61 protein-coding genes, 2 tRNA genes and 1 riboswitch (2 of these 64 running past the window's edge) are annotated in these 57671 nt (G+C 32.0%); of the genes, 15 read left to right on the plus strand and 48 right to left on the minus strand.

All coding sequences use genetic code 11. From position 1 onward, the window contains the following. Both GVY01_RS07145 and GVY01_RS07150 read left to right on the plus strand, forming a co-directional pair. On the plus strand, positions 1-1719 hold the 3' portion of the coding sequence (locus GVY01_RS07145; protein ID WP_017638107.1) for an ABC-F family ATP-binding cassette domain-containing protein. 216 nt of this gene lie to the left of the window's left edge; the window shows 1719 of its 1935 coding nt (coding positions 217-1935); the start codon falls outside the window, past its left edge; its stop codon occupies positions 1717-1719. A 350-nt stretch (positions 1720-2069) separates the two neighbouring features. After that, the gene (locus tag GVY01_RS07150) at positions 2070-3692 is read left to right on the plus strand and encodes a MutS-related protein (protein WP_108168337.1); all 1623 of its coding nucleotides are present in this window, start codon (positions 2070-2072) and stop codon (positions 3690-3692) included. Positions 3693-3742: 50 nt separating this feature from the next. Here GVY01_RS07150 and tsaD read toward each other — a convergent pair whose 3' ends face one another. From tsaD to tsaE, 4 genes are read right to left on the minus strand one after another with little or no spacing between them, the layout of a single operon-like run. Next, a complete protein-coding gene (gene tsaD, locus GVY01_RS07155; RefSeq protein WP_017638110.1) occupies positions 3743-4780 on the minus strand; it encodes a tRNA (adenosine(37)-N6)-threonylcarbamoyltransferase complex transferase subunit TsaD in 1038 nt (345 codons plus the stop codon). After that, positions 4773-5237 carry a ribosomal protein S18-alanine N-acetyltransferase gene (gene rimI, locus GVY01_RS07160; protein WP_017638111.1) on the minus strand — a complete coding sequence of 155 codons (465 nt, stop codon included), beginning with the start codon at positions 5235-5237 and terminating at the stop codon, positions 4773-4775. The genes tsaD and rimI overlap by 8 nt, the downstream gene beginning before the upstream one ends. Continuing rightward, the gene (tsaB, locus tag GVY01_RS07165; RefSeq protein ID WP_017638112.1) at positions 5210-5875 is read right to left on the minus strand and encodes a tRNA (adenosine(37)-N6)-threonylcarbamoyltransferase complex dimerization subunit type 1 TsaB; all 666 of its coding nucleotides are present in this window, start codon (positions 5873-5875) and stop codon (positions 5210-5212) included. The genes rimI and tsaB overlap by 28 nt, the downstream gene beginning before the upstream one ends. Beyond that, entirely contained in the window at positions 5872-6318 is a 447-nt protein-coding gene (gene tsaE, locus GVY01_RS07170; protein WP_017638113.1) for a tRNA (adenosine(37)-N6)-threonylcarbamoyltransferase complex ATPase subunit type 1 TsaE, read from the minus strand. Before tsaE ends, tsaB begins: the two co-directional genes overlap by 4 nt. Before the next feature lie 439 nt (positions 6319-6757). Between tsaE and ilvD the strand changes: the two genes are divergently transcribed. From ilvD to ilvA, 9 genes are all read left to right on the plus strand, one after another. Next, positions 6758-8446: a dihydroxy-acid dehydratase gene (gene ilvD, locus GVY01_RS07175; protein ID WP_017638114.1), complete on the plus strand. Its 1689-nt coding sequence runs from the start codon at positions 6758-6760 to the stop codon at positions 8444-8446. Positions 8447-8464: 18 nt separating this feature from the next. Then, entirely contained in the window at positions 8465-10258 is a 1794-nt protein-coding gene (gene ilvB, locus GVY01_RS07180; RefSeq protein WP_017638115.1) for a biosynthetic-type acetolactate synthase large subunit, read from the plus strand. Next, positions 10258-10500 carry an ACT domain-containing protein gene (locus GVY01_RS07185; RefSeq protein WP_017638116.1) on the plus strand — a complete coding sequence of 81 codons (243 nt, stop codon included), beginning with the start codon at positions 10258-10260 and terminating at the stop codon, positions 10498-10500. The genes ilvB and GVY01_RS07185 overlap by 1 nt, the downstream gene beginning before the upstream one ends. A 131-nt stretch (positions 10501-10631) precedes the next feature. After that, positions 10632-11636, plus strand: a complete 1005-nt coding sequence (gene ilvC / locus GVY01_RS07190) for a ketol-acid reductoisomerase (RefSeq protein WP_017638117.1) — start codon at positions 10632-10634, stop codon at positions 11634-11636. Positions 11637-11657: 21 nt separating this feature from the next. Continuing rightward, the gene (locus GVY01_RS07195; protein WP_017638118.1) at positions 11658-13193 is read left to right on the plus strand and encodes a 2-isopropylmalate synthase; all 1536 of its coding nucleotides are present in this window, start codon (positions 11658-11660) and stop codon (positions 13191-13193) included. Further along, positions 13190-14233, plus strand: coding sequence for a 3-isopropylmalate dehydrogenase (leuB, locus tag GVY01_RS07200; RefSeq protein WP_017638119.1), 1044 nt, complete (start codon positions 13190-13192; stop codon positions 14231-14233). The genes GVY01_RS07195 and leuB overlap by 4 nt, the downstream gene beginning before the upstream one ends. Before the next feature lie 15 nt (positions 14234-14248). Beyond that, on the plus strand, positions 14249-15619 hold the full coding sequence (gene leuC / locus GVY01_RS07205) for a 3-isopropylmalate dehydratase large subunit (RefSeq protein ID WP_017638120.1): 1371 nt from the start codon (positions 14249-14251) through the stop codon (positions 15617-15619). Next, entirely contained in the window at positions 15620-16189 is a 570-nt protein-coding gene (gene leuD, locus GVY01_RS07210; protein WP_017638121.1) for a 3-isopropylmalate dehydratase small subunit, read from the plus strand. 12 nt (positions 16190-16201) lie between these two features. Next, entirely contained in the window at positions 16202-17470 is a 1269-nt protein-coding gene (gene ilvA, locus GVY01_RS07215) for a threonine ammonia-lyase IlvA (RefSeq protein ID WP_017638122.1), read from the plus strand. Positions 17471-18250: 780 nt separating this feature from the next. On the opposite strand, the gene GVY01_RS07220 is transcribed toward ilvA, so the two are convergent. The 18 genes from GVY01_RS07220 to GVY01_RS07305 all read right to left on the minus strand — a co-directional run bounded on the left by GVY01_RS07220 (position 18251) and on the right by GVY01_RS07305 (position 33699). Further along, positions 18251-18324, minus strand: a tRNA-Gly gene (locus tag GVY01_RS07220). 16 nt (positions 18325-18340) lie between these two features. Continuing rightward, positions 18341-18426, minus strand: a tRNA-Leu gene (locus tag GVY01_RS07225). A gap of 283 nt (positions 18427-18709) precedes the next feature. Further along, positions 18710-19168: a SprT family protein gene (locus GVY01_RS07230; protein WP_029056202.1), complete on the minus strand. Its 459-nt coding sequence runs from the start codon at positions 19166-19168 to the stop codon at positions 18710-18712. Next, positions 19161-21311, minus strand: coding sequence for a Tex family protein (locus GVY01_RS07235; RefSeq protein WP_159333694.1), 2151 nt, complete (start codon positions 21309-21311; stop codon positions 19161-19163). The genes GVY01_RS07230 and GVY01_RS07235 overlap by 8 nt, the downstream gene beginning before the upstream one ends. A gap of 220 nt (positions 21312-21531) precedes the next feature. Then, positions 21532-22302 carry an RNA polymerase sigma factor SigB gene (gene sigB, locus GVY01_RS07240; protein ID WP_017637327.1) on the minus strand — a complete coding sequence of 257 codons (771 nt, stop codon included), beginning with the start codon at positions 22300-22302 and terminating at the stop codon, positions 21532-21534. Next, positions 22277-22756, minus strand: a complete 480-nt coding sequence (gene rsbW / locus GVY01_RS07245; RefSeq protein ID WP_017637328.1) for an anti-sigma B factor RsbW — start codon at positions 22754-22756, stop codon at positions 22277-22279. Before rsbW ends, sigB begins: the two co-directional genes overlap by 26 nt. A gap of 1 nt (position 22757) precedes the next feature. After that, complete coding sequence (locus GVY01_RS07250) at positions 22758-23084, minus strand: anti-sigma factor antagonist (RefSeq protein ID WP_029056199.1); 327 nt, start codon at positions 23082-23084, stop codon at positions 22758-22760. Positions 23085-23178: 94 nt separating this feature from the next. Beyond that, a complete protein-coding gene (locus GVY01_RS07255) occupies positions 23179-24180 on the minus strand; it encodes a SpoIIE family protein phosphatase (RefSeq protein ID WP_159333695.1) in 1002 nt (333 codons plus the stop codon). 323 nt (positions 24181-24503) lie between these two features. Continuing rightward, a complete protein-coding gene (locus tag GVY01_RS07260; protein ID WP_017637331.1) occupies positions 24504-24866 on the minus strand; it encodes a type II toxin-antitoxin system PemK/MazF family toxin in 363 nt (120 codons plus the stop codon). After that, complete coding sequence (gene mazE / locus GVY01_RS07265) at positions 24863-25033, minus strand: type II toxin-antitoxin system antitoxin MazE (RefSeq protein WP_017637332.1); 171 nt, start codon at positions 25031-25033, stop codon at positions 24863-24865. Before mazE ends, GVY01_RS07260 begins: the two co-directional genes overlap by 4 nt. 91 nt (positions 25034-25124) lie before the next feature. Beyond that, positions 25125-26273, minus strand: coding sequence for an alanine racemase (gene alr / locus GVY01_RS07270; protein WP_017637333.1), 1149 nt, complete (start codon positions 26271-26273; stop codon positions 25125-25127). A 48-nt stretch (positions 26274-26321) separates the two neighbouring features. Beyond that, a complete protein-coding gene (acpS, locus tag GVY01_RS07275) occupies positions 26322-26699 on the minus strand; it encodes a holo-ACP synthase (RefSeq protein ID WP_017637334.1) in 378 nt (125 codons plus the stop codon). A gap of 37 nt (positions 26700-26736) precedes the next feature. Further along, entirely contained in the window at positions 26737-27231 is a 495-nt protein-coding gene (locus GVY01_RS07280; protein WP_046466913.1) for a PH domain-containing protein, read from the minus strand. Then, positions 27218-28750: a PH domain-containing protein gene (locus GVY01_RS07285; protein ID WP_119477691.1), complete on the minus strand. Its 1533-nt coding sequence runs from the start codon at positions 28748-28750 to the stop codon at positions 27218-27220. The genes GVY01_RS07280 and GVY01_RS07285 overlap by 14 nt, the downstream gene beginning before the upstream one ends. Next, positions 28743-29216 (minus strand): PH domain-containing protein, encoded by a 474-nt coding sequence (locus tag GVY01_RS07290; RefSeq protein WP_029056193.1) that lies wholly within the window; start codon positions 29214-29216, stop codon positions 28743-28745. The genes GVY01_RS07285 and GVY01_RS07290 overlap by 8 nt, the downstream gene beginning before the upstream one ends. A 205-nt stretch (positions 29217-29421) precedes the next feature. Next, positions 29422-30951, minus strand: a complete 1530-nt coding sequence (gene cshA / locus GVY01_RS07295; RefSeq protein ID WP_017636747.1) for a degradosome RNA helicase CshA — start codon at positions 30949-30951, stop codon at positions 29422-29424. Between the two features lie 300 nt (positions 30952-31251). After that, entirely contained in the window at positions 31252-32613 is a 1362-nt protein-coding gene (locus GVY01_RS07300) for a UDP-N-acetylmuramoyl-tripeptide--D-alanyl-D-alanine ligase (RefSeq protein ID WP_017636748.1), read from the minus strand. A gap of 15 nt (positions 32614-32628) precedes the next feature. Further along, positions 32629-33699, minus strand: coding sequence for a D-alanine--D-alanine ligase (locus GVY01_RS07305; RefSeq protein WP_017636749.1), 1071 nt, complete (start codon positions 33697-33699; stop codon positions 32629-32631). 371 nt (positions 33700-34070) lie between these two features. On the opposite strand from GVY01_RS07305, the gene GVY01_RS07310 reads away from it, so the two are divergent. Then, complete coding sequence (locus tag GVY01_RS07310) at positions 34071-35261, plus strand: FtsW/RodA/SpoVE family cell cycle protein (protein ID WP_017636750.1); 1191 nt, start codon at positions 34071-34073, stop codon at positions 35259-35261. Positions 35262-35394: 133 nt separating this feature from the next. On the opposite strand, the gene GVY01_RS07315 is transcribed toward GVY01_RS07310, so the two are convergent. The 3 genes from GVY01_RS07315 to csoR all read right to left on the minus strand — a co-directional run bounded on the left by GVY01_RS07315 (position 35395) and on the right by csoR (position 36180). After that, on the minus strand, positions 35395-35532 hold the full coding sequence (locus GVY01_RS07315) for an Lmo0850 family protein (protein ID WP_017636751.1): 138 nt from the start codon (positions 35530-35532) through the stop codon (positions 35395-35397). Between the two features lie 137 nt (positions 35533-35669). Further along, the gene (gene csoZ, locus GVY01_RS07320; RefSeq protein WP_017636752.1) at positions 35670-35876 is read right to left on the minus strand and encodes a putative copper chaperone CsoZ; all 207 of its coding nucleotides are present in this window, start codon (positions 35874-35876) and stop codon (positions 35670-35672) included. Positions 35877-35886: 10 nt separating this feature from the next. Beyond that, on the minus strand, positions 35887-36180 hold the full coding sequence (gene csoR / locus GVY01_RS07325; RefSeq protein WP_017636753.1) for a copper-sensing transcriptional repressor CsoR: 294 nt from the start codon (positions 36178-36180) through the stop codon (positions 35887-35889). 188 nt (positions 36181-36368) lie between these two features. Between csoR and cls the strand changes: the two genes are divergently transcribed. Together cls and GVY01_RS07335 are read left to right on the plus strand one after the other, a co-directional pair. After that, the gene (gene cls / locus GVY01_RS07330; protein ID WP_017636754.1) at positions 36369-37853 is read left to right on the plus strand and encodes a cardiolipin synthase; all 1485 of its coding nucleotides are present in this window, start codon (positions 36369-36371) and stop codon (positions 37851-37853) included. A gap of 99 nt (positions 37854-37952) precedes the next feature. Continuing rightward, complete coding sequence (locus tag GVY01_RS07335; protein WP_017636755.1) at positions 37953-38597, plus strand: HD domain-containing protein; 645 nt, start codon at positions 37953-37955, stop codon at positions 38595-38597. A 38-nt stretch (positions 38598-38635) separates the two neighbouring features. Here GVY01_RS07335 and yidC read toward each other — a convergent pair whose 3' ends face one another. The 7 genes from yidC to GVY01_RS07370 all read right to left on the minus strand — a co-directional run bounded on the left by yidC (position 38636) and on the right by GVY01_RS07370 (position 44400). Beyond that, a complete protein-coding gene (gene yidC / locus GVY01_RS07340; RefSeq protein ID WP_017636756.1) occupies positions 38636-39505 on the minus strand; it encodes a membrane protein insertase YidC in 870 nt (289 codons plus the stop codon). An 88-nt stretch (positions 39506-39593) separates the two neighbouring features. Next, positions 39594-40235: a thiamine phosphate synthase gene (gene thiE / locus GVY01_RS07345; RefSeq protein WP_017636757.1), complete on the minus strand. Its 642-nt coding sequence runs from the start codon at positions 40233-40235 to the stop codon at positions 39594-39596. Beyond that, positions 40236-41027: a hydroxyethylthiazole kinase gene (gene thiM, locus GVY01_RS07350; RefSeq protein ID WP_017636758.1), complete on the minus strand. Its 792-nt coding sequence runs from the start codon at positions 41025-41027 to the stop codon at positions 40236-40238. Beyond that, positions 41020-41841, minus strand: coding sequence for a bifunctional hydroxymethylpyrimidine kinase/phosphomethylpyrimidine kinase (gene thiD / locus GVY01_RS07355; protein WP_017636759.1), 822 nt, complete (start codon positions 41839-41841; stop codon positions 41020-41022). Before thiD ends, thiM begins: the two co-directional genes overlap by 8 nt. Beyond that, the gene (gene tenA, locus GVY01_RS07360; RefSeq protein ID WP_017636760.1) at positions 41834-42523 is read right to left on the minus strand and encodes a thiaminase II; all 690 of its coding nucleotides are present in this window, start codon (positions 42521-42523) and stop codon (positions 41834-41836) included. The genes thiD and tenA overlap by 8 nt, the downstream gene beginning before the upstream one ends. Positions 42524-42599: 76 nt before the next feature. Then, positions 42600-42699: riboswitch (TPP riboswitch) on the minus strand. A gap of 182 nt (positions 42700-42881) precedes the next feature. Next, positions 42882-43610 carry a transglycosylase family protein gene (locus GVY01_RS07365; protein ID WP_017636761.1) on the minus strand — a complete coding sequence of 243 codons (729 nt, stop codon included), beginning with the start codon at positions 43608-43610 and terminating at the stop codon, positions 42882-42884. A gap of 406 nt (positions 43611-44016) precedes the next feature. After that, complete coding sequence (locus GVY01_RS07370; RefSeq protein WP_017636762.1) at positions 44017-44400, minus strand: single-stranded DNA-binding protein; 384 nt, start codon at positions 44398-44400, stop codon at positions 44017-44019. Between the two features lie 185 nt (positions 44401-44585). Between GVY01_RS07370 and GVY01_RS07375 the strand changes: the two genes are divergently transcribed. Then, positions 44586-45026 carry a YwpF-like family protein gene (locus GVY01_RS07375; protein ID WP_017636763.1) on the plus strand — a complete coding sequence of 147 codons (441 nt, stop codon included), beginning with the start codon at positions 44586-44588 and terminating at the stop codon, positions 45024-45026. Positions 45027-45084: 58 nt separating this feature from the next. On the opposite strand, the gene fabZ is transcribed toward GVY01_RS07375, so the two are convergent. The 16 genes from fabZ to GVY01_RS07455 all read right to left on the minus strand — a co-directional run. Beyond that, a complete protein-coding gene (fabZ, locus tag GVY01_RS07380) occupies positions 45085-45525 on the minus strand; it encodes a 3-hydroxyacyl-ACP dehydratase FabZ (protein ID WP_002451649.1) in 441 nt (146 codons plus the stop codon). Between the two features lie 35 nt (positions 45526-45560). Further along, a complete protein-coding gene (gene murA, locus GVY01_RS07385; protein WP_017636764.1) occupies positions 45561-46826 on the minus strand; it encodes a UDP-N-acetylglucosamine 1-carboxyvinyltransferase in 1266 nt (421 codons plus the stop codon). A gap of 111 nt (positions 46827-46937) precedes the next feature. Continuing rightward, the gene (locus tag GVY01_RS07390; RefSeq protein ID WP_017636765.1) at positions 46938-47171 is read right to left on the minus strand and encodes a DUF1146 family protein; all 234 of its coding nucleotides are present in this window, start codon (positions 47169-47171) and stop codon (positions 46938-46940) included. A gap of 150 nt (positions 47172-47321) precedes the next feature. Beyond that, a complete protein-coding gene (locus GVY01_RS07395) occupies positions 47322-47723 on the minus strand; it encodes a F0F1 ATP synthase subunit epsilon (protein ID WP_017636766.1) in 402 nt (133 codons plus the stop codon). Between the two features lie 19 nt (positions 47724-47742). After that, positions 47743-49155, minus strand: coding sequence for a F0F1 ATP synthase subunit beta (atpD, locus tag GVY01_RS07400; protein ID WP_017636767.1), 1413 nt, complete (start codon positions 49153-49155; stop codon positions 47743-47745). 21 nt (positions 49156-49176) lie between these two features. Further along, complete coding sequence (atpG, locus tag GVY01_RS07405; RefSeq protein ID WP_017636768.1) at positions 49177-50043, minus strand: ATP synthase F1 subunit gamma; 867 nt, start codon at positions 50041-50043, stop codon at positions 49177-49179. A 30-nt stretch (positions 50044-50073) separates the two neighbouring features. Next, a complete protein-coding gene (gene atpA, locus GVY01_RS07410) occupies positions 50074-51582 on the minus strand; it encodes a F0F1 ATP synthase subunit alpha (protein WP_017636769.1) in 1509 nt (502 codons plus the stop codon). 22 nt (positions 51583-51604) lie between these two features. Then, a complete protein-coding gene (locus tag GVY01_RS07415) occupies positions 51605-52144 on the minus strand; it encodes a F0F1 ATP synthase subunit delta (RefSeq protein WP_159333696.1) in 540 nt (179 codons plus the stop codon). Next, entirely contained in the window at positions 52144-52665 is a 522-nt protein-coding gene (locus tag GVY01_RS07420; RefSeq protein ID WP_017636771.1) for a F0F1 ATP synthase subunit B, read from the minus strand. The genes GVY01_RS07415 and GVY01_RS07420 overlap by 1 nt, the downstream gene beginning before the upstream one ends. A 95-nt stretch (positions 52666-52760) precedes the next feature. Next, complete coding sequence (atpE, locus tag GVY01_RS07425; RefSeq protein ID WP_001048816.1) at positions 52761-52973, minus strand: F0F1 ATP synthase subunit C; 213 nt, start codon at positions 52971-52973, stop codon at positions 52761-52763. Between the two features lie 39 nt (positions 52974-53012). Beyond that, positions 53013-53741, minus strand: a complete 729-nt coding sequence (gene atpB, locus GVY01_RS07430) for a F0F1 ATP synthase subunit A (protein ID WP_017636772.1) — start codon at positions 53739-53741, stop codon at positions 53013-53015. A 25-nt stretch (positions 53742-53766) separates the two neighbouring features. Next, positions 53767-54117 (minus strand): ATP synthase subunit I, encoded by a 351-nt coding sequence (locus GVY01_RS07435; RefSeq protein ID WP_081581205.1) that lies wholly within the window; start codon positions 54115-54117, stop codon positions 53767-53769. 161 nt (positions 54118-54278) lie between these two features. Beyond that, positions 54279-55400 (minus strand): non-hydrolyzing UDP-N-acetylglucosamine 2-epimerase, encoded by a 1122-nt coding sequence (wecB, locus tag GVY01_RS07440; protein WP_046466918.1) that lies wholly within the window; start codon positions 55398-55400, stop codon positions 54279-54281. Between the two features lie 40 nt (positions 55401-55440). Beyond that, entirely contained in the window at positions 55441-56070 is a 630-nt protein-coding gene (gene upp, locus GVY01_RS07445) for a uracil phosphoribosyltransferase (RefSeq protein WP_017636774.1), read from the minus strand. A gap of 36 nt (positions 56071-56106) precedes the next feature. Next, positions 56107-57345: a serine hydroxymethyltransferase gene (glyA, locus tag GVY01_RS07450; protein WP_017636775.1), complete on the minus strand. Its 1239-nt coding sequence runs from the start codon at positions 57343-57345 to the stop codon at positions 56107-56109. 22 nt (positions 57346-57367) lie between these two features. After that, positions 57368-57671 carry the 3' portion of a TIGR01440 family protein gene (locus GVY01_RS07455; protein ID WP_017636776.1) on the minus strand. Its footprint extends 221 nt past the window's final position, so only the last 304 of its 525 coding nucleotides appear in the window; its start codon lies beyond the right edge, outside the window; its stop codon occupies positions 57368-57370.

Below are 57671 nucleotides of genomic sequence, written 5' to 3' on the forward strand. Positions count from 1 at the left end.
CAACAAATGACATTAGACTCAAATGCCACTGTTTATGAAGAGATGTCGAAACCATTTGAACATATTAAAAATATTGAATCCCTTATTAAAGAAGAAACTGATTGGTTAGCTAAGCATGCTGGAGATTACGATACACCAGACTATCAATTACATATGGAAAAATATGAATCTCTATCTAATCAATTTGAACAACTTGAAGGCTATCAATATGATAGTAAAATTAAAACAGTCCTTCACGGTTTGAATTTTAATGAAGAAGATTTTGATAAGCCTATTAATGATTTTAGTGGTGGTCAAAAAACAAGATTATCACTTGCACAAATGTTACTTAATGAACCTGATTTGCTATTACTAGATGAACCTACTAACCACCTTGATTTAGAAACAACAAAATGGTTAGAAGATTATTTAAGATACTTTAAAGGTGCAATTGTCATAATCAGTCATGACAGATATTTCTTAGATAAAATCATTACTCAAGTTTATGATGTAGCCCTAGGTGAAGTAAAACGTTATATAGGTAACTATGAACAATTTATACAACAAAGAGATAAATATTATGAAAAACGTATGCAAGAATATGAAAAACAACAAGAAGAAATCAAACGACTTGAAACGTTTGTTGAAAAAAATATTACACGTGCATCTACAAGTGGAATGGCAAAAAGTCGTCGTAAAACATTAGAAAAAATGCAACGCATCGACAAACCTATGATTGATGCTAGAAGCGCTAATATTCAATTTGGTTTTGATAGAAATACTGGTAATGATGTTATGCATATTAAACAATTAGAAATTGGTTATGACCAAACGCCTATTACCCAACCTATCACAATGGAGGTTTCAAAAGGAGACCATATTGCCATTATTGGACCTAATGGTGTTGGTAAAACGACTTTAATTAAAACAATTGCCAATCGTCAATCCAAATTGGCAGGTGACATCACATATGGTGCTAATTTAAATATGGGTTACTATGATCAAAAACAAGCTGAGTTTAAATCAAATAAAACTATTTTAGATTATGTTTGGGATCAATATCCAAATATGAATGAAAAAGATATTCGTGCCGTATTAGGTAGATTCTTATTCGTTCAAGATGATGTCAAAAAAATTATAAATGATTTATCAGGTGGCGAAAAAGCAAGACTTCAACTTGCTTTATTAATGTTACAACGTGATAATGTTTTAATTTTAGATGAGCCTACCAACCACTTAGATATAGATTCAAAAGAAATGTTAGAACAAGCGCTAGAGCATTTTGAAGGGACTATCATCTTTGTTTCTCATGACAGATATTTCATTAATCAACTAGCTAATAAAGTATTTGATTTAGATCATGATGGTGGCAAAATGTATCTAGGTAACTATCAATACTATATTGATAAAACAGAAGAAGCTGCCGCTTTAAAAGCCCAAGAGGATAAAGAATCCCAGTCCGTTCATCAACAAAATAATAACCAAATAATGACAAATTCATACGATGATCAAAAACAACGTCGTCGAGAACAACGCAAAATTGAACGGGAAATTGAGCAACGAGAGCAGATAATTGAAACTTGTGAAACTAAAATTGAGTCTATTGATAATGAATTGATGCAACCTGAAGTATATAGTAATCCTGTTAAAGCAAATGAACTAGCTGAACTAAAATCTAATACCGAACAAGAATTAGAACAGGCTATGATTGAATGGGAAGAATTACAAGAAAAATTATAAATATCCTTTTTACTATCAGACATTAAAATGTGGATTTTCTACATTTTAGTGTCTTTTTTCTAATTATTGAATTGATATTTATTAACATTAAAAATCCCCTTATTCATAGCTATCCACAGAGTTATCCTAGTTATCCACAAGTAATATGTTACACATTTTTTAAGTTATTCAGAAAAAATTAGCTAATATCCACAGTAAATAACACTACTTATCCACAAGTTGTGCACTATTTGTTGATAAGTACGCATGTTCCCTATTGACATTAAATTAATACAATCATTACATACTTCATTGTTTCTTAAATAATGATATGAAATAATTACGTTAATAATACATAAAGGAGCTTTTTTATGGATGATGTCCGTTTATTTCTATTATTTGTGTTAGGTGTTGTTTTATTAACTACAATAGTGTGTATTATTTCTGCGATTTTTAATAAAAAACAACTCGTTACAAAAATTAATCAATTATGGCCCAATCGTCAAAAATTAGAAAATTTTATTCGACCTAATGCCAGATATGATTATCAATATCAAACATATCGTTCTAATTATGATGAAAATTCGCTTATAGATAATAAAACTTGGTCAGATTTAAATATGGATGCATTATTTCAATCTATGAATTTTAACTTTACAGCCATTGGTGAAATGAGATTATATGCTACTTTACGTGGTATGTTTAAAGCAAATAATAAAGAATTAAAACGTTATTTTAAGCATAATCGTTCATTTAGAAATCAAGTTGCTTTCCATTTAGCACAAATTGGTAAAAGTGTGTATCCTCACTTCCCCGATCAATTAAAACCAATTAAGGGCAACATCTTATTTATGTTTGCACCATTATTACCAATTATCGCTTTAGTCTATACGTTTATTAATACATCTAATGGAATTATGGTACTCGTATTAGCTTGTGTTTTTAATATTATTTTATCTGTGAGTTTAAAAAAGACTTATGAGCAAGATTTGAAAACTATTTTTTATACTGCAAATATTTTAAGTCAAAGTAAGAAATTAACTGAAATTGAAGGAACACCAGATTTAAATGTAAACTTTAATCATTTTAAAAGTGCTCGCTATTTAAGTGGCTTATTAGTAAAAATAGAAGGTGGCGATTTTGCATCTGCCTTTATTTTATTAATTAAAACTGTTTTCATGCTAGATTATACAATCTTTCACATTATACAAAATAGTTATTATAAATATTTAGAAGAAGTATTAAATTGTTATGATTATATTGGTCAGTTAGATAATCATTATGCTATTTCTTTATATCAAGAAACTTTAGATGAATATTGCGAACCTGAAATAATACAATCACAAGATACACAACATTATTTATGTGATTTTGAAGATTTAACGCATCCATTAATTACAGATGCTGTACCGAATGATTTATCTATTAATCAAAATATTTTATTAACTGGTTCGAATGCTTCTGGTAAATCTACCTTTATGAAAGCAGTGGCACTTAATTTAATTTTAGCCCAATCAATAGAGACTGCTACAGCCTCTCAATTTAAATATGTACCTGGCTTAGTATTCACATCGATGGCTAATGCAGATGATGTTCTATCTGGAGATAGTTATTTTATGGCTGAACTTAAATCCATTAGACGTTTATTTAATATTTCAACTGATAAACAAATATATTGTTTTATAGATGAAATATTTAAAGGCACAAACACAACAGAAAGAATTGCCGCTTCTGAATCGGTATTAACCTATTTAAATAATATACCGAACTATTATGTTCTAGCGGCAACACATGATATTGAACTATCATCATTATTAAGTCCAAGTTTCATTAATTATCACTTTAATGAGTCTATTAAGAATGATTCTATTGATTTCGATTTTAAAATTAAACCAGGTAAGGCGAATACTAGAAATGCAATAGAGTTATTGAGACTGACTCAATTTCCTAACGATATATATAAGCGTGCTAAACAACAAGTTGAGAATCAATAAAATAAGTCAGTAGTTTGAGAATTATTTTTCTCTCACTACTGACTTTTGTTTTATAAAGTAGATTCTATTGTAAAATCTTCTATATCAATATTATTTTGGCCATTCATAGCCATATCACCACGTTTACCAGCTAAATATAAATAGTGACCTGCAGCACCAATCATTGCTGCATTATCAGTACATAATTTTGGTGCTGGTATTGTTAATTGAATATTATTTTGTTCACACTGACTGGCTATACTTTCTCTCAAGCCACGATTACTGGCTACGCCACCAGCAACAATTAGTCGATCAACATTATAAGCTTTACATGCATGAATAGCTTTAGTAGTTATTACTTCTACAACACTATTTTGAAAACTTGTTGCTACATTTTCTGGAATTATATCTTGTCCCTTTTGACGTTGGTTATGCAATTGATTAATGACTGCACTTTTCAATCCACTAAAACTAAAATCATAGCTATCTTTTTCTAACCATACTCTAGGAAATTGATAAGTGTCTTGGCCTTTAGCTGCTAATTGATCAACTTGAGGTCCACCAGGATAAGGTAAATCAATTGTGCGAGCTACTTTATCATATGCTTCACCTACTGCATCATCTCTTGTTTCACCTATTACTTTAAAATTTAAATGATCTTTCATATAAACTAATTCTGTATGGCCACCTGAAACAATTAAGGCTATGAGTGGAAATGTGAGCGGTGTTTCTAAATGATTAGCATATATATGTCCAGCAATATGGTGAACAGGTATTAATGGGATATCATATGCAAACGCTAAAGCTTTTGCAGCATTAATGCCAATAAGTAATGCTCCAATAAGACCTGGTCCTTGAGTTACAGCTATAGCATCGATATCTTTCATAGATACATTAGCCGTTTGTAAAGATTCATCAATCGTTGTTGTAATCCCTTCAACATGATGTCTACTTGCAATTTCAGGCACAACTCCACCGAAACGTTTATGACTCTCTATTTGACTTAAAACCGTATTCGATAATATCTCTGTTCCATTTTTTATAATACTTACACTTGTCTCATCACAACTTGTCTCTATTGCTAATATCAAAGTTTGATTATTATTCACTTAAATTCACCCACATCACTAATGCATCCTGCCCTTCTCCATAATAATTTTTTCGTTTACCACCATATTGAAATCCTAGATTTTGATAAACATGTTGCGCTACTATATTATCTATTCTTACTTCTAAACTCATCATTTCACATTTGTGACTTGCATAATTCATAACATATTTTAATAGAAGTTGCCCTAAACCATAACCTCTAAATTGTTCAGTAATTGCAATAGTAGTAATTTGTGCTTGATCAATCACTATCCATAACCCTAAATATCCTATGATAGTATTATCAAATTCTATGACAAAATAATTTGCAAACTCATTCTTTTCAATTTCATGATAAAATGCATCAATTGTCCATGAACTATCGTTAAAACTATTTCTTTCTATGTCAAACACCGACGGAACGTCATCTATACTCATTTTTCTTATATTTAACTGTTCTTTTGTTGGTTTATCCAATTTCTCTCTGCCTCAGTTATTTTATGATATTTTGGAACAAAACTATGAATATCAGCAGGTTGACTAATAAGTTCACTCATCACAGATGCTTGTGGTAATTGATCTATATAGTCCCCTTCTAATAAATGAGATAACTTAGAAGTATCTTGTCCTATAAATAGATATTTTTGATTAAATTCATGTAATTTTGATTTTAAATCTTCAATAGAAATGTATTGATCTTCTAAAATAGTTTCTAATGTTCCATCGCTTTGTCTTTGGTAAATACCCGTATATACTGCCTCACGTCTTGCATCAAATATTGGTACTAAAAGTCGATAATCTTCTTTTATACAAGCTGCTAGTGATTTTAATGAAGATACACCGTACAATTTACAATTTAATGCGTAAGCAAGTGTTTTTGCAGTAGTCACACCAATTCTTAAACCAGTATATGATCCTGGTCCTTCTGCAACAACAATTCCATCTAAATCATGTTTTGAAATACCACTTTGTTCAAACAAACGTTGGATTTCAGGCATGAGCTGCACTGAATGATTTACTTTGGAATTATTATTAATTTCAGCAATTGTTTCATTATTGTTTGTAATGGCAACTGATAAAGGTTGATTGGAAGTGTCTATCAACAATAATTTCATTGTTCAAGTGCCTCCTTCATAGCAATATAATGATTGCCTTCAGCTTCAAGTGTAATTTGACGTTGGCTTTCATCTATAACTTTTATATTAATAACTAAAGCTTCTTTTGGTAGTAAATCTTTGATAAATTGACTCCACTCAATCACTGTAAGAGCCTCATCTTCAAAATATTCATCAAATCCTAAATCTTCTTCTGAATCTTCCAATCGATAGCAATCCATATGATGCAACTTTAAGTTTGTACCTTTATAAGATTTAATAATATTAAAAGTTGGTGAATTAATCGTACGTGTAACACCCATAGCTTGACCAATAAATTGTGTAAGTGTCGTTTTTCCAGCACCTAAATCTCCATTCAATAAAATTAAGTCGCTTGGTTCAATTAACTCAACTAACTGGTTAGCAAATTGTTTCATTTCATCTTTGTCTTTAATATTAATCATAGGCCATTCTCCTATTAATGTTTTTCATTTTCCAAGAATTTTATTAACTTATTTAGTGTAACAAATTTTGACGCTAATTTCTTCGTTAACATGATTAACAATTTTTTAAAATGAATTGTAAGAAAATTCTAAAATATTATTGACACGCTTTTCTCTATGTAGTAAATTAAGTTTATAAATTTTAAAACAATTCAAACTATTCAGAATAAATTACCATTCAGTGAAGGGAGTATAATAAAATGACTAATCACACATATCAATATTCAACGACAACTTCAAACAATATTATTTTATTATACTCTCAAGGGCTGGAACTTTAGTAATTAATCCTTTTACTAAATGTTTAAGTCCTATTTGTAATTGAATGGGACTTATGAACGTCCCAAAAAATTTTGGGGCGTTTTTTATTTTTCTAAAATAATCCACGGGGGAATTAATTATGCGAAGCGACATGATCAAAAAAGGAGATCACCAAGCTCCAGCAAGAAGTCTTTTACACGCAACGGGCGCACTTCAAAATCCAACTGATATGAACAAACCATTCGTTGCTATTTGTAATTCATATATCGATATCGTTCCAGGCCACGTACATTTAAGAGAACTAGCAGACATTGCTAAAGAAGCTATTAGAGAAGCAGGCGCTATTCCTTTTGAATTTAATACTATTGGCGTAGATGATGGTATTGCTATGGGACACATTGGAATGAGGTATTCTCTTCCTTCTAGAGAAATCATTGCTGATGCAGCAGAAACAGTCATCAATGCTCATTGGTTTGACGGCGTTTTCTATATTCCAAACTGTGACAAAATCACACCTGGTATGCTACTAGCAGCAGTTAGAACAAATGTACCAGCTATCTTCTGTTCAGGTGGTCCAATGAAAGCCGGTTTATCTGCCCAAGGTAAAGCATTAACTTTATCATCAATGTTTGAAGCTGTTGGTGCTTTCAAAGAAGGTTCTATTTCTAAAGAAGAATTTCTAGATATGGAACAAAATGCCTGCCCTACTTGCGGTTCATGCGCTGGAATGTTTACAGCCAATTCAATGAACTGTTTAATGGAAGTCCTTGGGTTAGCTTTACCATATAATGGCACTGCCCTAGCAGTTAGTGATCAGCGTAGAGAAATGATTCGTGAAGCTGCATTTAGATTAGTAGAAAATATTAAAAACGACATCAAGCCAAGAGATATCGTAACTAAAGAAGCTATTGATGATGCTTTCGCATTAGATATGGCAATGGGTGGTTCAACTAATACAGTACTTCATACACTTGCAATTGCTAATGAAGCTGGAATTGAATACGATTTAGAACGAATTAATGAAGTAGCAAAGCAAACACCTTATTTATCTAAAATTGCTCCAAGTTCATCATACTCTATGCATGACGTTCATGAAGCTGGTGGAGTTCCAGCAATTATCAATGAACTAATGAAGAAAGAAGGCACTTTACACCCAGATAGAATTACAGTAACCGGAAAAACATTAAGAGAAAATAATGACGGTAAAGAAATTAAAAATTTTGATGTTATACACTCACTAGAAAAACCTTATGACAAAGAAGGCGGTTTATCTATCTTATTCGGTAATTTAGCTCCAAAAGGTGCAGTTATCAAAGTTGGAGGGGTAGACCCATCTATTAAAACATTTACTGGAAAAGCAATTTGTTTCAATTCACATGATGAAGCTGTTGAAGCAATTGATAACCATACTGTTCGCGAAGGTCATGTTGTAGTTATCAGATACGAAGGGCCTAAAGGTGGTCCTGGAATGCCAGAAATGTTAGCTCCAACTTCTTCAATTGTTGGGAGAGGTTTAGGTAAAGACGTTGCATTAATTACCGATGGAAGATTTTCAGGTGCAACAAGAGGTATTGCTGTAGGACATATTTCTCCAGAAGCAGCTTCAGGTGGGCCAATTGGATTAATCAGAGACGGAGACGAAATCACAATTGATTTAACTAACCGAACTTTAAACGTTGATCAACCTGAAGAAGAATTATACCGCCGTAGAGAACAACTAGAACCATTTAAAGCAAAGGTTAAAACAGGATATCTTGCACGTTATACTTCATTAGTAACTAGTGCTAATACGGGTGGAATCATGCAAGTACCCGAAAACCTTATCTAAAATTAGGAGTTGATTTTCATGACTAAATTAAGTGACATGCCAGAACACAATACTTCAGAATCAAACCAACCTATCGACACTATGAAAGTGGCAGAATCTAGTAAACCTGAATACTTGAAAAACCAAACACTAAATGAAATGAGACCAGGATCTGAATTGTTAGTTGAAGCGTTACAAAATGAAGATGTAGAATTTATTTTTGGATATCCTGGTGGTGCAGTACTACCTTTATATGACACATTTTACGATGGTAAAATTAAACATATTTTAGCAAGGCACGAACAAGGTGCAACACATGCTGCCGAAGGATATGCACGCGTTTCAGGTAAAACAGGTGTCGTCGTCGTTACTAGTGGTCCTGGAGCAACCAATGCTATAACAGGAATCACGGATGCTCATAGTGATTCTTTACCTTTAGTTGTATTTACGGGACAAGTCGCTACACCTGGTATCGGTAAAGACGCATTCCAAGAAGCTGATTTATTATCAATGACTACCCCTATTACTAAACAAAACTATCAAGTAAAAAAAGTAGAAGACATTCCTAGAATTGTTCATGAGGCTTTTCATGTCGCAAATACTGGTAGAAAAGGACCAGTAGTCATTGATTTTCCAAAAGATATGGGTATTTTGTCGACTAATGTAGAATTATCTGAAACTGTTGATTTACCTGGATATCAAGTCAACACAGTAGCTGATTCAAATGATATTGAAACATTAGTATCTTATTTAAATAGCTCTAAAAAGCCTCTAGTCTTAGCTGGAGCTGGAATTAATCATTCAAAATCTAATGAACTATTAACAAATTTTGTAACTCAACATAAAATCCCTACTGTCACAACATTATTAGGTTTAGGTGCAGTACCATACGATCATCCCCTATTTTTAGGTATGGGAGGTATGCATGGTTCATATGCAAGTAATATGGCATTAACAGAGTGTGATTTATTAATTAATTTAGGTAGTCGTTTCGACGATAGACTTGCCAGTAAACCTGATGCATTTGCACCAAATGCAAAAATCGTTCATGTAGATATTGATCCTTCTGAATTAAATAAAGTGATAGATACAGATTTAGGTATCGTTGCAGATTGTAAAAATGTATTAGAACAATTAGAAAACGCTAATGTTCAAGTACCAAATCATGATGACTGGTTGCAAACTTGTGAAACTAACAAATCAAGTTACCCTTTCAAATATGAAAAAGATAACAATGACTCATTTTGCAAACCTCAAGAAGCTATCGAATATATTGGACATATTACGAATGGCGACGCAATTGTGACTACTGACGTAGGTCAACATCAAATGTGGGCAGCTCAATTTTATCCATTCAAAAGTCACAGTCAATGGGTTACTAGTGGTGGTCTAGGTACAATGGGATTCGGTATTCCATCTGCAATTGGCGCCCAACTAGCCAGACCTGATAAAACTGTTGTTTGTTTCGTTGGTGATGGTGGTTTCCAAATGACTAATCAAGAGATGGCTTTACTGCCTGAATACGGCTTAAATATTAAAATAGTCTTAATTAATAATGGTACGTTAGGTATGGTTAAACAGTGGCAAGATAAATTCTTTAATCAACGTTTTTCCCATTCCGTATTTAATGATCAACCTGATTTTATGAAACTATCCGAAGCATATGGAGTTAAAGGATTCTTAATTGATAAACCTAATCAACTTAAAGAAACACTCGATGAAGCTTTCAACTATAATGGTCCGGCACTTATCGAAGTGCGTATCTCTCCTATCGAGCCAGTAAATCCAATGATTCCAAGTGGTAAAGCAAATCACGAAATGGAGGGATACTAATGAGAAGACATTTAAAGTTAGAAGTAATGAATCAAGTAAGTACATTAAATAGAATTACAAGTGCATTTGTTAGATTACAGTATAATATCGAAGAATTACACGTTAAAAAACGTAATGATGACCCTAACGTTTCAGATATGGAACTCATTGTTAATATTGATGACGAAGAGTTATTAAATATTTTAATAAATAAGCTTAAACAACAAATTAATGTTTTAAGTGTAGAGCAACATTCAGCATAAATTATGATTAACCTTTGATGCGCTAGTGTTCATTAAAAACAGTATCTTAAACGAGCTGCTATCATCACTAGTTAATCGCCTTAAAATTTCGGAATATTTCAAATTTTTAAATTATTTTGGAGGAATTTATTATGACTAAAGTATATTATGACGAAACAGTAAAAACAGACGCACTAGCAGGTAAAAAAATTGCAGTAATTGGTTATGGCTCACAAGGTCATGCACATGCACAAAACTTAAAAGACAATGGATATGATGTTGTTATTGGTATCCGCCCTGGACGTTCTTTTGATAAAGCTAAAGAGAACGGCTTTGAAGTATTACCTGTTGATGAAGCAACTAAACAAGCAGATGTGGTTATGGTACTCATCCCTGATGAAATTCAAGGTGATGTTTATAAAAATGAAATTTCACCAAATTTAGAATCTGGAAATGCCCTAGCTTTCGCACATGGTTTCAATATTCATTTTGGTGTTATTCAACCACCCGAAGATGTTGATGTATTCTTAGTAGCACCAAAAGGCCCTGGTCATTTAGTAAGACGTACATTTGAAGAAGGTAGCGCTGTCCCTTCCTTATTTGGAGTACAACAGGATGCAACTGGCCATGCTAGAGATATCGCATTAAGTTATGCAAAAGGTATCGGATCTACACGTGCTGGAGTTATTGAAACTACATTTAAAGAAGAAACTGAAACTGATTTATTTGGTGAGCAAGCTGTACTTTGTGGCGGTGTTCATAAATTAATTCAAAGTGGTTTTGAAACACTAGTGGAAGCTGGATATCAACCTGAACTTGCATATTTTGAAGTATTACATGAAATGAAATTGATTGTTGATTTGATGTATGAAGGCGGAATGGACAATGTTCGTTATTCAATTTCAAATACAGCCGAATACGGTGATTATGTATCTGGTCCACGTGTGATTACGCCAGATGTTAAAGAAAATATGAAAGCCGTATTAACAGATATTCAAAACGGTAAATTTGCTAACAGTTTCGTTGAAGATAATAAAAATGGTTTCAAAGAATTTTATAGAATGCGTGAAGAACAAGCTGGTCATCCAATTGAAAAAGTTGGCCGTGATCTACGTGATATGATGCCATTTATTAAATCGAAACGAATTGAAAAGTAATGGATTAAGGAGTGAATTAAAATGAGTAGCCATATTCAAATATTTGATACAACGCTTAGAGATGGTGAACAAACACCGGGAGTCAATTTTACTTTTGACGAACGTTTAAAGATAGCGAAACAACTTGAAAAATGGGGAGTCGACGTTATTGAAGCCGGCTTTCCCGCTTCAAGTACAGGAAGTTTCAAATCGGTAGAAGCGATATCTAAAGCTTTAACAAAAACAGCAGTATGTGGCTTAGCTAGATGTAAGAAATCAGATATTGACGCAGTTTATGAAGCAACAAAGTTAGCTACTAAACCTCGTGTCCATGTTTTTATTGCTACATCTCCTATTCACTTAGAACATAAATTAAAAATGACACAAGAAGAAGTTTTAGCATCAATAAAAGAACATGTTTCATATGCTAAAAAATATTTTGAAGTTGTTCAGTTTTCACCTGAAGATGCAACGAGAACTGATATTTCATTTTTAATAAAAAGCGTACAAACTGCTGTAGATGCTGGTGCAACTATCATCAATATCCCTGATACTGTTGGTTTTAGCTACCCTTCTGAATATGGACAAATTTTTAAAACATTAACTGAATCCGTTCATTCTGATAAAGAAATCATTTATAGCGCTCATTGTCATGATGATTTAGGTATGGCTGTCGCAAATAGTCTTGCTGCAATTGAAGGTGGTGCAAGACGCATTGAAGGTACAGTAAATGGTATAGGAGAACGTGCTGGTAATGCGGCACTTGAGGAAGTTGCTTTAGCTTTATATGTTCGTAAAGATCATTATGGTTTTGAATCACAAATTAATTTACAACAAACTAAAAATACTTCTGATTTAATTTCACGATATGCTGGTATTCGTGTTCCAAGAAATAAAGCCATAGTTGGCCAAAATGCCTTTAGTCATGAATCTGGTATTCATCAAGATGGTGTTCTAAAACATCGCGAAACTTATGAAATTATGACGCCACAATTAGTAGGTGTCAGTACAACTGAATTACCACTGGGCAAATTATCAGGAAAGCATGCCTTTACTGAAAAACTAAAAGCATTAGGTTATGACATTACTTCTGAAGATCAAGTCAATTTGTTTAAGCAATTTAAAGCAATTGCTGATAAGAAAAAAGCTGTATCTGACCGTGATATTCATGCTTTAATTCAAGGTTCAGAACATGAACAAAGTGCCATTTTCCAACTTGAAACTTTACAACTTCAGTTTGTATCAAATGGTCTTCAAAGTGCAGTAGTTGTTATTAAAGATAAAGACAATAATATTTATCAAGATTCAAGCATTGGTACTGGCTCCATTGTCGCTATTTATAATGCTGTTGATAGAATATTTAAACGTGAAACAGAATTGATTGATTATCGAATAGACTCTGTCACTGAAGGTACTGATGCACAAGCTGAAGTTCATGTTAACCTTATCATCGAAAATAAAGAAGTTAGTGGTATAGGCATTGACCATGATATTTTAAAAGCTTCTTGCAAAGCTTATGTTGAAGCCCATGCAAAATATGTTGCTGAAACAAAAGAGAAAGAAGGTATCCAATCATGACCTATAACATTGTTGCTTTACCTGGAGACGGCATAGGACCAGAAATACTAAATGGAAGTCTAGGTATCTTAGAGAAAATTAGTCAGAAATATCAATTTGATTATCACATAGATACACATCATTTTGGAGGAGCAGCTATAGATAACTATGGTACTCCTCTAACTGATGAGACGTTAAAAGCTTGTCAAAATGCTGATGCAATATTACTGGGAGCTATTGGTGGTCCGAAATGGAGTAATCCAAATTTACGTCCTGAACAAGGATTATTAAAACTTAGAAAATCACTTAATTTATATGCTAATATTCGCCCCACTATTGTTACAAATGGAACAAGTCACCTCTCTCCACTTAAACAAGATCGAGTTGAGGGCACAGACTTAGTTATTGTACGAGAACTCACTGGCGGACTGTATTTTGGAGAACCAAGAGAACTCTCAGAACATCATGCTTTAGATTCTTTAACTTATACCCGTGATGAAATCGAACAAATTGTAAGAGTTGCATTTGAGTTAGCACAACAACGTCATAAGAAATTAACATCTGTAGATAAAGAAAATGTGCTTTCTTCTAGTAAACTTTGGAGAAAAACTGTTGATGAAGTTAAGAAAGATTATCCTGACGTAGAAGTAGAACATTTACTTGTTGATGCATGTAGTATGCATTTGATTACGCGACCAACACAATTCGACGTTATCGTAACTGAAAACTTATTCGGCGATATTTTAAGTGACGAAGCTTCAGTTATTCCTGGTTCGCTAGGATTATCTCCATCAGCAAGTTTTGGTAAAGATGGAACTAGACTTTACGAACCTATTCATGGATCAGCACCTGATATAGCAGGAAAAGATATTGCTAATCCATTTGGAATGTTACTATCTTTAGCTATGTGCTTAAGGGAAAGTTTTAATGAAGTTGCAGCAGCTAATGAGTTAGAACATAAAATTTATCAATTTATTAGAGAAGGAAAATGTACGTCAGATTTAGGAGGAACATATCGTACTTCCGAAATCATTAAACTACTAAAAGAAGATTACACTTAAGGGAGGCGTCATCTTATGGGACAAACACTATTTGATAAAGTATGGGATAAACATGTCTTACATGGAAATGTAGGTGACCCTCAATTATTATATATAGATTTACATCTTATACATGAAGTTACTTCGCCTCAAGCTTTTGAAGGATTAAGATTACAAAAAAGAAAACTACGTCGTCCAGATTTAACATTTGCTACTTTAGATCATAATGTACCTACTATTGATATTTTTAATATCAAAGATGAAATTGCAAACAAACAAATAACTACCCTCCAAAAAAACGCAGAAGATTTCTGTGTTCATATATTTGATATGGGGTCAGATGAACAAGGAATCGTACATATGGTCGGCCCTGAAACTGGTCTAACTCAACCAGGTAAGACGATTGTTTGTGGTGATTCTCATACAGCCACACATGGTGCTTTTGGAGCAATTGCATTTGGTATTGGAACAAGTGAAGTTGAACACGTTTTTGCTACTCAAACGTTATGGCAAACAAAACCCAAAAATTTAAAAATTGATATTTCAGGAAAGTTACCTAATGGAGTATATGCAAAAGACATTATCCTCTATCTTATTAATCAATATGGTGTAGATTTTGGTACTGGATATGCTCTAGAATTCACCGGTGAAACAATCAAAAGTTTATCAATGGAAGCTAGAATGACTATTTGTAATATGGCTATTGAAGCAGGTGCAAAATATGGGATGATGCAACCAGATGATATTACATTTGAATATGTAAGAGGACGTCAATTCGCTAAAAATATAGATGAAATGATACCACAATGGAAACAACTTTATTCTGACGAAGATGCCTATTTCGACAAAATTATTAATATTGATGTTACAAATCTTGAACCGCAAGTCACTTGGGGTACCAACCCAGAAATGGGTGTTAGCTTTAGTACGCCATTCCCTGCTATTAAAGATTCTAATGATGAACGCGCATATCAATACATGGGGCTAAAGCCAGGTCAAAAAGCCGAAGATATTGAATTAGGATATGTCTTTTTAGGGTCATGTACAAATGCTAGAATATCAGATTTAATTGAAGCTAGTCATATTGTAAAAGGAAAACAAGTACATCCAAATATCACTGCTATTGTCGTACCTGGTTCACGTACTGTAAAAAAAGAAGCTGAATCGATGGGTCTAGATAAAATTTTTAAAGATGCAGGATTTGAATGGCGTGAACCTGGATGTTCAATGTGTTTAGGAATGAATCCAGACCAAGTTCCAGAAGGTGTTCATTGCGCATCTACAAGTAATAGAAATTTTGAAGGACGACAAGGTAAAGGGGCCAGAACACACCTAGTTTCTCCTGCAATAGCTGCAGCAGCAGCAATTAACGGAAAATTTGTAGATGTTAGAAAGGTGGTTATATAAATGGATATAAAACCAATTACCACTTATACAGGTAAAATCGTGCCATTGTTCTATGACAATATCGATACTGATCAAATCATTCCAAAAGCTCATTTAAAACGTATATCTAAAACAGGTTTTGGTCCTTTTGCATTTGATGAATGGCGTTATTTACCAGATGGAACTGATAATCCAGAATTTAATCCAAATAAGCCAGAATATAAAGGCGCAAGTATTCTTATAACTGGAGATAATTTTGGTTGTGGTTCCAGTAGAGAACACGCTGCTTGGGCATTAAAAGATTATGGATTCAGTATTATTATTGCAGGAAGCTATAGTGATATTTTTTACATGAATTGTACAAAAAATGCTATGTTACCTATTAAATTAGATAAAACTTCTCGAGAGCATTTAGCAAGCTTTAAAGAAATTACAGTTGACTTACCAAATCAAACAGTTTCATCGCCGGAGAAAACTTTCCATTTTGATATAGATGAAACTTGGAAAAATAAACTCATTCATGGATTAGATGATATAGATATAACATTACAGTATGAAGATTTAATTGAAAAATATGAAAAAGCACATTAGGGTGGGACTATTATGACATTAAAAACAACAGTTTCAACAAAAGATATCGATAAAGCTTTTTTACGTCTTAAAGATACAGTAAAAGAGACTCCTTTACAATTAGATCATTATTTATCTCAAAAATATGATTGTAAAGTATATTTGAAAAGAGAAGACTTACAATGGGTACGTTCATTCAAACTAAGAGGTGCCTATAATGCTATCTCCGTATTATCTGAAGAAATTCAAAATAAGGGTATTACATGTGCTAGTGCAGGCAATCATGCTCAAGGTGTTGCTTACACTGCAAAAAAGTTAGATTTAAATGCTGTCATTTTTATGCCAGTAACTACTCCCCTACAAAAAATTAATCAAGTTCAGTTTTTTGGAAACGGAAATGTAGAAATAAAATTAACTGGTGATACCTTTGATGATTGTCTAGCTGAAGCATTAGATTATACTAAACAACATGATATGACATTTATCGATCCATTTAACAATGTTTATACAATTGCTGGTCAAGGTACCCTAGCTAAAGAAATTATACATCAATCTCAAGATGAAAATATTGAGTTTGATTATTTATTCGCAGCTATAGGAGGTGGAGGACTAATCTCAGGTATTAGTACTTATTTCCATGATTATTCTCCTAAGACCAATATTATTGGCGTAGAACCTGCTGGGGCTAGTAGTATGTATGAATCTGTTGTCGTTAATAATAAAGTAGTTACATTGAAAGAAATTGATAAATTTGTAGATGGTGCATCAGTAGCTAGAGTTGGTGACTTAACATTTGAAATAGCTAAATCTAAAGTACATGACTATGTTCAAGTAGATGAAGGCGCTGTATGTTCAACAATACTTGATATGTACTCTAAGCAAGCTATTATAGCAGAACCCGCGGGTGCATTAAGTGTTGCTGCTTTAGAAAACTATCGTCAACAAATTAAAGGAAAAACTGTAGTTTGTATAGTTAGTGGTGGTAACAATGATATCAATCGTATGAAAGAAATTGAAGAACGATCACTTTTATATGAAGAAATGAAACATTATTTTATCCTTAATTTCCCTCAAAGACCAGGAGCTCTAAGAGAATTTGTTAATGATGTGCTCGGCCCTCAAGATGACATTACCAAATTTGAGTATTTAAAAAAATCATCTCAAAATACTGGTACAGTTATTATTGGTATTCAACTTAAGGATCACGCAGATTTACAACATTTAAAAGAAAAAGTAAGTATATTTGATCCTTCAAATATATATATTAATGAAAACAAAATGCTATACTCTTTATTAATTTAACTAGTGTAAAAACTAATCGGAGTTAAGTGGAATAATTTCCATGTAACTCCGATTTTATTTTATTTAAAATTTAGTCTTTATTCTTTATGAAAAATGGTTAATAAAATTTTATTAGAACTATTTAAACTGCTGAGCTAAACTTGATTTGAGTCAATCATTCGCATTTTTCTTCTTTTTCGTCTCTCTCTTACTCACTTAGCTTGACTAAGATCGTAGCGTTCCTTTACCCCAACTTGCATTGCTTGTTGAATTTTCTACCAAAATTCTCTTTGTTGGAGCCCCGCTCTTCATTGATGATTTAAAGCACTTCACTTTTTATGTATTAAAAAAAGAGACCTTACGGTCTCAATGCGGCTCATCGCATCCTATTATTTGCCTAGCATATATAGTTGTACTTAATAGCTAAAGCTATTAAGTACAACAATGCGATTATAAATCGCTGTTTTGCTTTAGAACGTTAGTCTGCTACCATCGGCGCTAAGGAGCTTTCTCAACTCGAGATAAACGCTCGCATTCTTCTTCTTTTTCGTCTCTCTCTTACTCACTTAGCTCGACTAAGCTCGTAGCGTTCTTTNAGCAAGCTCCTTATCTGTTCGCTCGACTTGCATGTATTAGGCACGCCGCCAGCGTTCATCCTGAGCCAGGATCAAACTCTCCATAAAAAATTATGATGTTTGATTAGCTCATAAAAACTAAATTAATTGTTGTAACTTTCGTTACATTATTGGAATTAACGTTGACATATTGTCATTCAGTTTTCAATGTTCATTTTGTAAATATTGGAGCGGGTGATGGGAATCGAACCCACAACATCAGCTTGGAAGGCTGAGGTTTTGCCATTAAACTACACCCGCATGTAATTAAGTTATTTGGTGCGGCCGAGAGGACTTGAACCTCCACGGGATTTCTCCCACTAGGCCCTCAACCTAGCGCGTCTGCCATTCCGCCACGACCGCTGGCAAAACGCTTTAAAATATCGAACTACTTTTTAATAGCATAATATATTGTAAAACATTTGAAATGTTATGTCAACAAGTTTTTAATATTAAATTAATAATCTTAATTAACTTATAAAGTGATGTGTTTTGTTAACGCAACGTTATTTATAATAAATCATTGTAAAGACTATGTCAATAATAAAAATTATTAAAATTTCAAAAAGAGTACTATAGCAATATATTAACCATAGTACTCCTTGTTATATTTGATACTATTAATTTGCATTTAGATATTTGTAACTCATTTAGAAATGTGATCAGATAGTTTTAATTTTCCTCCACATTTTCCACATCTCATTTTATTTACATCTACTTTCCTAATTCTTAAATATTTTGTAAAACAATTTTTACATGAATATATATAATTAGCTCTTTCTTTATAAGATTTTGTAGGTGTACAAAATCTTGGTGCCCCTACTTTACTACTCAAAACTTTAAAGTCACTATCTCTATGTTTATAACCTTTTCCAGTTAAATGTAAATGATAATGGCATAATTCATGTTTTATTATATCAATAATTGCTTTCTTTCCATATTTTTCATATTGCTTAGGATTAACTTCAATGTTATGAGATTTTAACATATATCTGCCGCCAGTAGTTCTTAGTCGACTATTAAAGTATGCATCATGTTGAAAAGGAATTTTAAAATATTCAATGGATATTTCACACACTAAGTTTTTTAGTTCTTGATTATTCATTTGGGTTAATCATTGTCAATGCAACTTTATCCTTTTGTTTATCAATGCTCAATATCCAAACTTCAACTATATCCCCAACACTAACTATATCTATAGGATTTTTTACAAACCTTTTAGATAGTTTTGAAACGTGAACGAGTCCATCCTGTTTTACTCCAATATCTACAAATGCTCCAAAATCCACAACATTCCTAACGGTACCACTAAGTTTCATACCTTCTTTTAAGTCTTCAATAGATAGTACATCGGATTTTAATATTGGTGTTTCAAATTCATCACGTGGATCTCTATTAGGTGCTTTTAGAGAATTTATAATATCTTCGAGTGTTGGCTCACCTATATTAAGTTCTTCAGCCAATTCTTTTATATTAACCGAATCTAGTTTATTTTTTAATGTATCGTTACCTAAATCCTTAACTTTTAGATTTAATTGTTTAAGTAACTCATATGTTGCATTGTAGCTTTCAGGGTGAATAGATGTATTATCTAACGGTTCTGTACCATCAACTATTCTCAAAAATCCAATACTTTGTTCTAAAGTTTTTGCGCCTAGTCTTTTTACTTTTGCAATCTCTTTATGGTGCTTGATAGCTCCATTTTCTTCTCTATATTCAATAATATTTTGTGCTATTTGTGAAGTCAGACCAGATACATATTGTAATAATGAACGAGATGCTGTATTTACATCCACTCCTACTTGGTTAACCGCTGTTTCTACTACAAATGTTAATGCTTTTTCTAGTTCTTTTTGGTTAACATCGTGTTGATACTGACCTACACCAATTGATTTAGGGTCAATTTTAACAAGTTCACTTAACGGATCTTGAACCCTTCTTCCGATTGATACTGCACTTCTTTCTTCAACTTGGAAATCAGGAAATTCAGCTCTTGCAATTTCAGAAGCAGAATAAACTGATGCACCCGCTTCATTTACTATTATGAATTGAACATTCAATTTATATTTTTGTATTACATTGGCTATAAATTGTTCTGTTTCTCTACTAGCAGTACCATTTCCAATTGCAATAAGTTGAACACTATAATCATTAATCATCTTAACGATTACTTTTTCAGCATTATCTAATTTATTTACAGGTGGGTGTGGGTATATCACATTTTTAGCTACAAAAGTACCATAAGGGTTAATCACCGCTAATTTACAACCAGTTCTAAACGCTGGATCAACACCTAATATTTGTTTACCTTTCATAGGTGGTTGTAAAAGTAAATTCCTTAAATTTTCACTAAACACATCAATGGCATGATTTTCCGCCTTTTCAGTTAAATCGCCTCTTATTTCTCTTTCTATCGAAGGCATAATTAACCTTTTTAAGCTATCTTTGATTGCATCTTTAACAATATATGTGGCTTCAGTTTCTTTTTTAATTTCTTGTTTTTCGATATCTTTTTCTACTTGCGTAGTATCAAATTCAATTTTTACAGTTAATACTTTTTCTTTCTCGCCTCTATTAACTGCTAATACTCTGTGATTAGCCATTTTTTTAATAGGTTCAGCATAATCATAGTACATAGCGAAAATTTCTTTTTCATCTTCAGCTTTTTTCTTCTTAGTAGTTACTATTTGTCCTTGGTGATAAACATTTTTCAAGATTCTTGAACGATATTTGGGGTTGTCAGAAATTTGTTCAGCAATAATATCTTGTGCCCCTTGAATTGCCTCGTCAATACTTTCAACTTCTTCATTAATGTAAATTTTAGCTTTAGCTTCAACCGCTTCGTCAAGTTGAGGTTGTAAAAGCCAAGTAGCAAAAGGTTCCAATCCTTTTCTTTTAGCTTCAGTAGCACGTGTTTTTTTCTTTTGTTTATATGGTCTATATAAATCTTCTACACGTTGTAATTTTGTTTGTTTTAGAATATCATTTTTCAGTTCATCAGATAGCATGCCTTGTTGTTCGATACTATGAATGACTTCTTCTTTTCTCTTTTGTAAGTTAACCATGTATTGATATTCATCTGAAATTTGTTTGATTTCAACTTCATCCAAGCCACCTGTTTGTTCTTTACGGTATCTTGCTATGAAAGGAACAGTATTTTTATCCTCTAATAATTTTAGTACTGATGTAATTTGTTTTTCAAAAAAATTGTACTTTTCGATGATTGATTTAATTAAATGATTGTCCATTGTTCTACCACACTTTTTCTTTAATTTATTTTTTTATTTTAACATAATCCGTTAATTTCATATTGCTTAGATAGGTTTCATTAATAAAATTCTTTTTAAAACCTTGTTTAAATTAAAATAAGATTACTACTTCTTCATAAATATAGTACTCATTTAGTATCTACATTTTACTGAAAAAATAATAACCTTATTTTTGTTATAATATTTTAAATTTAATTATTTACTGATTAGCTGCTTCTTGCAACTTTTTGATTGCAGTACGTTGTAATCGTGATACATGCATTTGGCTCAGACCTATACGTTCACCAGTTTCTTTTTGACTAAGACCTTCGATAAACGTACATTGTATGATTTCTTTTTCTCTATCTGATAATATTGGTAGAATTCTTTCTAGAATCATTCGTTTTTCAGTAAGGTCATAATTATCATCTTGTTGACCCATAATATCCAACAATGTAACTGTTGAACCATCTTTATCTGCTTCGATTGAATGATCTACACTTAGCGCATTATAACTTTGGCCCATTTCCATAGCTTCAAGAACTTCTTCATCAGTAACTTCTAAACGTTCAGCAATCTCACTAATTGATGGTGAGCGTTCTAATTCATTTGTAAGTTCATCACTAACCTTCTTTATACGAGGACCAATTTCTTTTATACGTCTTGGAACATGAACACTCCATGTTTTGTCTCTCAAATATCTTTTAATTTCACCAATAACTGTTGGCACTAGGAATGCTTCAAATTTTCGATCAAATGACAAATCAAATCTATTTATAGCACCTATTAAACCAACCATTCCCACTTGAACTAAATCTTCATGATGTGATTGACCTTTAGAGTATTTATAAGCTAATGATTCAATTAGTTTTCGGTAATGACGAACTAATTTATCTTGAGCGCCACTAGTTTGGTCTTCTTGGTGTTCTTTAATCCATTGGTTAATCTGTTCAGGTGATACATCATTAACTGATTTCGACTCTTTCGTCATTATTTCGCACCTGCTCTTTTTTAATATACTTAGTCATACTTATCGTAACACCAGATTCTTTGTAAACAGTAACCTCATCCATAAGGGATTCAATTAAGAATAAACCTAATCCGCCTTCACGTAAGAAATCTACATTTTCGTTATTATCGTATGGTCCTAAGTTAGACTTAGTAGTTTCATAATCAAAACTTTCACCTTGATCTGAAATAACAATTTTAATTTTATCGTCAAATACTTCAAAGCACAAATTAATCATGCCTGTTTCAGGATTATGTTTATAAGCATGTTTTACTGCATTAGTTACAGCTTCACTAACCGCAATTTTTGAATCTTCTATATCATCATATGATGCACCTGCTCTGGTAAACACACCAGACAGTGTTAATCTAATTAAACTTACATATTCGGCAGAAGCTGGTAACCGCATTTCAATATAATCTTGTTTAGATTGCATGTTACTCTACCTCCGTTCCTTCATTAACATGCATTAAATCTTTTAATCCAGTAATATCAAAGAGTCTTCCAATACGGTCAGATACTCCTAAGATATAAAGCTCTTTATCGTTTTGATTTAATGCTTTTAGTGTTCCTACAAATAGACCTAAACCTGTTGAGTCCATATAGCTTACATTTGCTAAATTTACATGGATGTCATGTGTACCTTCTTGTCTCATTGGCACAAGTACCTCTTCTAGTTCAGGTACTGTATAAACATCAAGTTCTCCGCCAACTTTAACTTCATAATATGTATCATGTGTGACAGTTTCAATATTAAGATTCATTTAATTACACTCCTAATTGTATTTCGATTCTTCTAGTTTACTATTCAAGAATAATTATACCCATTGTCATAATTCCTTAATCATAAATTAAAGTTTAATTCACTCGTTTTATAATCAATATGGTCATATCATCTTTTTTATGAGGATTTTGTACTTTTAAAATAGCTTCATAAATAATTTGAACTATGTCCTGTGGGTGCATATGCTTATATTTTTTAATAAGATTCAATAATGTCTCTTTTTTTATAAATTCGCCTTCTTTATTTCTAGCTTCAGTTACGCCATCCGTAAGAATTATTACTAAATCATCAATATAAATAGGAATTTCTTGTTGGCTATACCGTGTTTGTTGACTAATACCTAACACGCGTCCTCTTACTTCTATTTCTTGAAATTCTTCAGTTTCAGCACGATAAACGTATCCAGGTTCATGTCCAGCTGAACTACAATATAATAAATGGTTCATTTCTTCATATAAACCATAGAACATTGTAACGAACATATTTTGATTTACGTTTTTTTCAACAACACGGTTAAGTCGCTTTAAACCTTCACTTGGTAATTGTGAATGTCCATAAGAATCCATACCAAATTTAATCATACTCATAGCTAATGCAGCTGGAATTCCCTTCCCAATGACATCTGCAACGGCAAAACTCATAGTTCCATCATTATGATCAATTAAGTTAAAATAATCTCCACTTACTTTTTGAGCAGCAACTGAAATAACGCCAATTTGTATACTATCAAACTGAGGAATATCTGTTTTAAACATAGTTTGTTGTAGTCTAGAAGCTAAATCAATTTCTTTATCGTGGTATTGTAGTTTATTGACTAATTTTTGATAGTCTCTATAACTATATCCAAATCCTTTAACAACTTCCTGTAAAACATCTAATGTGTTAAGTGCCTCATGTTCAGCTATGTCTAATGAAGAAATATAATTTTTATGTATTTCAACAATATCTTCTGGCAAAATATCTTTTTTTATAACTTCATTAGTGAATTCTTCACACTTCTTTATTAATTGTGTTTTGTTATTCGTGCTTAAGCTTTCATCTATCAATTTTTTATAATCTTTTTTAAATTCTTCCACGATTTTTGCCTCCTAACTACAACATTAATACTTGTTTCCCAATCGCTACATTTATGTTTTTTAATAGCATTACACAGTTTTGTTAACTATCTAAAAAAGACTTTAGGAGTGGAATACCTAAAGCCATATAACTAAACTTAAGACATCCTTTTATAATAAATAGTCCTTCGAAATAACTATCATTGCTCTTAATATGTTAAAAATGCATGGTTTAACAATTAAAATAAATTAATTAGTTAAACATTCATGCAGTTATAATTATTATAAAGTTATTGTCTTTTATTTCATTATTTTATTTGTATTTGTTAAATACATACAATAATTTAAGTCTTTGGATGATTAAAATTATGTAAACCTAGACTGATGTCTAGGGCGTAATCTACTTCTTTCATTTTGTTTTCTGACAAATATGTGAGCTTTTCTTTCAAACGATTTTTATCTAACGTTCGAATTTGTTCAAGTAAGATTACAGAATCTTTATCAAGTTTATACTTCTTCTTTTCTATTTCTACATGTGTGGGTATCTTAGCTTTGTTAATCCTTCCAGTAATTGCTGCAACAATTACTGTTGGACTATATTTATTACCTGTGTCATTTTGAATAATAACGACGGGTCTTACTCCCCCTTGTTCGGACCCTTGAACAGGTGATAAATCTGCTAGATAAACATCTCCTCTTCTAATCATTCATTCTTAGCGTTAGAATTTAAATATGTTTCATTGCAATCGCACGCTTCACATTCAATTGGAAAAGCTTCGGTTGCTAGGGAGAGATTTAAATCAGCCATTTGTGCATAACCTTCTTTTAAAGATTGCTCTAAACTGTAACTTCTATTTTGATTAAAAGATAACATACAAAGAACCTCCATTGGTTTCAAAAGTAGCGTTTTTTAAGGTTTATTGATTTATCTTAATAATAACAAATTTTGAAAACAGTGACTATACTTATTTTAATAATTCATTAGTTATCTCAGTATTATCATTTTCATAATAAATACGTGGCAATCTTCTTGATAAATTACATAAGACTTCATAATTAATCGTATCTTGTTTCTTAGCTAATGCTTCAACAGATTGATTAGTATCTGAATGATTATCTAATAATATAACTTTATCACCAACTTTAACTGTGTCTGGGACTTTTACAATTGTTTGATCCATACAGACTCTACCAATCACTTCACATTGATTCCCATTAACGTTGACGAAAGCTCCTTGCATTGAACGTAAATAACCATCTGCATATCCTATAGGTAAAATGGCAATTCTTGTTGGCTCGGTTGCAGTAAATGTGCTGCCGTAACTAACAGATTCACCTTCATTTAATGTTTTTGTTTGAACAATTTCACTGACTAATTGTGTACTTGGCTTTAGATGAACTTTAACATTTTGATTTACATATTCTGATGGATAGTATCCATAAAGCGATATACCTAGACGAATAGCATTACAAAATTGTCCATCCATTAATAATGAACCAGCAGAATTTTGAGTATGAATATATGGCGGTTTGTCGACTTGATTAACTATATTTTGAAAAAGTTGGTATTGGTTGGCCATAGAATCACCAGGTTCATCAGCACTAGCAAAATGTGTATAAACGCCTTCGAACACTAAATCTTCATATTTACTAATAATATCTACGACTTCTTGATACTCTTCTACATCTTTCATTCCTAATCTGCCCATACCAGTATCAAGTTTTAAATGCAGCCATAACGCTTTGTCATTTTCATCAGAAATATTCTTAATTGATTCTTTTAACCATGCTTTCGATGGAACAGTCAATGCAACACGATGTTGTATAGCTTTATTAATATCTGTTGGTGGGATAACCCCTAATATTAAAATTTTAGCTTTAATACCATGCATACGTAGTTCGATTGCTTCATCTAAGGTTGCTACTGCAAAGAAAGAAGCACCATGCTCCATTAAATGTTGAGCGATTTTAACACTTCCTAAACCATATCCATTAGCTTTAATTACTGAGATAACAGTTTTATTAGCATGCAATTTATCAAAAGTCTGATAATTGGATAAGATTGCATTCAAGTCTATATTTAAATATGTCGATCTATAAAATTTTTCTGACATAATCTTATTTCCTCCTTTAAAGCCTAACAACTCATTTCAAAACTTCACCTATTTGAATTGTTTATTATCATCTAATTGTTCTAATAACACTTGGCTCATTGCATAATTATCAGTGTGAGTAATACTGACATGAACTCGAAAATCCTTGTAATCAATACACGGTTTACCTAAGTTATTGTTATAACAATTGATATCATTAAAAGCTATTGTTTTCCCTAAACCAGTTCCTAGCGCTTTACTAAACGCTTCTTTAGTTGAAAATCTTCCAGCTAAATATTCTATTTTACGTTTTTCCTGTGTGAATTGATTAAACGTCATTAATTCATCTTCTGAAAGAATTCTTTCCACAAATTTCATCTTTTGTTTATTATATACTTTTCTAATTCTTTCTATCTCTATTAAATCTACACCTATTCCATATATCATTTTTCCGCCTCATTATTTTAGATGCTACATTACTTTTTTATTTTACATCATATTGATTATTATTTTGATTATTTCGTCTTTCTTTAATTAATCGTTTTATTTGCTGAGCATTCTTAATATTTATTAAAGACATTTCAGAATTGCCACCAGCTGTTGATAAAGTAATTGTTGCAAGGTTATATTTCCTCATTATTAAACCTTCATTAACATCAATATTCTGAATTCTAAAGAAAGGAATGATATTCGTATTTATAAAAAATATACCTGTTCTAACATGGATTTCATTTTCATCAATTTTATATCTAAAGTTTTTATATCTAAATATAGGAATGATTATCAATGCTAAAATACAACATATAATAAACAATACAATTTCTCCAATTATTAGTGACCAAGAGTCTGATATATGAAAGAATTTCCAGTTTAAAACTAAAGTAATAATGAGAATAACAAAGAGTATACTTAACCATATTAGATTAGCCATTATCATCACTTTTTTAGCTTTATCATCCATATAATTATAATTCGACATGTTGGTCACCTCCTACATACCAAGATTTTAGATATTTAATTGTTTTTTCATCCTTAAATTTTAACCCTATTGATTGATGACTGGCTCCTTTTGCAATTAAAAATGCAAAATTGCCAAGTTGATTTCTAATTAAAAGTGGATGTGCATCAATTTCCATACCAATGATTTTGTCATATTTTACATAATATCTTTTGATACTGAATAAATTTGATTTTTGAATTGTTAATTCATCATTTTTAAGCTTTAAGCCTGATAACTTAATATAAATTAAAGCTTGTATAATTAAAGCTATAATGATAATACCTATAAAGAAAAATGACCATGCAGACCAAAAGTAACTGCCTATTATCCCAATGATAACTAATATGATAGATGGAATTAAGAAATGTCTATGAAATCCTTTCCATGGCATACCTAAATTTGCAGTTTTAAACGCCATTTCAGGTATTAAATCATGTATAATCTCATAAGCCATTTTGCGCTTTATAAAAGGAATGATCATTATTTCACCATCACTACTAGTGTCGTCTTCAAGTTTTTCATCAATATCACTAGTTATTAATACATGTATAGCTGTAAAACCGAATAATTTTCTAATATAAGATTGGCGTTCAATAACAGCTTGTATGCGATTTGTAGGTACAGTTATATTCTTTTTTGTTAATAATCCATATTGAATTTTTAATTGATGTCCTTCTTGTGTCATGGTGTAACCATAATATCTAATTAAATTGATTAATGCCCCCACTATGTAACTTAATATCAAAATCAATCCTACTACTATGCTTATTACAATCGCTATAGCATTAGCAAAACTGAATAATTCATTTGTAATTCTATTCCATGGAATAAGATTAGAAAAACTACCTACAATTGGTGAAATAGTCGCTAATGCAACTCCTATAGCTCCGCTTGATAAAGACATTAATATTAAATTTTTAAATGATAATTTAAACACGCGTTTTCGTTGACCTGGCATATCATTTTCAAAATTCCCTTGAATGTTATCGACGCTTGAATCCACATTTAAATAAGAATCAAGATTAACATCCTTTTCATCATTATTACTTAATTGATTTTGTATGTCTTTAATTGTGTTTTCTATTTCAATACTTTGTGTTTTTGAGATGGTTGAAAGTTCTAAACCATCACTAGGTGTTTTTATCTGTAACTGCACACCACCAACAATCTGATTAATTATATCTTGAGAAGTGTCTACAGATTGAATACGACTTATATCTAATTCTTTACGTTCTTTATTAAATATTCCTGTAGTCAATATGAAATGATTGTTCTCTATCCAATACCGAGTATTATATACTTTTAAAATTTGACCAATAAACGATATTAAGAAAAAGATAGTTAATAATGCGGGAACAATATATTCACGTAAATTAGTAAAATCAAAATCTTTAAAATTAAAAACTAAAAATATAATGATAACTATAAAATTTTGTTTGAAAGCTTCTATCAATCCGGAAACATATGATATCGGATGCAATTTTTGCGGACTATACATCATATTCTGCTCCTCTCAATTGACTAAATATCTGTTCTTGTATAAATTCTGCTTCTTCTTCGGATACAAATGGAAGTTCAAAACTATGACCAGCAGAAACAAATGTTATTTCATTAATTTTAAACTTTCTCGCTAAAGGATTAGTATTTATTTGTAAAAATTGTAGTCTTTCAATTTTAGAAATATCTTGATGTTTAAAGAAAAAAGTTGACTTAACTTCTATGACATTATTTTGAATTCTATAAAATAAATAATTGTATTTAAGTAAAGGACTTGAAATCAATCTAATTAAACTTACGATCCATAACACTATGTATATGTATATAATAAAGTGCCACCAATTAAATTGATACCAAAGATAAAAAAGAATAGCATAGATAATTATTTCAATAATAAAACTGAGTCCCGCTGTTAAGAAGTAGTATGTTAAAGCATTTTTTGGACTTTTATGAAATGTACTATTCATTAATTTAGCTCCTTTATAATTTTTAACCACATTATAGCATAGTCAATTTTTCTTCTAAATGTCGCTTCATTTTTATTAACGTTCATCACTTAAAAATTACTTTTATTTTCTATTCGCCAAGACAAAAGTAAGAAGCACACAATTAATTTAAATTAATTGTGTGCTTCTTTAGAAAACAAATTATATATTGAGTATTGATAAATTTTTATTTTTGATGGTCAGCGAATGTGCGACCTTTCATTGTTTTGTTTGAGTTTTGAGATGATTTATCTTTACGATCAAACTTTTTATTATTATTCTTCTTTGAAGAGAAACCTTTTGATGAACGTCTATTTTTATTATCGAATTTACCGCCACCACGTTTATTATTGCCTCTTCTAGAATTATTATTTCCTTTAGAGTTACGTCCTTTACGTGATAATGGTTTTTCGAATGTTAATTGAACTTCTACTTCATCGTTTGCTTCAACTAATTCTTGTAATAATGATGCAACTAGTTCAACATCGTTATACTCTTCAAGTAATTCACTTGAAATTCGTTGTAAACGTGGTTCGTTTTCTTTAGACATCCAGTTTTGAACTTTTTCTTTGATGTCATCTTCACGTGCTTTTAAGACTTCTTTACGATGGGGTGGTCTTAAAGCATTCATTCTTCTATTGTTAGCATCTTCGATTTGACGAATATAATCCATTTCAATTGGATTCACAAAAGTAACAGCGATACCTTCTTTTCCGGCACGACCTGTACGACCGATTCTATGAGTATAGCTTTCAGTATCTTGTGGAATATCGAAGTTATAAACGTGACTTACGCCTGAAATATCTAATCCTCTCGCTGCTACGTCTGTTGCAACTAAGATGTCGATTTGATCATTTTTGAATTTTTTCAATACTTCTAAACGTTTAGCTTGAGTAATATCACCATGTAAACCTTCAGCTTTATATCCTTTAGATAATAATGCACTTGTTAATTCATCAACACGGCGTTTTGTACGTCCAAATACAATTGCCAATTCTGGTTGATGTACATCTAGGAAGTTTGTGAAAGTATCGAATTTTTCTAATTCTTTAACAATTGTGTAATATTCGTCGATTTGAGGATCTGACATTTCATTATTCATTGTTTTAATAATTTTAGGTGTTTTCATAAATTGTTGTACTAAAGTTTGGATAGCTTTAGGCATTGTTGCTGAGAATAGCATCGTTTGACGTTGCTCAGCTGGAATTTTATCCATAATAAATCTCATATCGTCGATGAATCCCATGTTCATCATTTCATCAGCTTCATCCAAAATAAGTGTATGAATATCATTAGTTTTTAATGTACGTCTATTTAAATGGTCAATAACACGTCCTGGAGTACCAACAACAATTTGTGGACCTTTTTTTAGTGCTTTAATTTGACGTTCGATTGGCATACCACCAAATACTGTAACGACTTGTACATTTTGACCTTTACTAAATACTTTTAATTGCTCTGCAACTTGCATCGCTAATTCTCTAGTAGGCGCTAGAATTAATGATTGAACACCTTGTTCTCCAACTACCTTTTCAATTAAAGGTATTCCAAACGCACCCGTTTTACCAGTACCTGTTTGGGCTTGTCCAAGGATGTCGTATCCTTCTAACGCATAAGGGATACTATCTTTTTGGATAGGAGTTGGCTCTTTAAACCCCATTGATTCAAGCGTTTGAACCGTTTTATCCGAAATCCCTAGTTCTTTAAAATTTTGCAAAATAATTCTCCTTTTACCTGTTTATTTCTCAATATACTTATTTGCATATATGTTCATTTATGTTTTATCAACTTCTTAATAGTACCACCTAACATTTATTATAGCAATAAAGCAGTTGGTATATAGTGGTGAATAATGACTCTTAATTATGAAACATTTCCTTTTAAAATGGTGACGTGCATATATTGAAAGCGTTCCATAAATATATTTTATTTTTTAAATAAAAATAGTAAGACTACTATGTTATTCCCATTTAACTTAGAAATTAACATATGTCTTACTATTGGAATGTAATACTTTTTATTTAATTAGTGCATCGACTACATCTTCTAATTTCATGCCTCTTGAGCCTTTAATTAAAACTTTATCATTTGGTTGAACGATATCAGTAATATGAGAAATAAGTTTATTTTTATCTTCATAATGATAAGCCTCGCCCACAAATTGTTTGCCTGCACTATGAATAAATGCCGCTTCTTTACCAAACGTAAATAATTGGTTGACATCTTTATCGTGTAAATAATTTCCAACTTCTTCGTGCATTTGTTTACTATTGTCTCCTAATTCTAGAACATCACCTAGTACTAACAATTTGCGGCCTTCCATATTACTTAATGTATCTATTGCTGCTTTCATACTAGTCGGGCTAGCATTATAAGCATCATTGATAACAGTTATATGGTTCTCAGTTTCATGTCGTTCCATTCTCATACCAGTTAACTTAACGTTTTTTATATTGTTTTGAATGACGTTATAGGATAAACCTAACTCATGTCCTACAGCAATTGCTATAGCTGCATTTTTCATATTATGAATACCTAAAATGGGTAATTCATAATGTTGTTCTTGATTTATTGTAAAAGCAATACCTTCAGTTGAAACGTTATCATCAACTTGACACACTAATGTATTATCTTGTTCTAAACCAATACTTATACATTTAGCTTGTTTAATTTTATCAACATGAGGTTTTAAAAGCGGTTCATCGCCATCATATATAAATGTGCCTTGTGCTTTAAGACCAATAGTAATTTCTGATTTAGCTTGAGCAATACCTTCACGAGAACCTAAATCTTGCATATGTGATTCCCCAATATTAGTAATTACTGCGATATCCGGTTCTGCAATTGAAGACAATAATTCTATTTCATGGAAACCTGACATGCCCATTTCTAAGATTGAAATTTCAGTATCTATATCTAAATCTAAAATGGTTAAAGGCATTCCAATTTCATTATTATAGTTTCCTTGTGTCTTTTTCACTTTATATTCTGTATTTAAAACACTCTCTATCATGTCTTTAGTTGTCGTTTTACCATTTGAACCAGTAACTGCAATTACTTTTGGATTTACATGTTTTAAATAAGCTTTAGCCAAATCTTGTAATGCATTTAATGTATCTTCAACCCAAATAATTGGGCCATTTACTTGTTCAGGCGGTGTAACATCTTTTTGATAAAATGATGCACCTGCACCATCATTAAGTGCTTGTTCAACGAAACGATGACCGTCTACATTTTCGCCTTTAAAAGGTATAAAGAGCATACCTTCTTTTATCGCTCTGGAATCTATAGTGACACCATGAATGGAATGATCAAGATATTGTTCATCTATATCACAATCAATCCATTCTTTAATTTGTTTTAACGTTACGTTTATCATCTAAAGCAACTCCGTTTAATCGATTTTATATTTATTTTTCTTTTTATCTTCGTGTCGTTCTTTAGCTAAGCTTATTAATTTAGAAATTAAATCAGCATAAGATAAGCCCATATTCTCCCATAAACTTGGATACATACTAAATGAAGTAAAGCCTGGCATAGCGTTTGTTTCGTTAATATAAATTTGATTGTCTTTTGTAACAAAGAAATCCGCACGTACTAACCCTGAACAATCAGTTGCTTTAAAAGCTTCTAAAGCCATATTTCTTAATGTCATTTGAACATCTTGATCTAAGTCAGCAGGGATTTGTAATTGAATTTTACCGTCTTTGTATTTTGATTTGTAATCATAGAATGCAACATCTTTAACTACTTCACCAGGCCAAGTAGTTTCTGGATAGTCATTACCTAAAACAGCTACTTCAATTTCTCTTGCGTCTATTCCTTGTTCAATAACTAACTTACGGTCGAATTGGAAAGCTTCTTCAATACCTGATTTTAATTCTTCTTCATTATTACATTTGCTTATACCAACACTTGATCCTAAGTTTGCAGGCTTAACAAATACTGGGTAAGTTAATTTGTCATTAACTAATTTAAGAATATTATTTTCATATTTTTCGTATTCACTTCTTAAGAAACTTATATATGGTAATTGAGGTAAACCTCTATGTTCAAATAATTGTTTCATTACTAATTTATCCATTGAACTTGAAGCTGCTAATACCCCATTACCTACATATGGAATATCCAGTACTTCAAATAAACCTTGGATTGTACCATCTTCACCATTAGGTCCATGTAATAATGGGAATATAGCATCGTATGATTTGCCTAAACTACCATTGCTTAACAATTGTGAAATTTCTCCTGTTGGAATGTCATTAATACGTAATTCATCAGTTGATTCAATATGATGAGTAATATTATCTTGTTTTTTCCATTCGCCATCATTTGTTATATAAATAATATCTACTTGATATTCATTTTTATCTATTGCATTTAATACATTTTGGGCAGTTAAAATAGAAACATCATGTTCTGCACTTTTTCCTCCATAAACGATACAAATATTCTCTTTTGTCATTTCGTTTTCCTCCAATAAACGCTCATCTTCAGCGTTATATCATTTTAAAATTTTCACTATTTAATTATAAGTATTTAGTCTATACATGCACTTCTCTGAAACTTAATATTATCATATTTGCTATGACTTTTGCATTTTATAATATAATAATGTAACGAGTATCTCTGACGAATTAAATAACCTTTCTAAACCTTGAACTAAACTTCACATTAACTTTTCAAAAATAAGGAATCGTTTTCAAACTTGATATTCTAGCAAATTTCAAAAAAGTCATGTAAAATCGTTATATAAATATGGATAAAATATTGATGCCTACATCTTAGATGAGACAAAAATAATTATCTTATAACGTGTTATAAAAGGAGTAAAATATGAAATATTCATCCCGTCAAGAGCCTAACAAACATTGGCTACTTAAAGTAGACTGGATATTAGTAGCAATTATTACATTGTTAGCAATATTTAGTGTCGTATTAATTAGTTCTGCCATGGGCGGCGGACAGTATAGTGCTAACTTTAGTATCAGACAAATCATGTACTATATTTTAGGTACTATAATGGCTATTATCATTATGTTCATTTCACCTAAAAAAATAAGAAATTATACATATTTGCTTTACACAATTTTCTGTATTTTACTGGTAGGTCTATTAATATTACCCGAAACAGCTATAACACCTGTGATTAATGGCGCTAAAAGTTGGTATAGTTTAGGACCTATAAGTATCCAACCATCAGAATTCATGAAAATTATTCTTATATTAGCATTATCAAAAGTAGTAGCACGTCATAACCAATTTACGTTTAACAAGTCATTTCAATCTGATTTAATGTTATTTTTCAAAATCATAGGTGTATCGATTATTCCTATGGCATTGATTTTATTACAAAATGACTTAGGTACAACTTTAGTTATTTGTGCAATTATTGCAGGCATCATGCTAGTCAGTGGAATCACTTGGAGATTGCTAGCGCCTATCTTTATTTCAGCAATAGTTATTGGTGCTTCTGTAATTCTTGCTATTATATTTAAACCTTCTTTAATAGAAAATTTATTAGGTATAAAGATGTATCAAATGGGACGTATTAATTCATGGTTAGATCCTTATTCATATAGTAGTGGAGATGGTTACCATTTAACTGAATCGTTAAAAGCTATTGGTTCAGGTCAATTATTTGGTAAAGGTTATAATCATGGTGAAGTCTATATTCCTGAAAACCATACCGATTTTATTTTTTCAGTAATTGGAGAAGAAATGGGCTTTATTGGTTCAGTTGTACTTATATTATTATTCTTAGTGTTAATTTTTCATTTAATTAGATTAGCTAGCCGAATTAATGACCAATATAACAAAGTATTTATTATTGGATATGTATCTTTAATCGTATTCCATATATTACAAAATATTGGTATGACGGTTCAATTACTTCCAATAACTGGTATCCCATTACCATTTATAAGTTATGGTGGTAGCTCACTTTGGAGTTTAATGACAGGTATTGGTGTTATTTTAGCTATTTACTATCATGAACCTAAAAAATACCAATCCATTGAAAAGTAACTGAATATACGAAAAATAGAGTCAAATCCTATAAACTAGGACTGACTCTATTTTTAAACAAAAAAAGGCGCCATTTTCAATGACGACTTCATCTCACAATTAAAATGCGCTTACTGACCTAAATCCAATTCACTTATTTACATTCGTGACTGATTTGTTTTGTTGCAGGCAATGTATTAATAATGTCTAAACGAGATTTAGTTTTTTTAATATTTACACCTAATGATGATAATAAATTAACCACATTTTGAATTTTCTCTGAATTCTTCACTAATAACACCTCGTTTGGTTGACTTCATATACATCATACCCCAAACAACATCACTTTACTACATGATTTTAAAAATTTATTATAATCTTTAACTTTTATAACTTAAACTTAGTCATATTAATATATAATACTAATGATTAATAAAGCACTTTAAATCCAGAATCATAAATTTCTTTTTCGATACTATTTAAATTAGCAGGTGTCTCAAATTCAACTGAAATGTGACCATTGCTTAAATCTACATTTGCATCATATACACCTATCATTTCCTTTAATATTGTTTCCATTTTGTTAGCTTGTTCAGTCGTTTTGATTCCTGAAGTATAAACGATTTTTTGTTGCACTTTATTTCCCTCAATCTTTCATTAATTTTTGAAAAGTTACAAGTAACTCTTCCATGGCTTCTTCTTGATGACCATTATTGACTTTTTCAGTTATACAACTCTTCATATGTTGTTCTAATAATTTAGTAGCTACACTATTTAAAGCTGAACGTGTTGCTCTAATTTGTGTTAAAACATCATCACAATAAACATCTTCTTCTATCATTCGGTTGATAGCACGAACTTGTCCTTCAATTCTATTTAATCTCGATTTCAAATTTGTTTTAATTTGTTCTGAGTGATGTGCATGATCTTGTTCTGTCACTTTCGTCACCTCTTAAATGATTTCCATTTTATCCTACTTCTCTATAACAAATTAGTCAATTGTAGCCCTTTCAAATCTCTCAACATTATAATGATAAATATATGACTTCATGGTACAATTATATAGTTAAAAACTTTTTTAAAAGATTTTATTTTTACTAAAAATATAAAACAATAAGGAGGCATTTTATGTTCGAAATATTCACTATGACACTTGCTCAATCTAACCTCATTATTAATATTGTTTTGATTGGTGCATTTGTATTAAATTTGGCCTTCGCTTTTACAATTATATTTATGGAAAGACGCACTGCTAATTCAATATGGGCTTGGTTATTAGTTCTAGTATTTTTGCCTCTATCAGGTTTCATATTATATCTATTGTTTGGACGTCAAATTCAAAGAGACCATATTTTCACATTAGATAAAGAAGATAAAGTCGGACTTGAAATGATTGTGGATGAACAACTTGAAGCGATTAAAGATAAAGATTTTTCAAAAGGAAATCACCAAATCGTTAAATTTAAAGAAATGGTTCAAATGTTGTTATACAATAATGCCGCATTCTTAACGACAGATAATGAAGTTGAAATTTATACAGATGGTAATCAAAAATTTGATGATCTACTAGAAGATATTAAAAATGCTAAAGACTATATACATATACAATACTATATTTTTCACAGTGATGAATTAGGTAAAACGATTTTAAAAGCATTAGAAGATAAAGTTGAATCTGGCATTGAAGTTAAAATGCTGTATGACGATATGGGGTCAAGAGATTTAAGAAAGAAAGATTTAAAGTCTTTCAGAGAAAAAGGTGGCCATGTAGAAGCATTTTTCCCTTCTAAACTTCCCTTAATCAACTTGCGTATGAATAATCGTAATCACCGTAAAATAGTTGTTATAGATGGCAAAATAGGTTATGTAGGCGGATTTAATGTTGGTGATGAATATTTAGGTAAATCCAAAAAATTTGGTTATTGGAGAGATACTCATCTCCGTGTCGAAGGTGACGCAGTTAATGCACTACAATTAAGATTTATACTTGATTGGAATTCACAATCTACACGTGACAATATTACGTATGAAGAACGCTACTTCCCCGATGTTAATTCAGGTGGAACTATAGGTATACAAATTGCCTCTAGTGGACCTGATGAGGAGTGGGAACAAATTAAATATGGCTATCTCAAAATGATTTCTTCAGCCAAAAAATCTATATATATTCAATCACCGTATTTTATACCTGATCAAGCATTTTTAGACTCTATAAAAATTGCTGCCTTAGGTGGCGTTGAAGTAAATATTATGATACCTAATATGCCAGATCATCCCTTTGTTTATTGGGCAACTTTAAAAAATGTAGCATCACTACTCGAAGCTGGTGTTAACGTTTATCAGTATAATAATGGATTTTTACATTCAAAAACATTAATTATTGACGATGAAGTTGCTAGTGTTGGTACTGCAAATATGGATCATAGAAGTTTCACACTTAATTTCGAGGTAAATGCCTTTATATATGATGAAGGTATAGCTAGATCACTAAAACAAGCTTTTATTGAAGATTTAAAGGTATCAGATCAATTAACAAAAGAAATTTATGAACAACGTAGTTTATGGATTAAGTTTAAAGAAGGTATTTCTCAATTATTGTCTCCAATTTTATAGGAGGTATTTAGCCCTAAAGATAGATCATAATCAAAGTTAACCTGAGACGTAAAAGTGTGAAAGTCTCAGGTTTCATTATGAAAAGGAAAGGATGTCTGTATGAAAGATGAAGAACGAATCAGTCTAGCTAGCCAGTATATGGAATCATTTCATAAAACTGACTATAGCGGTCATGACATTGCACATGTTTATAGAGTACATTCAATGGCAAAACATATTGCTTACAATGAAGCTATCAGCAACACTTTAATAATCGAATTAGCCAGTCTTTTACATGATACTATTGATGCAAAATTAGTAGATACAACGTCGGCTAAACAACATTTAAATCAATTTTTAGATAAACTTGAAATAACTCATTCAGATCAATCTCATATTCTTCATATCATTGAAAATATGAGTTATAAAAATGGTGCTAACAATCATGTTGAATTAACAGTAGAAGGACAAGTTGTTAGAGATGCTGATCGTTTAGATGCTATTGGTGCCATAGGTATAGCTAGAACTTTTCAATTTGCAGGCCACTTTAAAGAACCAATGTGGACTGAATCTAAATTACCCAAAAATTTTAATGATGATACTTTATCCACTTTATCACCTTCAGCAATTAAACATTTTTACGAAAAATTATTTAAATTAAAAGATTTAATGCACACGAATACTGCTAAACAAATCGCTATTCAACGTCATGATTTTATGGAACATTTTGTTTCACAATTCTTATCCGAGTGGCATCAATTATAGAAAAAAGCGACAAATCATTGATTTGTCGCTTTTTATTATTATTTTTTATTTTTTTTGGATACTACTTGAGTATTTTTACCTTTTTTATTTGATGACTTACCGTCTTGATCAAATTTTTGTAGTAAAGGTTCAACTTCTTTTTTAGCAAGTTTAGAATAGTACATATTAGCAAAGTGTGTTTGCACAACTAAGAATGCCGCACTGACTGACCAATATAAACCTAATGCTGAAGCAGAACTTAATGAAATCCAAATAATCATAATTGGTGACACAATCATCATCATGTATCCCATTTGACGTTGTTCTTGAGGCATTGTTTTACTTGATACATAAGCTTGGATAAAGTATAAAACACCTGCAATAATAGTAATCCAAATATCTGGTTTAGTTAAATTAAACCATAAGAAATGTGGATGTACTGATAAACCACTAACTAATTTATCTTTTAGAACAAAGTATAATCCCATGATAATCGGCATTTGAATGAGCATTGGTAAACAACCAAGCATACTCTTCATTGGATTCATATCATATTTTTTATAAACTTCCATTAATTCTTGGTTAGCAGCCATTTTCTCTTCTTGAGTACGAGCACGCTTAACTTTTTCCTGAATACCATCTACTTCAGGTTTTGCAACTTTCATTTTTTCACGCATCATATGACTATTTTTATAGTTTGATAACATGAATGGTAGTAACACTAAACGTATAACTATTACTAAAATGATAATAGCTAAACCATAATCATTGTTTAAAACATCGTTACCTAACCACTGTAATAAGTGTTTCATAGGTTCAACGAACGTATTATAGAAAAATCCACTACGAGCTCCAGGTTTAGAATAGTCACAGCCTGCTAAAAAGACCATTAAACCTAAAAACAAAGGTAGCAACGCTTTTTTCTTCATTTTTCCACCTCTATTGTAATATTCACATAGGTTTTATTCTATCATACTCATACCATGGTATAAAACAAAAAGTGGAAAAAATTAATGATTAATTGAAATATTTCTTAAATTCATTAACAGTGTTGTCAATATTCTGGCTTCTACTTATAGCTGAAATAATTGATATACCGTCTGCATTAGCATCTGCAATAGACTTAACATTTTCCTCAGTAATGCCACCAATTGCAACTATTGGAAATGCACCAATTCTTTGTCTTAACTGTTTAATCATCTCTGGACCAACTGGTTCACTTGCATCACTTTTTGAAGGTGTATTAAACATAGGACCTACACCTATGTAATCAACATTTGTTAAATCAGACGTTTCATATTCACTTATATTACCAACACTAAGTCCGATAATTTTGTCTTGAAAGTCATAGGCAAAAGCTTTCACGTCTTCATCATCTTGTCCTACATGTATACCATCAGCATTAATTTTTTTTGCTAGTGATACATCATCATTAACAATAAAAGGTACATGATAAGATTGACATAATGATTGTAATTCTTTTGCTAATTTCTCTTTTTCATTATCTTTCAAAGCATTCTCGCCCTTTTCTCGAAACTGAAACATAGTTATTCCAGCCTCAAGTGCTTGGGTTAAAACAGTTTTTATTGATTTTTGTTCAGGTATATCTTGAGTTCCACAGATAAAATATATTTTTAATTGTGACGCTTTAAATTCCACCTAATCAACCTCTTCTTTTTTAACATATTTTTCATAAGTCTTATAATCGAGTAAATACATTTGATCTAATAATTCAGGTAAAAATGAACCCGGACCTTTTACTTTATCTTCACTTGCAGCAATTTCACCTGCTATATTATAAAAGCTTACTGCTTCGATAAGCGTTTCATGTTTTGGTTTAGTATTTCTGAATAAGAAACTCGCAATGATACCACCTAATAAACAACCTGCACCTGTAATTTTAGCTGACATAGATGAGCCATTTGAAAGTTTTGTCATTTTATTATCTTGCATCACAATATCATGTTCACCTGTAATTACTATAGCAGTTTGATATTTTTTATATGCATCATTTGCAATGTCTAATACATTTAATTCACTGTCTCCATCTGTACCTTTCATTGTTGTATTTGAATCGACTAGTGTTAAAATTTCAGAAGCATTTCCTTTGATTACAGATACATCCACTTCGTCTAAAAAGCGTTTACAAAAATCTTTTCTATACTGTGATGCTCCAACTGCGACTGGATCAAAAACAATAGGAGTTTCTAATTCGTTAGCAATTTTACCAATTTTTATTAAATCATCTTCATTATTATGTGTAAGTGTCCCAATGTTTATAAGCAAACCGCCCGCAACTTTATAGAAATCTCTCGCTTCTTCAGGCGCTTCACTCATTGCTGGACTTGCACCTATGCTTAATAAACCATTAGCAGTAAAATTTTTTACAACATCATTGGTATAACAGACGATTAGTGGATTTTCATTTCTAAGTTTTTCTAAATTATTCATCATCTAACCCTTCTTTCTTAAGATATGCGAAGTGATTAACAGGGCCACGACCTTTACCTATTTCTGGTGTATATTTGATACTTAATGAAATGAATTTTTTAGCTTTTTCTACCGCTTCATATATAGAACGACCTTTGGCTAATTCTGCTGTTATTACTGCTGAAAATGTACAACCAGTACCATGTGTATGTTTAGTTTCAAAACGTTCATCTTCAAATGTATAAACACCATCTTGCGTAAACAGAAAATCTTTAGCATTATTTAAATCTGCAGAATGCCCGCCTTTAATAACTACGCCCTTACTTCCAATTTCATTAATGAATATATTACCTGCTTTACGTATATTTTCTTCTGTATCAATCTTGATACCAGTTATTTCTTCAGCTTCTGGTATATTTGGAGTAACGACATCTGCTAATGGCAATAAAGTATCTTGAAGTTTTTGTTTGGTTTCATCATTCATAAGAGAGTCTCCACTTTTAGCAAGCATAACTGGATCAATAACATATGGAATTTCGGGATATTGTTGTAAGTAACTTTGTACTAAATGCATTGTATCTTCAGTTGCAATCATTCCTGTTTTAATTGCATGAGGTAATTCATCATTAAATATACTTTCTAATTGTTCTTTTACCCATGATGTCTCAAGATTATGAATATGCTGAACCCCTAATGTATTTTGAGCGACAATACTAGTTATTGACGCCATGCCATACACACCACAAGAATGGAATGACTTAAGATCTGCCATAACACCTGCTCCACCTGTTGGGTCTGTACCAGCAATTGTTAATGCTATTTTAGGCTTATTCATATTTATCACCTCGATAATTCCATTTTTCATCTATATAAGCCATATTGAAAAAGTTTCTCTCATGTAGTGTACTTTGCAAGAAGTTCTCTTTAATTTCATTTTTTTCATTTTCAGTACATTGTTGAGTTAAACGATCCATCAAGTCATCAAAGACACGGACTAATTCATCCATTTCTGTACTATAAAATTCAAACCAATCAACTGTTTTTTCATCACGATTTAAATTTTGATCTTGCATTGCTCTTTTAGCAATAACGGCATAAACATAAGGGCATGGCGCCATTGCAGCAATCGTATAAGCAGCGTTTTCATGTGCATAAGCATTATAATACATATGTTTGATGTAGTGATCTCCACTTGGTGGCCATACTTTTTCTTTAACAATTTCATCATATGGTTCATTTATGAAAGCAGCTAAAGATTCATGAGCGGCCACTTCACCTTCTAACATAAATTCTATTTGATCAACCAAAAATTTCACATCTTCTAATTCTGACATTTTAGGTATCAATAATGCATATAAATTAGCAAATTCCTTTAAATACGAAGCATCTGCACGCAAATACTGTCGAACGGCTTGTTTCGATAATTCACCATGCAATAAATCTTGAATAAAACCATCGTTGTAAATATCTTCAATAATTGGTTCTGCAGCTACCCTTAATTCTTTAGAAAAACTCATCACAAATTGCCTCCTTGAAATAAAAAACTACTTCCCAAATAGGAAAGTAGTTAATATCAAGGTTAATATGCGCCTTTAATAATAAATACTACTTTCCTACGTTGGTGCTAACCAAATCAGGTTGTAAGGGTCTGAATAAAATTCATCTCAGCCATAAGGCTCCCCTAGTAGTTTTCTTTTTAATTACTGTCATATATAACATTAGCAAAATAAATACATGAAATCAATTATCTAAAAGTTTCATTTATTAATTTAATAAAAATTCATAGACAATTGAAATTTCCACGTTTTTAAACTAAGTCATTTTTATGATAAAAAAATTCACCCTATCAAAATAGGGTGAAAGAAATATCTTATATTATGCAGTTACCCATTGGCTTGGGCCAGCTGTATCATATAATTTTTGAGCTGCAGCGTCTTGAACATGTTCAGGAGCACTTGAAGCTGGTTGACCTTGATATTCAGATGGAGCTACTGAATCCCAAGTTGATTGTAAGAATTGATACTTACCTGAAGCACCAGTTGATGGGTTTGTAGCATGAATGTCGCCACCTGATTCACGTTGAGCGATTTGTTTTAAGTGATCATTTACGTTTACTGATGAACCACTTGAAGCTTCGCTTGAGCTTGATTGATTATTTGAAGTAGTTTCTTGTTGTGGTTGTTGAGTTTGCTCAGTTTGTGGTGCTGAAACTTGTTCAGGTTGAGTTGATTTTGATTGTTGTTGATTGCTTACTTCTTGTGCAGAAGTTTCGTTAGTTGATGCTGAAGCTTGTTCACTTACATCTTGTTGTGGTTGAGCTTGAGTATTTGAAGCTTCAGTTGATTGACCAGATTGGTGATAATCCCATGAGAAGTTTGTACCATCTGATTCAAAGTGATAAGTGAAACCATTGTAATCGAATGTATAGTTATAAGCACCTTCTTGGATAGGGCTTTCGTTTAATGTTTGATCGTTTGATTGAGCTTTTTGAGCTAATTCTGCTTCATTAATATTTGCTTCGCTTGCGTGTGCGTCGTGTCCAGCATTACCTGCTACAACGCCTAATCCTACAGCTAGTGATGATGCAATAATTGTTTTTTTCATTATTAAAAAATCCTCCTAAAAGTGATTTGTTTTCTTTAACTAATTTACAAATACTACTGTAACATCCATAAATTCCTTGCAGGTTACAGCCAAATAAAAATGAAAGCTAGTTTTTTACGTGCGAATTACATTATATTTTAGTGTAATTTTAAATTTTATCCTTTATGAAAACTGCCATGACAGTTTATATAATACATGTGTCTGTGATGTGTTTGTAATACAATTGAAATCTATCAGATAATTCTGACGTGAATTGAATCAATTTTCCTGTATAAACTAATAAATAAACGACCTTTTTTAATATTAATTTAAAAAAGGTCGCTCGAGTATAATTGAAAGATGATAATTTATATTAAGATAGGATAAAGTATAAATAATTGGGAGTTATTGAATAATTAATGGATGTCTAACCTATATTAAAGAGTTCATTTGACTCTTCATCATATTCGTTAGAGAGGATATTGGATTCTTTTGCCTTAGAGGACATAAATTTAATTGTTTCTACATATAGTTCTGTTACAAAATGAGTCTGGTTATCTTTTTCATATTTTCGCGATCGCATTTGACCAGTTATTCCTACTAGTGAACCTTGATGTGTATATTTTTCAATGTTACTTGCAGTTTTGCCAAAAGCTTTACAATATAGATAATCGCATGCAATCTCATTATTTTGATCTTTATAATTTCTTTCAGTAGCTACACAAAAAGTTGCTACTTTATTACCGTCCTCCTTTTCATAAATTTGGGCATCTTTAGTAAGTCTGCCAACTATAACTATTTTGTTTAACATGTGTCACCTCCTCTTACCTATTATAATAATTATTTCTCTCATTACCGTCAAAATGCTATTTTTTCAAAATATATAGCTATTTACCCTTAATTTTTGATATATTTAAAGAAAATAATCAAAAATTGTATACTCCAATTAAAAATAAATCATTTTTTGTAAATATAAAACAAATGGGAAGTGACTTTATGAAGACATTTAAAGCTGTACGTTTTCAAATCGTAAGTGAAAACGGTGGTGTGACTGAATATGAGTTAGAAGATGGTGTCATTATTAATAAAGAAGGTAGTGGCACTGGTTGGTTACTAGAAATTGTAATTTCAAATGAACATTATCACACGTTTAAAGACTATATAGATAATGATAAATTATTAGATATTCGTGTCGTAATTACTAGACCTGCAAATGATCCTGCATTATTTGATGCCACTGTTAAAAGTGTTAAGCAATTTGATAAAACAATGTCAGTCGTATTTGAATGCCATATCTATACTTTACGTCAAGTTTATGCCGAAAGTTTATTAGAAGAACTTGTCGATGATGGATTAACTGGTGAAGAATTGAAAAAAACATTCAACCGTATGATGCAATCTAAACCTAAACTTAAAGATGAAAAATTTGAAAGATAATGACGCATATTAAAAGCCTACAGTCAGAATATCCTGATTGTAGGCTTTAGTTTATGATTTATTTTGCATCTTGTATTGCAAATGTTAGTTCACAACTACAAGCCAATTGGCCATCTACAGTTGCTTTTGCAGTTCCTTTACCAATTGGTCCTTTAATTTTAGTTATTTCTACTTCTAACATTAGTGTATCTCCTGGTGTAACCTGTCTTTTAAATCGACATTTATCAATACCTGCGAATAAAGCTATTTTACCTTTATTTTCTTCACTGTTTAACATTGCTACTGCACCAGTTTGAGCTAATGCTTCAGTAATTAATACACCAGGCATAACAGCGTAATCTGGAAAATGCCCTTGGAAGAATGGTTCATTACCTGAAACTTGTTTTAATCCAACGCAACGTTTACCTTCTTCGTATTCAACTACTCTATCTATTAATAAAAATGGTTGTCTATGAGGGATGATTTGTTTTATTTGATTATAATCGAAAATTGTTTCCATGATGTTTAAACCTCCATATTTGAATGAAAAATTAATTAATCATTAATGCGTTCGATATCTGCACCTAATGATTTTAATTTACCATGTAAGTCTACATAGCCTCTGTCTAAGTGTTTTAATTCAGTTACTTGTGTTGTTCCTTCTGCAACTAAACCAGCTAAAATTAATGCAGCAGCCGCTCTTAAATCAGTCGCTTTAACTTGTGCACCTTGAAGATTGCTTTTACCTTCAATTTTAGCACTTCTACCTTCTACATCGATGTTTGCATTCATTCTACGAAACTCAGCAACGTGCATAAATCTATTTTCAAACACTGTTTCTGTGATTACTTTGTGACCATTTGCAGTCAATAGTAAAGCCATCATTTGAGATTGCATATCTGTAGGGAATCCTGGATGTGGTAATGTTTTAACATCTACTGGGTTTAAATCTCCATCAGCAGATACTCGGATACCATCTTCTAAATATTCTAAGTTAACTCCCATTTCTTCAAGTTTATAAACTAAACTAGACATGTGTTCTTTGATTGCGTCACGTACAATGATGTCTCCACGAGTGATTGCGCCAGCGATTAATAATGTACCTGCTTCAATTCTATCTGGAATAATAGAATGTTCTACACCAGTTAAATGATCGACACCATGAATTGTAATCGTATCAGTACCTGCTCCAGTGATTTTACCGCCCATTTCATTGATATAATTAGCTAAGTCAACAATTTCTGGTTCTTTTGCAGCATTTTCTAATACTGTTTTTCCTGAAGCTAATGAAGCAGCCATGATTAGGTTTTGAGTACCGCCTACACTTGGAAAATCTAAATGTATAGAAGCACCTTTTAAACCATCTTTAGCATTTGCATAAATATTTCCATTTTCTAAATGAATTTCTGCACCTAATGCCTCGAATCCTTTAATATGTTGTTCAATTGGACGACTTCCAATTGCACATCCACCTGGTAAAGCCACTATTGCATGGCCTAAACGAGCTAATAAAGGTCCCATTACTAAGATACTTGCACGCATTTTACTCACATATTCATATGGTGCTTCTTCATTTAATGTATTAGTAGCATCAACTACTACCGCATTTTCTTCTTTTTTATACGTAACATCAGCATTTAAAGTTGATAATACGTTGTTTATAGTTTCTACATCGCTTAATGCTGGTACATTTACTAATTTACTAGTACCTTCTGAAGCTAATAATGAAGCTGTTAATACAGGTAAAACTGCATTTTTAGCACCTTCTACTTTAACTTCACCTTTTAGTTGGTTACCACCATTAATTACTATTTTATCCATCTTAAATCCTCCACTTAAATCTCCTAGTTATTTACATTTCCCTACTATATAAAATTTATCATTCAATAATATATTATATCCGTTTTTCATTATGAAAAAACTAAAAAAGAACTATTTCATTATATATTTTAATTGAGTGGAAAACTGTAACAAATCAATTATAAAATTACTAACACTAGTACCTAATAATATAGCAAAAAATATCATGCATATTTGAATTTGTTTCGTATAACCTTTTTTAAAAAATTGATCGAGGCGAATTGCATTTAATGCCCAGTAAGCTATACATATACATATCACATGTAAAATTAAATGTATTATCGCAAATTGTCCTAGATAATCCATATTTTACTCCTTAGAATTGATTACTGTATAACATTGTACATGAAATAACATAATAATGATACTACTATTAACTGCAAAAACAGAAGATTTGTATGTATATTAAAAGGCTTGGAAATACCTTAAATGGTGAATTTCCAAGCCTTTTATAATTTATTTAAGTTCAGCCACACGTAAACGGTTATTTGCACGTTCTAACGCTCTTTTGGCTCTATTTATGTCACTATTATCATCATTATCTAAATGTGATTCTGCTCTTGCTTTCGCTAATTTAGCTCTTTCAACATCGATTTCAGTAGCAGTTTCAGCTGTTTGGACAATAATTGATAGTTGATGTTGTCTAACTTCTACAAACCCATCACTAACAGCTACATATTCATTTCCATTATGAAAATTCACTTTTACGTAGCCAGTTTTTAATGCAGAAACGGTTGGAATGTGTCCATTCATCACACCCATTTCGCCAGCTGTAGTTTGTAAAACAGCTAGTTCTACATCATCTCGTTCATAGATAGAACCATTAGGAGTGACAATTTCTAGGCTTAATGTATTCATTATCCATACCTCCTAATTATTAGACTTCAACACCCATGTCTTTAGCCTTCGCAATTACATCTTGCATGCTACCTACTAAACGGAATGCATCTTCAGGAATATGATCATATTTACCTTCTAAGATATCTTTGAAATCAGCTACAGTTGTTTTAACTGGAACATAAGATCCTTTTTGACCAGTAAATTGTTCAGCAACGTGGAAGTTTTGTGATAAGAAGAATTGAATTCTACGTGCACGTTCTACTGTTTGTCTATCTTCTTCAGATAATTCATCCATACCTAGAATCGCAATAATATCTTGTAATTCTCTGTATTTTTGTAATGTAGATTGTACATCACGTGCAACTTCATAATGCTCTTGTCCAACTATTGAAGGTTCTAATGCTCTAGAAGTTGAAGCTAATGGGTCAACAGCTGGGTAGATACCCATTTCTGTTAATTTACGCTCTAAGTTTGTAGTTGAATCTAAGTGAGCAAATGCTGTTGCTGGTGCTGGGTCAGTATAGTCATCGGCTGGTACGAACACTGCTTGAATAGATGTTACAGAACCTTTATTTGTAGACGTAATACGTTCTTGTAATTGACCCATTTCTGTAGCAAGTGTAGGTTGGTAACCAACGGCTGAAGGCATACGACCTAATAACGCTGATACCTCTGAACCTGCTTGCGTAAATCTGAAAATGTTATCAATGAATAATAAAACGTCTTGTCCTTGTTCATCACGGAAGTATTCTGCCATTGTTAAACCAGATAAAGCAACACGCATACGTGCGCCAGGTGGTTCGTTCATTTGACCAAATACCATTGCTGTTTTCTTAATTACGCCACTATCGCTCATTTCATAGTATAAATCATTACCTTCACGAGTACGTTCACCAACACCCGCGAATACTGAAATACCACCATGTTCTTGAGCAATATTGTTAATTAATTCTTGAATTAATACTGTTTTACCTACTCCGGCACCACCGAATAATCCAACTTTACCACCTTTAATGTAAGGTGCTAATAAATCTACAACTTTAATACCTGTTTCAAGAATTTCTACTTCAGTAGATAATTCATCAAATCCAGGTGATTGTCTATGAATAGGATCACGACGAACTGAATCATCAAGTTTTTCTTCTAAGTCAATCGTGTCGCCTAGTACGTTAAACACTCTTCCTAGTGTTTCATCACCAACAGGTACACTAATGTCTTTACCTGTATCTTTAACATCCATGCCTCTTTGAACACCATCAGTTGAATCCATTGCGATTGTACGAACAACGTCATCACCTAATTGTAGTGCAACTTCTAGTGTTAAGCTAACTGTTCCTTCTTCTTTTGGAACTTCAATAATAAGGGCATTATTAATATCAGGGACTTCGTTATGTTCAAAACGAACATCAATGACAGGACCCATAACTTGAGTTACACGGCCAATTCCCATGCTATTTTCCTCCTTTTAATTTTATTCAAGTGCTGCCGAACCACCAACAATTTCAGTGATTTGTTGTGTGATTGCTGCTTGTCTAGCTCTGTTATATTCTAATGATAAGTCATCAATAAGTTCTGTAGCATTATCAGAAGCATTTTTCATTGCAGTCATACGTGACGCATGCTCACTTGCTTTAGCATCTAAAATCGTACCATATATTAAACTTTCAACATATTGCGGTAAGATGACGCTTAAGATAGATTCTTTATCGGGTTCAAATTCATATGTAGACATATGACCATGACCTTGACTTGAATCTTCTTGAGATAATGGAAGAACCTTTTTAGTAGTAGGTTTATTTTCTAATACACTGACATAATGACTATAGTAAATATTCAATTCATCAATATTTTCTTCACTATATAAATCAATTGCGTGTTTTGCTAGCGCTTGAACAGATTTAAATGAAGGTTGGTCTGGTAGTTCAACTAATGAATTTTCTATTTCGTAGCCTCGTGTTTTAAGGAAGTCAACACCTTGTTGACCTAAAACAACAATGCTATATTCACTACTATCATTATGCTTTTCTTTGATGTCACTTATTAATTTTTTAAGAACGTTGGCACTATAAGCACCCGCTAATCCTTTATCACTTGTTATGACAAGATAACCACTACGTTTTACATCTCTTTGACGAAGCATAGGATGGTTTGAATTCTTGTTAGAACCAGCTACTGCTGTAATAGCATCTTGCATTTTATCCATATAAGGCTTGAATTGTTTAGTATTGTTTTCAGCTCTACGTAATTTAGAACTTGAAACCATGTTCATCGCCTTAGTGATTTGTTTCATCTTTTTGGTTGATTTTATACGTGTGTCTATTTCTTTTAGAGAAGCCACTATCTCACCACCTTTAATTACTATTCTTTATTATTCTGATTTACTAAAGCTTTTTTTGAATTCGGTAATTGCAGAATCAAATTTATCAGCATCTGGTAAAGCACCAGTTTCTCTGATTTCAGAAAGTAATTCTGTCGCATTTGAAGCTGCCCAGTGGTTTAATTCATCCTCAAAACGAGTAATATCTTCAACAGGAATATCGTCTAAATATCCTTTAGTTAATGCAAAGATAATTAATACTTGGTTTTCTACAGGAAGTGGTTTATTTTGATCTTGTTTTAAGATTTCAACAGTACGTTTACCACGTTCTAATTTTTTAGCTGTGAATTCATCTAAATCAGAACCAAATTGAGCAAATGATTCTAATTCTCTATAAGAAGCAAGGTCTAAACGTAAAGTACCTGCTACTTTTTTCATCGCTTTAATTTGAGCAGAACCACCAACACGTGATACTGATTGTCCAGCGTTAATCGCAGGTCTTACACCTGAGAAGAATAAATCAGATTGTAAGAAAATTTGTCCATCAGTAATTGAAATAACGTTTGTTGGAACATAAGCTGAAATGTCTCCTGCTTGAGTTTCAATGATTGGTAACGCAGTAATAGATCCGCCACCTAAATCATCATTTAACTTAGCTGCTCTTTCAAGTAATCTACTATGTAGATAGAACACATCACCAGGGTATGCTTCACGGCCTGGAGGTCTACGTAATAATAATGAAAGTTCACGATAAGCTGATGCTTGTTTAGTTAAATCATCATAAACGATTAAAACATGTTTACCGTTAAACATGAACTCTTCGCCCATTGTTACACCTGAATATGGCGCGATATATAATAATGGCGCTGGTTCAGCTGCTGATGCAGATACAACGATTGTATAATCTAAAGCGCCAGCTTGTCTTAATTTTTCTACATTGGCTCTTACAGTTGAATCTTTTTGACCAATAGCTACATAGATACAAATTGTATCTTCATTTTTTTGGTTTAAGATTGTATCAATTGCAACAGTTGTTTTACCTGTTTGACGGTCACCAATGATTAACTCACGTTGACCACGTCCAATTGGTACTAATGCATCGATAGCTTTAATACCAGTTTGTAATGGTTCATCAACTGATTTACGATCCATTACTCCAGTTGCTTTTTTCTCAACTGGTCTTGTTTTTGTTGCGTTGATAGGACCTTGTCCATCGATAGGTTGACCTAATGGATTTACTACTCGTCCAATTAGTTCGTCACCTACAGGTACTTCCATAATACGTCCTGTACGTTTAACTTCGTCACCTTCACTAATATCTGTGTATGGTCCTAAGATAACCACACCAACATTAGATTCTTCAAGGTTTTGTGCTAAACCGAGCACGCCGTTTTGGAATTCTACTAGCTCACCAGCCATAACGTCATTTAATCCGTGAATTAATGCGATACCATCACCAATTTGTAATACTGTACCAACATCTGTTACGGACATTTCTGACTCATAATTCTCAATTTGTGAGCGAAGTAATGCACTGATTTCTTCAGCTTTTATGGCCATCTATGTCACTCCTCTTTATTAATTAGTTTGCTCTTTTAAATTTACGTTGTAATTGAATAAGATCATTTTTAACACTGCCATCCATAACAGTCGTGCCGACCTTAACTCTAAAACCACCAATTAAATCTTGATTAATTTTAGTACTAACAATTACTTTAGATAAGTTTGTTTGTTGTTTAACTAGTTCAACGATTTTTGATATTTCTTCATCATTTAAATCATATGTTGATTCTATTAATGTGAAATCTTGATTGTTATGTTGATTATACTGTGATTGAAAAGCTTTAAAGACATCTTCAATGTGTGAAAGATGACGATTTTCCGCTAGCACTTTCAACATATTAACAATGTACTGATTAGCATTACCATAAACCTCTCCTACAAAGTTTTGACGCTTTTGTAATGTAAGTTTAGGATTGCTATCAATGGCTTTTAAATCATTAATGTAATCGAATGAAGAATGACTAATTGTTTCTAATTCTTCATAAATGCTATCCAATTGATTTGTATCTGCAGAAACATCAAACAATGCCTTTGCGTATTTGTCAGTGATTTTTGTCATTATTTATCGCCTGCCTCTTTTAGATACTTTTCAACTAATTCTTTTTGATCTTGCTCTGAAATTTCTTTTCTAAGAACTTTAGAAGCAATAAGAACTGATAATTCAGATACTTGGTTATTAATATCTGCAATGGCACGTTCTTTTTGACTATTAATTTCACTTTGAGCAGTTTCAATCATGCCATTAGCTCTAACGTTTGCTTCATGAATGATTTCTTCATGTTGTTTACGTGCTTGAACTTTCGCATCTTCTAGAATTTTTTGAACTTCATCTTGAGTTTCTTTAAGTGTCTGTTTATTTTCTTCTTCAAGTTTTTGTGCATTTAATTTAGCTTGTTCCGCATCGTCGATATCTTTGTTGATATCACGTTCACGTTTATCCATTATTTCTTTTAATGGACCCCAAGCAAATTTTTTCAATAACGCTAATAGGACAATAAAAGTAAAAATTTGAACTATTACTGTGCCCCATTCAACGCCTGAAGCTGCACCGATAACGAACATATTAGCTGTTGCAGTCACGGGATCATGACACTCCTTTCGTCAAAATAATCATTAAGCAATAAAAAATAAAACGAACGGCGAGAGTCTATTAGACTTCGCCTTAAATAAATGTCTTATCCAGCAAATGTCATGAATGCAATTACAACACCGATGATAGGTAAAGCCTCAACTAAACCAACACCAATGAACATAATACCCATTAATTGACCACGAGCTTCTGGTTGACGTGCTACACCTTCTACTGTTCTAGATACGATAAGACCGTTACCGATACCTGCACCTAATGCTGATAAACCAATTGCGATTGCCGCTGCGATTAAATTCATAATAAATTTTCCTCCTAAGATTGTATATAATTTTTAAATTTAGTGTCCATCTGCCACTTTGTGTGACATGTAAACCATTGAAAGCATAATAAAGATATATGCTTGTATTGTACCTACAAAGATTGAGAATCCTTGCCAAACAATTAAACCAGGTATACTAATTATCCAACCCCATGCTGGTTCTTGGAAGAATAATCCAGCTAATAAGCTTAGTAATAGTTCACCTGCAAAGATATTACCATATAAACGTAGTCCAAGTGTTAATGTTGAAGTAAACTCTTCAAACACGTTTATAATTGCAAGTGGCCAAAACGGTTGAACATAACCTTTGAAATAATTCTTTGTACCACGCATTTTAATACCATAATAATGTGTTAATAGAATAACAGTAGTTGACAATGTCAATGTAACTGTTGCATCTGCGGTAGGTGATTTCCACCATAAGTAGTGATCTTTAGTTACTATTGCAAATGGTAAACCTAACATATTAGAAATGAAGATGTATAAAATTAATGTCACTGCTAAGAAGTGAAAATGTCCACCTTTTTTCCATGCCATATTACCTTCGATGATGCCTCTAACAAAGTCAAAAACCCATTCAATAAAGTTCTGTTTACCAGTTGGTCGTTTCTTTAAATTACGTGTACAAATAATTGCTAGTAAAAAAACGAGAACTGCTGTAATTAACACCATCATTACACTTGCCATGTTAAATACAAGGTCAAAACCGAAAATATCCAAACTTACTTTCGGGTCTTTATGATCCATATTCTCACCTCTTTCGTTTTAAATTTTACTCCCTATTAAGTAGAGGGCGACAGATGATTACGATATAAGAAATCATTAGCCCTATTAACACCCCAATGATATTGATGTGATCTTTAAAGAAAAACCATATTATACACACGACAATAGCCACTAAATATCTCCACATATTTCCTGTTGATATATGGTTTGACTCAGCTTTTTGTGCATGAAATAAATAGATCTCAAAGATGTATGTATTAACTAAAGATCCACATGTACCAATAATCAAACCTAATAAAAAAGGATGGGGTGAAAAGAGATACAATATACCTAATAATATCAATAAATAGAGATAATATTGTATATATTGTTTGAAAATGATGTAGAAACGACCCATTTGTTTGCCTCCGAGTGTCTTATACAATCATGTAAACCGTTCCACTCATACAATCTAAATGATAATATAGCGCCTACAACGGTGTCAATTCTATTCAAATTGTTGTTGAATTTTAAGCTAAAATTGTCACAAATTAGCCACATTTAAACGGTATACATCTTTTATTGTTTAAAATCTTTTGGTTTTTCACTTATTAAATCAAAATAATATTTGATATGATTTACAATTCTATCAGAAGCGCTTCCATCTCCATATGGATTATTTGCCTCACTCATACTCTTGTAAAGGTTTTTATCTTCTAACAATTTTTTGGTTTCTTTATAGACATTATTCATCGAAGTACCAACTACTTTTAATGTACCAGCTTCAACACCTTCAGGTCTCTCAGTATTATCTCTTAATACTAATACTGGTTTGTGTAATGAAGGGGCTTCTTCTTGAATCCCTCCAGAGTCTGTCAAAATGAGATGCGCTTGTTTAGCAAAATTGTGAAAATCTAAAACATCTAAAGGTTCAATAAGTTCTATTCTGTCATGTTTGCCTAAAATATGTTGTGCAATATCACGAACTTTAGGATTCATATGCACTGGATAAACAACTACGAGTGACTCATCTTCATCTACAAGCTTTCTAACAGCTTTAAAAATATGTTCCATTGGTTCACCAATGTTTTCGCGACGATGTGCAGTTAATAACAATATTCTTTTATTCTTATGTCTATTTAAAATGTCAGAATGATAATCGTCATTAACTGTATAATTTAATGCGTCAATCGCTGTATTACCAGTTACCACAACTGAGTTTATATCCTTACCTTCGTCAAGCAAATGTTTCCTAGCATTGAAAGTCGGTGCAAAATGAATGTCAGTTAGTACTCCTACCATTTGTCTATTCATTTCTTCTGGATAAGGTGAATATTTATCATAACTTCGTAATCCAGCCTCAACGTGACCTATTGGTACTTGATTATAAAACGCTGCTAGACTTCCTGAAAATGTAGTCGCTGTATCTCCGTGTACCAATACCATATTAGGTTTAACATGTTTGATGATAGATTCCAATTCAATCATTGATTTTGAAGTTATTTCCGAAAGTGTCTGTCCTTCTTTCATAATATTCAAATCATAATCAGGAACAATATCAAACGTTTTTAATACAGCGTCTAGCATTTCTCTATGTTGAGCCGTAACAACCACGCATACTTCCAACTGCTCATCGTTTTCAATCGCTTTAACTAGTGGCGCCATTTTAATAGCTTCCGGCCTAGTTCCAAATATAGTCATAATTTTTTTCTTCAAACGTATCTATCTCCGTTTTCAATATCTATTTCGTACCGAATAATCGATCTCCTGCGTCACCTAATCCAGGTGTAATATAAGCTTTGTCATTAAGTTTCTCATCTAATGCTGCAATATAAATATCAACATCATCATGAGCTTCTTTCATTTTTTCAACACCTTCTGGCGCAGCAATTAAGCACATGAAACGAATATTTTTGGCACCTTTGTTTTTCAATGAAGTAATAGCTTCTATTGCAGATGCTCCTGTTGCCAACATCGGATCCACAACGATGATTTCACGCTCATCAATATCTTGAGGCATTTTAGAGAAGTATTCTACTGCTTTAAGTGTTTCAGGATCACGATATAAACCGATGTGCCCTACTCTTGCTGCAGGAACTAAACTTAAAATACCTTCAGTCATGCCTAGTCCAGCTCTTAAAATAGGTACAATTGCTAATTTTTTACCTGCTAAGCGTTTAGCTGTCATTTTAGTTACTGGAGTTTCAATTTCAACATCTTGTAACTCTAGATCTCTTGTAACTTCGTATGCCATAAGCATACCAACTTCATCTACTAGTTCTCTAAACTCTTTAGTTCCAGTACGAGCATCACGAATGTAACTCAATTTGTGTTGAATTAATGGATGATCAAATACATGTACTTTACTCATTTTCATTTCCTCCAATATTCTGTATATCCTTGTATTTTATTGATATAAAGGATATTTTTCAGTTAACGCTAAAACACGCGTTTTTGCTTCTTTTAATTTAGCTTCATCTTCATGATTTTTCAAAGCTAAACCAATAATTTTTGCTACTTCTTCAAATGCTTTTTCATCAAAACCACGAGTAGTGGCCGCTGGTGTTCCTAATCTAATACCACTTGTAACAAATGGCTTTTCTTGATCAAATGGAATAGTATTTTTATTGCAAGTAATGCCAACGCTATCAAGCGTTTCTTCTGCAACTTTACCAGTAATATTTACAGAGCCTTTAACGTCTACAGCTACTAAGTGATTATCTGTACCACCTGAAACGATTCTAAATCCTTCTTTTGAAAGGGTATCCGCTAATGTTTGTGCATTTTTAATCACTTGCTTTTGATAAACTTTAAAATTATTGTCTAAAGCTTCACCAAATGCTACTGCTTTTGCTGCGATAACATGTTCTAAAGGACCACCTTGAATACCAGGGAAAATCGTTTTATCTATTGCCTTTTTGTATTCTTCTTTACATAAAATCATGCCACCACGTGGTCCACGTAATGTTTTATGTGTTGTTGTAGTAACAAAGTCAGCATATTCAACTGGGTTTTGGTGTAAACCTGCAGCGACTAAACCAGCAATATGAGCCATATCCACCATTAATTTAGCGCCAACTTCATCAGCTATTTCTTTAAATTTTTTGAAATCAATTTGACGTGAATAAGCAGATGCACCTGCGACAATTAATTTAGGTTTATGTTCAATTGCTAATCTACGTACTTCGTCATAATTAATAAGTTCTGTATCTTTATCTACACCATATTCGACAAAATTATAAGATTTACCACTAAAATTAACTGGTGAACCATGAGTTAAATGACCACCGTGACTTAAATTCATGCCTAAAACAGTATCTCCATATTCTAATGCTACTAAATAAACTGCCATATTAGCTTGAGAACCAGAGTGAGGCTGAACATTAACATGTTCTGCTCCAAATAATGCTTTAGCACGGTCGATTGCTACTGATTCTGTAACGTCTACAAATTCACAGCCACCATAATAACGACGGCCTGGATAACCTTCCGCATATTTATTAGTTAATACAGATCCTTGTGCTTCCATAACAGCTTCTGAAACAAAGTTTTCAGATGCAATTAACTCAATATTATTATTTTGTCGATTAAACTCTTTCTCAATAGCTTCAAAAATCACTTTATCTTGCTTTTCGATGTAAGACATATAATCCCCTTCTTTCAACTAATTAATTATATTTTGCACGTTCGCCACCAATTTTTTTAGGTCTTGATGTAGCAATAGTAACGATTGCTTCCCCCACTTGCTTAATACTAGTTCTAACTGGCACACAAACATGTTTAATGTGCATGCCTATTAATGTTTGACCAATATCTATACCTTTCGGAACTGAAATATGTTCAACAACAACTGGGTCTTCCATATGTTGATATGCGTATGTAGCTAAGCTACCACCTGCATGAACATCTGGTACAACTGTAACTTCTTCCATTGTTAGTGGATTAAAATCGGATCTTTCAATAGTGATTGCT

This window comes from Staphylococcus sp. 8AQ (genome assembly GCF_902506595.1).
In the GTDB taxonomy this organism is placed as follows: domain Bacteria; phylum Bacillota; class Bacilli; order Staphylococcales; family Staphylococcaceae; genus Staphylococcus; species Staphylococcus pasteuri.

Excerpts from the sequence above, each read along its gene's own strand:
- GVY01_RS07150 (WP_108168337.1), top strand. The coding sequence starts at position 2,070 with ATGGATGATGTCCGTTTATTTCTATTATTTGTGTTAGGTGTTGTTTTA.
- tsaB (WP_017638112.1), bottom strand. The coding sequence starts at position 5,875 with ATGAAATTATTGTTGATAGACACTTCCAATCAACCTTTATCAGTTGCC.
- tsaE (WP_017638113.1), bottom strand. The coding sequence starts at position 6,318 with ATGATTAATATTAAAGACAAAGATGAAATGAAACAATTTGCTAACCAG.
- ilvD (WP_017638114.1), top strand. The coding sequence starts at position 6,758 with ATGCGAAGCGACATGATCAAAAAAGGAGATCACCAAGCTCCAGCAAGA.
- ilvB (WP_017638115.1), top strand. The coding sequence starts at position 8,465 with ATGACTAAATTAAGTGACATGCCAGAACACAATACTTCAGAATCAAAC.
- GVY01_RS07185 (WP_017638116.1), top strand. The coding sequence starts at position 10,258 with ATGAGAAGACATTTAAAGTTAGAAGTAATGAATCAAGTAAGTACATTA.
- ilvC (WP_017638117.1), top strand. The coding sequence starts at position 10,632 with ATGACTAAAGTATATTATGACGAAACAGTAAAAACAGACGCACTAGCA.
- GVY01_RS07195 (WP_017638118.1), top strand. The coding sequence starts at position 11,658 with ATGAGTAGCCATATTCAAATATTTGATACAACGCTTAGAGATGGTGAA.
- leuB (WP_017638119.1), top strand. The coding sequence starts at position 13,190 with ATGACCTATAACATTGTTGCTTTACCTGGAGACGGCATAGGACCAGAA.
- leuC (WP_017638120.1), top strand. The coding sequence starts at position 14,249 with ATGGGACAAACACTATTTGATAAAGTATGGGATAAACATGTCTTACAT.
- leuD (WP_017638121.1), top strand. The coding sequence starts at position 15,620 with ATGGATATAAAACCAATTACCACTTATACAGGTAAAATCGTGCCATTG.
- ilvA (WP_017638122.1), top strand. The coding sequence starts at position 16,202 with ATGACATTAAAAACAACAGTTTCAACAAAAGATATCGATAAAGCTTTT.
- GVY01_RS07230 (WP_029056202.1), bottom strand. The coding sequence starts at position 19,168 with ATGAATAATCAAGAACTAAAAAACTTAGTGTGTGAAATATCCATTGAA.
- GVY01_RS07235 (WP_159333694.1), bottom strand. The coding sequence starts at position 21,311 with ATGGACAATCATTTAATTAAATCAATCATCGAAAAGTACAATTTTTTT.
- sigB (WP_017637327.1), bottom strand. The coding sequence starts at position 22,302 with ATGACGAAAGAGTCGAAATCAGTTAATGATGTATCACCTGAACAGATT.
- rsbW (WP_017637328.1), bottom strand. The coding sequence starts at position 22,756 with ATGCAATCTAAACAAGATTATATTGAAATGCGGTTACCAGCTTCTGCC.
- GVY01_RS07250 (WP_029056199.1), bottom strand. The coding sequence starts at position 23,084 with ATGAATCTTAATATTGAAACTGTCACACATGATACATATTATGAAGTT.
- GVY01_RS07260 (WP_017637331.1), bottom strand. The coding sequence starts at position 24,866 with ATGATTAGAAGAGGAGATGTTTATCTAGCAGATTTATCACCTGTTCAA.
- mazE (WP_017637332.1), bottom strand. The coding sequence starts at position 25,033 with ATGTTATCTTTTAATCAAAATAGAAGTTACAGTTTAGAGCAATCTTTA.
- alr (WP_017637333.1), bottom strand. The coding sequence starts at position 26,273 with ATGTCAGAAAAATTTTATAGATCGACATATTTAAATATAGACTTGAAT.
- acpS (WP_017637334.1), bottom strand. The coding sequence starts at position 26,699 with ATGATATATGGAATAGGTGTAGATTTAATAGAGATAGAAAGAATTAGA.
- GVY01_RS07280 (WP_046466913.1), bottom strand. The coding sequence starts at position 27,231 with ATGTCGAATTATAATTATATGGATGATAAAGCTAAAAAAGTGATGATA.
- GVY01_RS07285 (WP_119477691.1), bottom strand. The coding sequence starts at position 28,750 with ATGTATAGTCCGCAAAAATTGCATCCGATATCATATGTTTCCGGATTG.
- GVY01_RS07290 (WP_029056193.1), bottom strand. The coding sequence starts at position 29,216 with ATGAATAGTACATTTCATAAAAGTCCAAAAAATGCTTTAACATACTAC.
- GVY01_RS07300 (WP_017636748.1), bottom strand. The coding sequence starts at position 32,613 with ATGATAAACGTAACGTTAAAACAAATTAAAGAATGGATTGATTGTGAT.
- GVY01_RS07305 (WP_017636749.1), bottom strand. The coding sequence starts at position 33,699 with ATGACAAAAGAGAATATTTGTATCGTTTATGGAGGAAAAAGTGCAGAA.
- GVY01_RS07310 (WP_017636750.1), top strand. The coding sequence starts at position 34,071 with ATGAAATATTCATCCCGTCAAGAGCCTAACAAACATTGGCTACTTAAA.
- cls (WP_017636754.1), top strand. The coding sequence starts at position 36,369 with ATGTTCGAAATATTCACTATGACACTTGCTCAATCTAACCTCATTATT.
- GVY01_RS07335 (WP_017636755.1), top strand. The coding sequence starts at position 37,953 with ATGAAAGATGAAGAACGAATCAGTCTAGCTAGCCAGTATATGGAATCA.
- yidC (WP_017636756.1), bottom strand. The coding sequence starts at position 39,505 with ATGAAGAAAAAAGCGTTGCTACCTTTGTTTTTAGGTTTAATGGTCTTT.
- thiM (WP_017636758.1), bottom strand. The coding sequence starts at position 41,027 with ATGAATAATTTAGAAAAACTTAGAAATGAAAATCCACTAATCGTCTGT.
- thiD (WP_017636759.1), bottom strand. The coding sequence starts at position 41,841 with ATGAATAAGCCTAAAATAGCATTAACAATTGCTGGTACAGACCCAACA.
- tenA (WP_017636760.1), bottom strand. The coding sequence starts at position 42,523 with ATGAGTTTTTCTAAAGAATTAAGGGTAGCTGCAGAACCAATTATTGAA.
- GVY01_RS07365 (WP_017636761.1), bottom strand. The coding sequence starts at position 43,610 with ATGAAAAAAACAATTATTGCATCATCACTAGCTGTAGGATTAGGCGTT.
- GVY01_RS07370 (WP_017636762.1), bottom strand. The coding sequence starts at position 44,400 with ATGTTAAACAAAATAGTTATAGTTGGCAGACTTACTAAAGATGCCCAA.
- GVY01_RS07375 (WP_017636763.1), top strand. The coding sequence starts at position 44,586 with ATGAAGACATTTAAAGCTGTACGTTTTCAAATCGTAAGTGAAAACGGT.
- fabZ (WP_002451649.1), bottom strand. The coding sequence starts at position 45,525 with ATGGAAACAATTTTCGATTATAATCAAATAAAACAAATCATCCCTCAT.
- murA (WP_017636764.1), bottom strand. The coding sequence starts at position 46,826 with ATGGATAAAATAGTAATTAATGGTGGTAACCAACTAAAAGGTGAAGTT.
- GVY01_RS07390 (WP_017636765.1), bottom strand. The coding sequence starts at position 47,171 with ATGGATTATCTAGGACAATTTGCGATAATACATTTAATTTTACATGTG.
- GVY01_RS07395 (WP_017636766.1), bottom strand. The coding sequence starts at position 47,723 with ATGAATACATTAAGCCTAGAAATTGTCACTCCTAATGGTTCTATCTAT.
- atpD (WP_017636767.1), bottom strand. The coding sequence starts at position 49,155 with ATGGGAATTGGCCGTGTAACTCAAGTTATGGGTCCTGTCATTGATGTT.
- atpA (WP_017636769.1), bottom strand. The coding sequence starts at position 51,582 with ATGGCCATAAAAGCTGAAGAAATCAGTGCATTACTTCGCTCACAAATT.
- GVY01_RS07415 (WP_159333696.1), bottom strand. The coding sequence starts at position 52,144 with ATGACAAAAATCACTGACAAATACGCAAAGGCATTGTTTGATGTTTCT.
- atpE (WP_001048816.1), bottom strand. The coding sequence starts at position 52,973 with ATGAATTTAATCGCAGCGGCAATCGCAATTGGTTTATCAGCATTAGGT.
- atpB (WP_017636772.1), bottom strand. The coding sequence starts at position 53,741 with ATGGATCATAAAGACCCGAAAGTAAGTTTGGATATTTTCGGTTTTGAC.
- GVY01_RS07435 (WP_081581205.1), bottom strand. The coding sequence starts at position 54,117 with ATGGGTCGTTTCTACATCATTTTCAAACAATATATACAATATTATCTC.
- wecB (WP_046466918.1), bottom strand. The coding sequence starts at position 55,400 with ATGACTATATTTGGAACTAGGCCGGAAGCTATTAAAATGGCGCCACTA.
- upp (WP_017636774.1), bottom strand. The coding sequence starts at position 56,070 with ATGAGTAAAGTACATGTATTTGATCATCCATTAATTCAACACAAATTG.
- glyA (WP_017636775.1), bottom strand. The coding sequence starts at position 57,345 with ATGTCTTACATCGAAAAGCAAGATAAAGTGATTTTTGAAGCTATTGAG.